This is a genomic window from Methanothermobacter sp. K4 (assembly GCF_022014235.1).
In the GTDB taxonomy this organism is placed as follows: domain Archaea; phylum Methanobacteriota; class Methanobacteria; order Methanobacteriales; family Methanothermobacteraceae; genus Methanothermobacter.
Genome location: NZ_JAKLTD010000002.1, coordinates 380,548 through 438,218, shown reverse-complemented (window position 1 = coordinate 438,218; position 57,671 = coordinate 380,548). Strand labels below are relative to the sequence as shown.

Sequence of the window (57,671 nt, the reverse complement as noted above, 5' to 3'; positions counted from 1 at the left end):
ATATAGCTGATATATGACTGGCCAGTTCTCTCTGGAAGGGGTGCAGATGACATTTATTTATGGAGTTTCAAGCGGAGTAAACAGTTAAAATCATCTAAACCATGGATGTGCACTGAGAATTAACGACCTACTGGCATCAGAAACTGTTCAGCATAGAAGCACTTTTATTATTTACGATAGAATTAACAGTTACTACTCTCAGAAACAGTTTTTATGCGGTTGCCGGGATTTGAACCCGGGTCGCGGGCTTGGAAGGCCCGAGTCCTAACCAGACTAGACTACAACCGCTATGCGGCGTCCGGGATTTGAACCCGGGTCGCTGGCGTGGCAGGCCAGTGTCTTAACCAGGCTGGACTAACGCCGCAATTCGTAGGCATAGAAAAGGTTTGAAATCATCATATATAAAATTTTCTATTTTTATCTCGAGCACTGCCTGTTGAGATCATCAGTGCAGTGGGAACTGCTTTTACCTGGCTCCACACAATTTATAAATGGAGGTTATTCATGGGGGTAGCATCGTCCAGCGAGAGGTTCCATGAGGTCGATGCCATGAGGGGCATCGCTGTTGTGATGATGATTATATACCATGTGATCTTTGACCTCAATTTCCTTGGGGCGATGGAACTGGATATGAACTCATCGCTACTCTGGCTCACCGGCAGACTTGCCGCATTTCTCTTCATATTCCTTGTGGGAGTATCACTCAGTCTCAGCCACTCCAGAAGGGGCCCCGGGTCCCATGGACATTACATTAAGAGGGGTATCAGGATATTCCTCTACGGCCTCCTGATAACTGCCGTCACCTGGATATACCCCCATGAGGGATTCATAGTATTTGGGGTGCTGCATTTCATAGGGGTTGCTGTTATCATCACATACCCATTTGCAGGAAGAAGGGCACTCTCAGTTATCGCGGCGCTCCTGGTACTGGCAGCGGGTATGTGGATTTCAGGCTTGAGGGTGGACACCCCATTTTTTGTCTGGCTTGGACTGAAGCCCCATGGATTTTGCACTCTTGACTACTTTCCATTGTTTCCCTGGCTCGGTGTTGTACTTCTTGGTATCTTCACAGGGGATACCCTTTACCCGGGATACAGGAGAAGGTGGAAAAGAGAGTTCCCAGCGAGAAACCATACACTTGAATTTCTGGGAAAAAACTCACTGGCCATTTACTTTATCCACCAGCCTGTAATACTGGCTTTCATATGGTTTTTAATGAATATTTAAATGGTAAATAGTCTCAACCTTTTCTGATGTAAGTGTTGTTGATTACCTTCTGTATGGATTGACTGGCAGTCAGCAGATTAATGGTCTTGGTATTACCAGTCAAGCCATTTATATATGGTGAAGAATTATAAGGTACTGGAAACTTACAGTTATCAACCAAGAGGAGGTAATATTACGGATGCTAAGAAAGGATTTATTCTGAGTTTTCTTCTTGCACTTGCAGTGTACCTGATACCATTACCTGGCCTTAAGGCTTCAGGACACGCAGCACTATCCTTACTTGTTTTCGCGGTTTCAATGTGGGCAACCGAGGCAGCTCCGCTTGCAGTCACCTCCCTCATAATACTCTTTGCACAGCCACTTATCGGTGTCGAGAGCTTTGAAAATGCTGTTATAGGATTCGCAAACCCCATACTCTTCCTTATGATAGGCGGTTTCATAATGGCTGAGGCCATAAGGAAGAGTGGCCTTGCACAGAGATTCACCTACTACCTTTTGGGGAGACTTGGAACATCACCCGAGAGGGGTCTCTTTGTGAGCATATTCTCCACGGGTCTTCTCTCAGCGTGGATTGAGAACGTGGTGGCATTTGTCATGCTCCTTCCAATCATAAAGGAGATAGTGGATATAATGGGCTGTTCTGAACCTGAGAGGGGAAGGAGTAACTATGCGAAGGCAATGATACTGGGGGCATCATTCGGGTCCCTTGCAGGTGGTTTCGGGACGGAGATAGGGACAGCCCCCAACCTCATGGCGGCTGCCTACACCCAGATACCATTCCTCAACTGGATGATCTTCGGGTTCCCCCTTGCAGTTGCAATGCTCTTTGTAATATGGTTTGTCCTCATGAAGATATTCCCCAGTGAGGTCACAGCCCTATGTGACGGTGACGCAGTTATAGGGAAGAAACTGATGGAACTTGGGGAAGTTAAAAGGGAGGAGAAGGTCAGTGCAGGGATACTCGTATTTGCAATTCTGCTCTGGGTGACAGCTGGCTGGACAGGCATCAACAGCTATTCGGTGTCACTGATAGCCGCGGTGATGTTCATATTCGCAGGTGTTATAAGCTGGAAGGACGCCCAGAAGAATATTGACTGGGGACTCATTGTGTTCTTTGGGGGTGCACTCTCCCTTGGAAGCGCCCTCCTCAAGACTGGTGCCGCCGCATGGCTGATAAATGACCTTGTCAGGATGCTGGGCTCTGATCCATCAACTATTCTTGTCATGCTGGTCCTCATGGTCCTCGCAGTGCTTATAACTCAGGTGATGTCAAATATAGCATTATCAGCGATACTGGTTCCGCTTTCAGTGACCCTTGCAGGTGCACAGCATCAGCCGGTGGGCATATACGCGGTTCCTGTTGCCATAGCATGTTCACTGTCCTTTATGCTGCCAATGGCGGATCCAACCGTTGCAATGGCCTATGGTTCTGGCTACGTTAAGCTCCGTGACATACCAAGGGCAGGAATTCCGGTGATAGTGATAGGCATCATCCTGACGGTCCTTGTGATCACAACACTCGCGGTGCCATTCATAGCATAGAATAAACCATTTGGGCCGTATCCTGAATAAAGAACCTTTTAATTTTTTTTCAAGAATAAGATTCCTTAATTTTTAATAGGTTCTTAAGAAAAAAAAGGATTTCCAGGGGATATGCATCTCAGGTCCTTTTTCTTCTAATCTTCTATGATATCCTCAATAATGGAGAGGTCCATGTTCTCCTCGACTATCTCAGCCAGGCGGTCAATTGAGAACCTCCTCGAGGCATCGAAGTGGTCATCCACATAGTCAAGCTTTTCAAGGCCCTTCCTCTCCCTCAGAATGTTGGTGAAGTACCTCCTGAATCTGAAGTTGTGGAATATGCCGTGGAAGTAGGTACCAGCAACGTTACCATCTGCAGCACCATCAAATCCCATGGTGTATGTGTTACCAAAACCTCTCTTCACCTTCATGAGAGGTTTAACGTCACCCAGGACTGTGGTTCCCTCATGGAGCTCATAGCCCTCAACTGTTTCCCCTTTAAGGTCTGAGAATAGGCCGGCACCGGTTATCTCCCCTTCACTCCGGGATATTATCTTACCATCACCTGTGAAGGTGGTTTCACAGTCAAGGAGGTTAAGGCCATCCACGCTTCCCAGTTTTGACTCCTGGAGTCCCTCATCAATGATCCTCCTTCCAAGCATCTGGAAACCACCACATATACCAAATACCGGTATCTCACGGCTCAGATCTCTGATCTCATCCGCGAAGCCATTCTCCCTCAGATACATGAGGTCGCTTATGGTGTTCCTGGTCCCGGGGATTATGATGGCGTCAAGTCCTTCAAGGCTGTCACCGGCCTCTATGAGCCTCACAGAAACGTCCTCCTCGTACTCGAGGGGGTCTATGTCTGTAAAGTTGGATATCCGGGAAAGCCTCATGACACCGATCTTCACAGCTCCCCTTCCACGGTACTTGCGCTCTGAGAGTGAGGCTGAATCCTCCTCAGGCAGCTTCAGGCTCTCATCGTAGGGGAGCACACCAAGCACAGGCACACCGGTGATCTCCTCAATCCTTTCTATACCTGGCATGAGGATGTCAAGGTTTCCCCGGAACTTGTTTATGACAACACCCCTTATCCGTGACCTGTCACGCTCATCAAGAAGCATTAGGGTGCCTGCAATTGAGGCGAAAACTCCTCCACGGTCTATATCAGCAACAAGTATAACATCGGCGTCTGCAAGATGTGCTATCTCCATATTGGCAAGGTCCCTGTCCCTCATGTTTATCTCGGCAGGGGACCCGGCCCCTTCAATGACAATGATGTCATATCGCTCCTTAAGGTAATCAAGGGACTCCTTTATGGCCTTAAGGGCGGTTTCCCGGAAGCCTGTCTGGTATTCCTGGAAGTTCATGTTCCCAGCGGGTCTCCCGTGGACTATGACCTGGGATGTGAAGTCCTCCTTGGGTTTGAGGAGTATGGGGTTCATATGGTATGATGGCCTGATACCTGCAGCCTCTGCCTGGAGGACCTGTGCCACTGCTATCTCCCTGTTCTCATGGGTTGTGAAGGAATTCAGTGACATGTTCTGGGATTTGAAGGGGGCAACCCGGTAACCCCTCTTTGAGAATATGCGGCAGAGTGCAGCCACAAGCACACTCTTACCGGCACTTGATGATGTCCCCTGCACCATTATACATTTTGAACTCATTTCTTCACCACTTCTGGGCCGCTGTGATCCTAAGATCTATTGATCACTAAAATCTTAAATACCTTGCCGGCATAAATATTATCTGAGCCCATTTGATTTATTATGTGGAGATGGTTGGATGTCCGGTGTTTCTCCTGAAAGCCCTTTACTGTCTGATGAGGACCTTAAATCAGTATTTGAGACAGTTATACATAACAGCCCCGATGGGGTGATCACAGTTGACTCTGAGGGCATTATCGTATTCTCAAATCCTGCAGCAGATGGGATGTTTGGATACACGTCCCTTGAGGGTAAAAGGGTTGATTTAATTGTCCCGGAATCCCTTAGGGATGACCTCAATGCCAAGATGAGGGAATACCGGATGGAAGGAGAGCACGAACTTGCAGGAAGGGTTTTTGAAACTGTCTCCCTGCGATCAGATGGGACTGAGTTTCCTGTTGAAATGAGCCTGAACCCCGCCCGGACCCCGGGGGGCCTTTTTCTGACCTCAATAATCAGGGATATATCAGAGAGGAGGAGAATGGAGGATGAGGTTCACAGAAGGGAGGAGCAGTTCAGGGACCTCTTTGAGAATGCCAATGACATGATACAGGCGGTTGACCCTGATGGCAGATTCGTATATGTGAACAGGGCCTGGATGGAGACCCTGGGTTACACTGAGGACGAAATTGAGAATCTAACCATATTTGATGTGATACACCCTGACAAGCGGGATGAGTGCCACGAGATCTTCAGGCGTGTGATGAGTGGGGAGAGCATTCCCCTTGTTGAAACTGCGTTCATAACAAGGGATGGTGAGAAGATCTTTGTGGAGGGAAACGTCAACGTTCGCATGAGGGATGGTGAGGTTGAATACAGCAGGGCCATCTTCAGGGATGTGACAGAGAGGGTGAGATTCCAGCGTGAACTTGAAAGATTGGCGTCCATCGTGGAGTCCTCAGGGGATGCCATCGTAAGTTATGACCTTGATGGGACCATAATTGACTGGAACAGGGGCGCTGAGAGGATATATGGTTACAGTGCAGATGAGGTCAGGGGAGAGAGTGTCTCGATCCTCATGGATGAGGAAGAATTTGAAAGGCTCAGGAACCTAATATCTGAGGTGAGATCAGGTAAACTTGTTTCAAATTTTGAGGCCAGGAGGTTGAGGAAGGATGGGGAGGAGATATGGGTTTCCATTTCACTCTCACCACTCAGGGATGTTAATGGTGAGGTTATAGGTGTATCCACCATTGCAAGGGATATAACTGAGATGAAGAGGATACAGGAGGCCCTCAGGGCAAGTGAGGAGAAATACCGTAAAATCGTTGAGAAATTTATCCAGAATGCACTTGCCCTGATATCCGAGATAAACCGCTGAGCCCTGGGAGATACCTTTATAAGTGACATCACCATATATTAAAATAAAAATTTGTAAGTAAAATATTTTAGGCAGAAGGGATAATCATTAACTGTGATTTTATTTTAACCACTTCACTTAATGGAGGCATTTGAATAGAAATGAAAACCACCATTAAAAACTTCAGAATTGAAGAATCTGTTTCATATGAAGGTACTGATAATAAAAAGGAATCAGAAAGGAGCCTTTCATATGAAACCTCAAAGGACATAGATGTCCCTGAAAGACTCATAGATCAGATCATAGGTCAGGAAGAGGCAGTTGAGACCATAAAAAAGGCTGCAGAACAGAGACGTAACGTATTACTGATAGGTGAACCTGGGGTCGGCAAATCAATGCTGGCCAAGGCCATGGCTGAACTCCTGCCCCGGGAGAAACTCCAGGACATACTGGTCTACCCCAACATAGAAGACCCAAACAACCCCCTCATAGGTACTGTACCAGCAGGGGAGGGCAGGAAAATCGTCATGAACCACAAGAACAGGGCAAGGGCACAGGATGAGAAGAAGAACCTCTTCATGATGCTCATAATATCATTCATCCTGGTCCTCGGGTTCATGGTTAACCAGTTCCTTGCGGCCATAATAGCGGCGGGTATAGTCTTTCTGGCCCTTCAGCAGTTCAGACCAAGGACCACGGTCATGGTGCCCAAGCTCCTGGTCAACAATGAGGGAAGGCAGGTTGCACCATTCGTGGATGCAACCGGCGCCCATGCAGGTGCACTCCTGGGGGATGTGAGGCACGACCCATACCAGTCAGGAGGCCTCGGCACGCCTGCACATGAGAGGGTCGAGGCCGGGATGATACACAGGGCCAACAAGGGAGTCCTCTACATAGACGAGATAGGGACGATGAAGATGAAGACCCAGCAGGAACTCCTAACAGCAATGCAGGAGAAGAAGTACTCAATTACGGGTCAGAGCGAGACGAGCAGCGGTGCAATGGTGCGTTCACAGGCCGTACCATGTGACTTTGTTCTGGTGGCATCAGGTAACCTTCAGGTGCTTGAGGGCATGCACCCGGCCCTCCGTTCAAGGATAAGGGGATACGGTTATGAGGTTTTCATGAAGGACACAATGCCTGATACACCTGAAAACAGGGACAAACTTGTCCAGTTCGTTGCACAGGAAGTTGAAAAGGATGGAAGGATCCCCCACTTCAGCAGGGAGGCCATAGAGGAAATCATAAGGGAGGCCCAGAGGAGGGCCGGTAAGAAGGATTCACTCACACTCAAACTCCGTGAACTCGGCGGTCTTGTGAGGGCTGCAGGGGACATTGCCAAGAGCCGTGGCGCTGAGCTTGTTGAGACAAGGGATGTTATGGAGGCAAAGAAACTTTCAAGGACCCTAGAGCAGCAGATAGCAGACCGATACATTGTACAGAAGAAGAAGTACAGTGTCTTCAAATCAGAGGGTGGCGAGGTTGGACGTGTCAATGGACTTGCAATAATCGGTGACAGGAGCGGTATCATCCTCCCGATAGCTGCAGAGGCAGCCCCCGCCCAGAGTAAGGAGGAGGGCAGGATAATAGCAACAGGTAAACTGGGTGAGATCGCCCGTGAAGCGGTTCAGAACGTAAGTGCCCTCATCAAGAAATACACAGGTACAGACATATCAAACTATGACATACACATCCAGTTCCTCCAGGCATACGATGGAGTGGAGGGTGACAGTGCAAGCGTCTCAGTGGCAACAGCCGTCATATCAGCCCTCGAGGAAATACCCGTGGATCAGTCAGTGGCCCTAACAGGCTCACTTAGCATACGTGGAGATGTGCTCCCAGTGGGTGGGGTTACAGGGAAGATAGAGGCAGCTGCAGAGGCAGGGATAAAGAAGGTACTCATACCAGCCTCCAACATGGGGGACGTCATGATTGAGAAGAGATATGAGGATAAGGTTGAGATAATACCCGTTGAGACCCTCGGTGACGTCCTGGAACACGCCCTCATTGGTAAGGGCAAGGAGAGCCTCCTTGAGAGGATGCAGAAGATAAGCGATATAGTATCCTCAATCATAAAAAAACCAGCCATGCACTGATTTTTTTCCAGAAGAAGCAGACCAATTTTTTCCCACTTTTTTTAAATTTTGAAGGATTTTCAGAGGATATGTCCTGTTTTTCCTCTTTTAGTATAAGGGCCACTCTTTAAGTCAGAATGAAAAAAAAAATTATTTTATGGCCTCTGCAATCAGAGGAGCCACTGAGATCTCACTTACCTCGGATTTCAGGGTGTCTGTCGCAATCACCCGCTCAACACCGGCAGAGAATATCTTGAGCAGAGCGTCCTCCACTAGGACAGGGTGGACACAGCACACGGTTATGCTTGAGGCCCCGCAGTTTCTTAAAATTCCCGCGGCATTGACAATCGTACCCCCGGTACTTATGATGTCATCCACCACCACGGCGTCCATTCCCTCAACATCCAGGTCCCGCACCCGGGTCTCAACGGTTTCAGGGGAAAGCCTCACCTTCTCCATGTAATCGCATTCACATCCAAGTATGCTGCTGACCTCCCTGGCATGGCCCATGGCGCCCTTATCGGGTGCTATGATCACAGGATCATCCAGGAATGAAATGTGCCGGGCTATGAGGGGCATGGCAGAGAGTTCAGTTACGGGTACAGTGAAGAACTCGCTGAGGCAGTTCTCATGTAGGTTCACAGTTATGATCTCATCCGCACCAGCGGCCTCGAGAAGGCGGGCAACTATCCTGGCTGACACAGCCTCTCCACTCTTGAAGCGCCGCTCCTGCCTCCCATAACCGAAGTAGGGTATCACAGCCCTTACATAATCCGCCCCAAGATCCTTGAGGTTCTCCATCATGAAGAGAAGCTCCATGAGGTTCTCATCCTGCGGGGAACCTGTTGACTGGACAACGGTGACCTCACCATCAACCTCACCCTTAACACGGATGTAACGCTCCCCGTCAGGGAATTTACGGGTTTCAACTGGACACAGTCTATCATCAAGCAAATCTGCAACGCTTGCAGCCAGTTTCTGTGATGCTGAACAACCTATTATCATGAAAAATCACCATGCATGATTAACAATTTTTATATAGATAACTCTATTAATTCTAATTATAAAATTTTGTCAGACCAGAGAGGTGAAATGGTTGCATGAACTATCCATGGCCGATGCAATTGTAAGGACTGTCATTGATGCTGCAGAGAAGAACGATGCAGTGGAGGTCCTGGAGGTCACAGTTGAGATCGGCCAGCTCACTCTACTTAACCCTGAACAGATAAGATTCATGCTGGAGGTCCTCAGCGAGGGCACAGTACTTGAGGGGGCAGATTTTAACCTTGAAGTTGTTCCCGTTGAAATAGAATGCGAATGTGGATATGAGGGCGTGGTTGAGGCCGATGATCTTGACCACTTTGCCCCTGTCATAAGCTGCCCTGAATGCGGGGGACATGAATTCCAGGTGATTGCTGGCAGGGAATGCAACGTCAGGAACATAAAGATTGAGAAGAGGGAATAGAGGAGGAATTCCATGCATAAGATAGCAGAAGTTGAAATTCAAAATGATATTCTCCTTGCAAACAGAAAACTTGCTAAGAAAAACCAGAGGCGCCTTGACAGGTCAAACGTCTTTGCAGTTGACTTTCTGGGTGCAATAGGGTCAGGGAAGACAACACTCATAGAGAGACTCATTGAGAACATGGACAGGAAGGTTGCGGTCATTGCAGGGGATGTTATAAGTAAATTTGACGCTGGAAGGTTCGAAAGGTACGGCGTGCCAGTCGTTGGGCTTAACACAGGTAAGGAATGCCACCTTGACGCGCATCTCGTTGAACACGCGCTCGAGGATCTTCCACTTGATGAGGTGGACCTCCTTTTCATTGAGAATGTGGGCAACCTCATATGTCCAGTGGACTTTGATCTTGGATCACATATGAGGGTCGTTGTTGTAAGCTCCACAGAGGGTGATGATACGGTGGAGAAGCATCCCCTCATATTCAGGGAGGCCGACCTCGTGGTTATCAACAAGGCCGACCTTGCAGATGCCGTTGGTGCAGATCTCGATAAGATGGTTGAGGATGTTAAACACATCAACCCTGATGTAAGGGTGCTTAAAACCAGTTTAAAAACCGGTGAAGGCGTTCAGGAGATAATTGATGCCATTGAGGATGCCATGGCGGATTAAAATTTATGGTGGTCCCCTTGAAGGTATGGATTGACATTACAAACGCCCCTCACGTGAGGTTTTTCAGGGACATCATCACCCACCTCCAGGACGAGGGGGAGGATGTGATCATAACCGCAAGGAAGTTCGGGGATATCCACAGGCTCATGAACCTCTTTGGATTTGAATTCACCTCGATAGGTGAACACGGCGTTACACTTTCTGAAAAGCTTCTTGAGAGTACAAAGAGGGCCTACAAGCTCTCAAAATTTATAACCGAAGAAAAACCTGATGTCGGCCTTTCAAAACATTCAATAGAGCTTCCAAGGGTCACATTTGGTCTTGGGATCCCCAGTGTCTATGTACTGGACAATGAGCATGCCCTCGCAGCCAACAAGCTGACACTCCCACTCTGCGACCATATAATCATGCCTGAGGTCATTGACCTCTGGGATATAATGAAGACAGGGGCTGACCCAAACAGGATAACAAGGTACAGGGGGACATCTGAGATAATCCACTTCCAGAACTTTGAGTACAACGAGCACATCTTCGAAGACCTGAACCTGAAACTTGAAAGGGAGAAGACAATACTCATGAGGCCCGAACCATCCCTAGCATCATATCTGGATGCGGACTGCCATGAATCTGTGCTCACACCGATAGTGGAGGTTCTAAAGGATTACGCCAACATCCTAATCATCCCGAGGTTCAGGGAACAGGAAGAGATCTTCAGGGGATACGAAAACGTCACCATACTCAAGCCGCCGGTAGACACATTCAGCCTCATGAAGAGGTGTGACCTTGTGATCGGGGCCGGGGGTACCATGAACAGGGAGGCCGCCCTCCTGGGCACACCTGTAATATCCTGTTACCCTGGAAAGCCGCTTTCGGTTGACAGATTCTACATTGAGAACGGGCTGATGTACCGGTCAACGGATGTTGATGAGATAGTCAACATGGCACTGAGGCTTCTTGTTTCACGAAAGGGTACCAAGGAAATCAGGACAGATGACCTTTTCAAGATAATAATTGACAGTGTCTATGAGGCCGCTGACTCGGGACACAAAAAGTAGTATTGATGGACTGGCCGGGATTTGAACCCGGGGCCTCCGCCATGCCAAGGCGACGCTCTACCAACCTGAGCTACCAGCCCTAACACAGTATACATTAAGTCTTTTCATATTTAAACTTAACCCTTTAACCGTTCTCCAGTTCGTTCATAATATTATCCGGTGGTTTGCTTGATCTTAAGGAATGTGAGGGAGGAGGATTTCACTGCTATAGCAGAACTGGCATTGAAATGTCCACCCATGGTTACAGAGAGGAACTCCATATACCACATATTCACAAGGTTCTTCAGCAGCACATCTTTTGTTGCAGAGGAGGATGGAAGGATCACTGGGTTTCTTCTGGGATTCATATCCCAGGACGATCCTCATGAGGCATACATTCATCTTCTGTGTGTCTCACCACACCTCAGGGGAGGGGGCGTGGCATCACGGCTTCTTGAGGTCTTCACAGAAACTGTGAGGCAGAAGGGGGTTCATGTGATATACCTTATAACAAAACCAGTGAACCAGAGGGCGATAAGATTTTACCTTAAAAATGGGTTCAGGGCGGTTGAGGAGGGCGAAACCATTGATGCGGGTCCTGTGAAGGCGGTGGCAGATTACAATGGTCCCGGTGAGGACATGGTGGTATTCAGAAGGCTCATCTGACGCTAAAGGACCCTCTGGAAATGCATCCCTGCTATCCCCACAGGGTGTTCAGGCTCCGGAAAAACTTTTTAAGATGACCCCCAATATAAGGATGTATCTGATAATCTGATAAATTTCTGGAGGATTAAATTGGCCCTCATAGCACAGAATCACCTTCAGTTCATAGTCGAGGTCGGCATCCTCATGTATGTTGCCATGATATTCCTGCTGAACCTGGCACCCCTTTCCCTCAGCATGATACTCTTTCTCTGTCTGGTGCTGGGGATAGGATTCAATATAATATTTGGCCTTGATGTTGTGGCGCTCTTCATGTCCTTCGGGCAGAGTGAATTCACACACCCATTTGGCCCCATAGCACTTCTTGTTACCATATCATCACTTGCAGCCCTTGCAATCATGGAGGACTCCGGGGTTGAGGTGGGGGGACTCCGGGGATTCGTTTATATCCTCATGGCGGGCATAACTGTTTTTGGGGGTCTCATGCACAGGTCATTCCTTCTCCTGTGGCTTCTGGGGCTGCTGATAGGTTTCTTCCTAATCTCTAAGTCCATGAGGCAGAAATCCATCATAACAGTTAAGAGGGTTCTGGGCTTTGCTTTCATCGCGGTCGCAGGATTTGGGGGCTTGGAGTTACTTTCAAGGATACTCCAGATGCCTGTTTTAAGCCCCCTCCTCCGTATAGAGAGGCTTGAGACCTTTTCACTTCCAAGCCTCAAACTTGTCCTAAAGAACACAGCAGTTCTTGGACATAACCCCATGTCATCCTACTGGGGTGAACTATCAAGTGGATTTGCAGACGGCTACATTTCACTGCCACTTCAGCTGATACTCTTCTTTGGTCTTCCATTCCCGGTCTTCTATGGCATACTGGTCAACAAGAAGGATGTGATAGATTACATGGTGCCTGGAATATTTGGATGGGCATATGACTTTGGTTACATTACAATGGTCTTCCTTTTAATCTGGTGTGTGGGCATCATCATTATGGGCCTCAGGATGCTCTACATGTACCGTGATATGAGGGAAAATGGCTCAAAAACATACCTTGGAAGGGAGGTCCTCCTCACAGGCGCACTTGCAGCCTTCATGTCCCAGGCCCTCATAGGACTCTTCATAATAAACAGGACAATAAACGGGACAGCGCTCATGACATTCATATTTCTCAGCTCACTCATATTCGCCACTTCATTCGGGGTGAAGGAGTAATTCAGTATTCAGGGAGTGTATAGATGAAAAAGGCTTTGATGATACTCGGATGCCCGGAGTCACCGGTTCAGGTTCCCCTGGCAATCTACACATCACATAAACTCAGGAAGAAGGGATTCAGTGTCACCATAACAGCAAATCCCGCTGCAATAAGGCTTGTAGAGGTTGCGGATCCGGAGGGTGTATACACTGGTAAACTCACTGACCTCGACTCCTGCCTCAATGAACTCTCTGAGGGGGACTACGAATTCCTTGCAGGCTTTGTACCCAATGATGCCGCCGCTGCATACCTTGCAACCTTTGCAGGAATACTTAATACAGAAACACTGGCGGTTATATTTGAAAGGGATGCGGAAACCCTTGAGGAACTTGTTGATACTGTGATGGAAGGTACAAAAGCCGAGATAATAGCCGCGAGAGCACACCACAACCCGGCCCCGCTGAGAGTCAGGATAGACAGATTCCTGGAGGAGCTATGATGTCATTCTGCATAGAGACCTACCTGCAGCAGTCAGATGACTATGAAATCCACATGACCCGTTCAGGGTTCAGGGAATGCGCAGCCTTCATTGAGAAAAAGGCAAAGAGGGTCGTCCATATAAGACCCGGTGAGAAGATACTGGGCGCAAGGATAATAGGCATACCCCCGGTACCGGTGGGCATAGATGAGGAACGCTCAACCGTGATGATACCCTACACAAAGCCCTGCTATGGAACAGCTGTCATAGAGATACCCGTCGATGAGGATGAAATAGAGAGAATAATTGAAGTTGCAGAGCACTGACGGTGATAGAGTGATCACAACGGTGGTTGGAAGCTACCCTGCAACCCCCAGGGGACCTGAAACATTAAGGGAGCGAATTTCAAGTTTTATAGGATCCTATGATGCCTGCAGACCCGCCATAGAGACTGCAGTGAGGGACCAGGTAAGGGCAGGTGTTGACATCATCTCAGATGGACAGGTGAGGGGTGACATGGTGGGCCACTTTGCAGAGGCAATGGGCGGCATGATGGTAAAGGATAGGGTATCAACCATATTTTCAAGGATAACACCCCCTGCAGGCTCCATAGGATCAGATGATCTGATATATGCAATTGGCATCCTCAGAAAACTTACAGATGATGAATCAAAGGGTGTTAAGGGCATAATCACAGGACCATCCACCATGGTGCACGCCTCAAGGATAGAGGGATTCTACAGCCCCCAGAAGAGGGATAGGGCAATTATGGATATGGCAGATGCCCTTAAGGTTGAGGCCGAACACCTCCAGGATGCAGGGGCGGTCATGATACAGATAGATGAACCATTCCTCTCAACTGGCATGGTGGATATGAGGATAGCAAGAATGGCTGTTAAACGCATTTCAGGAGACCTTGATGTTGATGTCTCCCTCCATGTATGCGGTGACATAAGCGGGGTTATTGGGGAACTCCTCACATTCCCAGTTGATATGCTGGACCTTGAATTTGCAGGAAGACCATCAAACCTTGAAGTGCTGGCAGAGAAATGGAGGGGCGATAAAAAACTGGGATTCGGCTGCGTTGACACATCAACGGAGGCCGTTGAGTCCACAGATGATATAAAAGACCTTATTAAAAGGGGATCTGATATAGCCGGGGAGGATAACCTATACATAGACCCTGACTGTGGAATGAGAAAACTTCCCAGGAAGGTGGCATTTGCCAAACTAAAGAACATGGTGAAGGCTGCATCAGAGTTTTAGGGGGTTCAAAGATGGCCTATGAGATAAGCGTCGAGGAAATTGCGGAGGGCTGGATTAAACTGGTTAGGAAGATAATGAGTGATGGGAGAGAGATAAGGGATGAAAGGGGGTCCCTCACAAGGGAGGTCATGAACACGGTTGTGACAATAAAAAACCCCCTCGGCAGGTCAGAAGACTTCTACCACCTCCCGGCCAGATCACTCATCAATATAAGGGTCCCTGAGGGGTACTTCTGGAGTGGAGAGAAACTTGAGAAGTACTCAGAACAGTTCCTCTCAGATGACAGGAAGGGATTCGTATACACCTATGGGAACCGTCTCAGGGCACACTTCGGTGTGGACCAGGTGGATAGGGCGATAGAGAGACTGAAAAACTGTAAAGAGTCCAGGAGGGCTACCATGGTCACTTGGGACCCTAAAATAGATACTGAAAGTGATGAGGTTCCATGCATGATCCTCGTGGACTTCAAGGTGAGGGATGGGAGGCTCTTCACCACTGCACTCTGGCGCAGCCACGACATCTACGGGGCATGGTTCCCCAACGCCGTTGGCCTCGCCTACCTTGCAGATCACGTCGCATCAGAGGTGGGGGTTGAGGTGGGGCATATAACCATCCACTCCATTAGCGCTCATATATATGAGGTTAACTTCAAAGAAGCAAAAGAGGTGATTGAAAATGGTTAGTGTAAACATTGAGGCAAAAAAAATAGTTGACCGGATGATCGAAGGCTCAGATGACCTTAAAATAAGCGTTGATAAACTTGAAAATGGTTCAACAGTCATAGACTGTGGTGTTAACGTTGACGGCAGCATAAAGGCCGGTGAACTCTACACCGCTGTGTGCCTTGGAGGCCTTGCAGATGTGGGCATATCAATACCCGGTGACCTATCAGAGAGGTTCGCCCTACCATCAGTCAAGATAAAGACAGACTTCCCTGCCATCTCAACACTGGGTGCCCAGAAGGCTGGCTGGTCAGTCAGTGTGGGCGACTTCTTTGCCCTTGGTTCAGGACCTGCAAGGGCCCTTGCACTTAAACCGGCAGAGACCTATGAGGAGATAGACTACCAGGACGATGCTGACATTGCAGTGCTCACCCTTGAAGCAGATAAACTGCCAGGGGAGGACGTAACAGACAGGATTGCAGAGGACTGTGATGTTTCACCGGAGAATGTTTACGTACTCGTGGCCCCAACATCATCCCTTGTGGGTTCAATACAGATCTCAGGCCGTGTGGTGGAAAACGGTACCTACAAGATGCTTGAGGCTCTCCACTTTGATGTTAAAAAGGTCAAGTACGCCGCGGGTATCGCCCCAATAGCCCCCGTGGACCCTGACAGTCTGAAGGCAATGGGTAAAACCAATGACGCCGTCCTCTTTGGAGGCAGAACCTACTACTACATAGAATCAGAGGAAGGCGATGACATAAAATCCCTTGCAGAGAACCTGCCATCATCAGCCTCTGAGGGCTACGGTAAACCCTTCTACGACGTATTCAAGGAGGCGGACTACGACTTCTACAAGATAGACAAGGGAATGTTCGCACCAGCAGAGGTCGTGATAAATGACCTCAGAACAGGTGAGGTCTTCAGGGCAGGATTTGTCAATGAAGAACTCCTGATGAAGTCCTTTGGACTTTAATTTCTTTTTAACTTTTTTTGGAGCAGCAGTTCATGCCATCAGTATCAGTAACTCATTGCCAGTCCTATGACCCTGAGGAGGTCAGGGATGGTGTTGGAGAGTGCCTGGATCACCTTGGGGGTGTTAAAAAATTCGCATCACCCGGTGACAGGGTCCTTCTGAAACCCAACATGCTCATGGCAGCCCCTCCTGAGAGACACGTCACAACAAATCCTGTGGTTATCGAGGCGGTTGCAGAGCTATTCATAGACATTGGGGCTGATGTAAGAGTTGGGGACAGTCCAGGCGGATCCTTCAGGAATATAGAAAGCTTCTGGAGGGCCACAGGGATACTTGACGTGGCAGAGAGGCTTGATATTGAACTCATAAACTTCGAGGCATCTGGGTCATACATAATGGGAAGGGAGGGCTATCCCATCTCAAGGCCGGTTGTGGATAGCGACGCCGTTATCAACCTCCCCAAGCTCAAGACCCACTCCATGACCATATTCACCTGTGCTGTCAAGAACATGTATGGTGCTGTACCTGGCTTCAGGAAGGCGGATTATCACAGGGAACACCCGGGGCCATCTGAATTTGCTGAGAAGCTCCTTGAGATCTACCTGCTTACGAATCCTGCACTCACCCTCGTTGATGGGGTGGTGGGGATGGATGGCAATGGTCCCTCAGGAGGGGATCCAAGACACCTCGGGCTTCTTCTGGCATCAGAGGATGCGCTGGCACTTGACATTTACATACCCCTGCTCCTGGGAATGGACCCCTTCAGGGTACCTGTGAATGAAGCTGCACGGAGGAGTAACCTTGCTCCTGACCCTTCAGATATAGAGATTCTGGGATTCGAGGCTGAAGCGGTGGATGACTTCAGATGGCCCTCCAACATATACTACACCCTTGATCTGCTCCCATCGGGCCTTGCACGTGCGCTCATGAAACTCTGGTGGTCAAGGCCAGCCATAGACCCTGAAAGGTGCAGGAACTGTAATGTATGTGTTGAGAGCTGCCCTGCCGATGCCCTCAAGTCTGGGGCGCTGGTACCAGAGTTTGACCACTCCAGCTGCATCAACTGCCTCTGCTGCATGGAGGTATGCCCACACAGGGCTTTCTACCAGGATAAAAGCCTCCTCTACAGGCTTACCAGTCTGTTCTCAGGCGTGCTCAAATAGTTTTTCTCTGAAGGTTGACTGTGAGGCGCACACCAAAACTTTTATTGATATAAGGCCATAACTAAAACCGGTGTTCCCATGGAATTCTATACAGAGGAGATTCCACTTCGAACCTCCATGCGGGTTGAACTCATTGATATAACCTCCATGGTTTCAGGGGTCCTCGAGTCATCCGGAATAAGGGAGGGGATACTGAACATCTTCTCAAGGCATTCCACATCAGCGATATTCATAAATGAAAATGAGACGCGGCTCCTGGGGGACATAGAGTCAATGCTCACAGGTATGGTGCCTTCAGGGGGGTCATATGGCCATAATGTAATAGATAACAATGCTGATTCCCACCTGAGGGCCGTGCTCCTTGGCGGGAGCCAGACGATTCCAGTGGTAAATGGGAAGATGGACCTTGGTACATGGCAGAGCATATTCTTCGCTGAACTCGACGGTCCAAGAAACAGGAGGGTCAGGGTTTCGGTTGCTGGTAAGCCTTGAAGGTCGGTTATTGGGGGTCAGGGTTTTCTGTGTAAACCCTTAACCCGGTTATTTATTTTTCTGGAGAATCACAGAACCCAATACGATTTGGGATTAGGTTTGGGTTGATATTCACTTCTCCTCAAATTCAATTTCAAGTGCAATGACAGGGTACTCGAGGTTGAAGTTTGTCACAACCTCAGGGTGAACCTCACCGAAGAACCCCCTTATTTCTGATGAGTCACCCTCAGATTCAATGGACGCACACCTTCCCCTTATGAATGATGGGTGGTCGAGGGGTTCCACTCTGAAATCATATCCAAGGTTCTCAACCACTGCAGCCGCAATTGACTTGATCTCGGTGAAACCCGCGCTTGAATGGGTAACTGCACATGCAAGCTTCTTCACGGTACGTGTACGTGTCTCGGCTTCAGGGTCAATGTATACAACATCCCCAACCTCGAATATTCTCTGGGGGAGGTCCTCATGCCTGTTATCCTCAAGGAATTCAAGGAGACCATTCAGGAGGCTCTTGCGGATCATGGTCCGATCCTGTGAAATCGACTGGGCAACCTGCACCCTCTCATCCTCCTCGAGCCTCATCCTCTGGTAGTGGCTCTCCTCACTCGTCAGCATGAGGCTCATCACCTCCTGGAAGCCCAGACCCACCATAACCTCCCTTACGAATTTATCGGCCCTGTTCCAGTTATCCTCCTCTGCAATGGTTGCAACTTCAGGGATAATGGGTTCAATCCTCCCTATGCAGTACTGGGTTGCTATGTTCTCCACAAGGTCAACCTCGTGGAGGATGTCCACCCTGTAGGCAGGGATAACCGCAAGGACCTCATCAGGGGAGACGATGGATGCATCCATACGGGCCTTCATGAGGAGCCCTGTAATCTCAGCAGCGTCAAGTTCAATGCCTGTTATGCGTGAAGCTGTTGATGCAGAGACACTCATCTCCTTTGGTGTGAGGTCAGGGAGCCTTAACTCAGATTCAGGGCGCTTCACCGTTACTGACCTTATGACACCACCTGACTCTGCGAATGATGTGCATATGATGTTCAGGGCCTGGTTAACTGCCCTCTCATCGGTGCCTGTAACATCAACGAGTATCCTCTCTGTCTCTGGGGTTAACTTGGTGAGTTCCCCGTTTATTATGGGGGGGAGGGAGAGTACATCTCCATTCTTATCGGTTATGAGGGGATACCTTTCACGGTCCCTAAGGAGATGTGCATAGGCCACACCCTTGGGGTGCTCCTCCAGTATCTCCCTGGGTGTCATTTCACATACACTCTCAAGGGGGGTGAAGGTGACACCGTCAGGTTCAACTCCCCTGTAGATGAAGGGCGGCTCAACACGGTCAAGGTCATGTATACCAATGGCCACCTTCCTCCGGTCACGCCCTATAACCCAGTGGAGGTCCTCCTGGAACTCCATTACCTGTTTAAGCTTCTTATCTGTGAATCTAACATTTTCAATGACAGCCATTCCAAGGTGGGGCCTCACACTGAGGACAGACTCATCAACGGTAACCTCAATGCCGGATTCAAGAACATCATAGCGGGGCATGCCTGTTTCAATGCCCAGAAATCCCCTGAGACTCCTTGCAACACCCTCAACTGAGAGGAGGTCAGGGCGGTTGGGGAAGAATTCAACCTTAATACCTTCATCGTCAAAGTCCTCAATGTCACTCCCCATCATCGGCAGAACTTCAATGAGTCTCTCTTTATCAATGTCAATGCCCAGTTCCTTCAGGTCATTGTAATCCAACGTTATAACAGGCATGGTGATCTCTCCGGTAAAGATGATGGTTCAAATTATCATGGGTATCCAATAAATAATTAACCCGCCCCTCATCTCAACATTAATATAGTCCAGGAAACAGAGTATATAGAAAAGGGGGGTGTGATTGTTGAGGCACATTTTTTTGCTACATTTTTTGTGATCGCGATTTTCATGGGTGCAGCATCAGCTACAGCTGCAAATGAGAGCTGGGGGTCATCCGGCCAGCATCATCATGAGGTTGACTCTGAATGCTGCTCGGTGGTGGTTAATGTTAATGAGAGTGATGCGGTCTTTGCCTACAGGCGGGATTCCACCTATGCCGCGACCCTAAGGATTCAGAAGACGGTCTGGAATGGCAGGGAAACCCTGAAGGAATACAAGACCGTCAATGGATACTTCTTTCACACCATAATCTCAGAGGGTGGCTGGATGATGGGGGCGGGCGGACCCGATATAGTGTGGATAAACCGGGCCCTTGAGTCCATAGGAGGAGATATCATCCGGCGCGGCAACGTGACATCCTATGATATGAGGAGGGCCCACAGCCTCGTGAGGAAACTTGGTCTCGGCCACTTCGTTATAAGGGGCCCGGGTGGTCAGGCAGGTGTTTCGATTTACAGAGGGGGCTACTCAAGGCTCTCATTATTCAGGCTGAGGAATGGGGAGTACATAAGTGTACCCAACAGTCCATCCTATTACAGGAGAGGCTACTATTCTCGCTGGAGTCAAAATCCCCTTAAGGCAGCGGTTTATGCTGCCGGAACAGACCGCTGGGGCTATAACAGGCGAAACATACTCCTCTACGAGTCCATGAGTCTTGAGAACTCCACACTTCTGAGGGTGCACGCAACCTTCGATGGAGGGAGGCTCATTGGAAGAAACCGGGGAAGGCCAGATAACATAATATTCCTTGGAAAATATGTGGCCGCATCATCACTCCCACGGATACCCACCACAAAATTCATAGGCTCTGTGACACTGAAGAGAAACCGATAAATCCAGGATCGAATCCTTTTAAAAGAAAAACGGGTCTTTCTAGATGGCAGAGAAGACCATTATGAAGAAAACCGATTCCACAGTGAAGTGTAGGGCCCTGTGATACAGCCACCCATGGTCCACCCCGCTCAGCTGATGGTAAAGATCCACAATAAGGTGTATGAGGGCTGCAAGGAACCCTATCTCAAATGAGAGAAACACAAGGGACAGCACTATGAAGTGGAAGAGGGCCTCCAGGCCCTCATGGACCAGCCACAGCTGTATATTCGATGAGACAGTCTCCTTGATTAAACCTGCTAGAAGTATGTAGAAATCAAAGAAGACGTTCCAGAGTATCCTCATGTGTATCTCATCACTTATTGCAAGGAAGAGTGCTATGTAGAACCAGATTAATTCCATTGGCATTCACCATATGAGAACTTGCTCTCCTTTTATTTCTCCACAAAGTTAGAGTATTCAAACATCTTTATAAAGATTGGGTAGTGAATATTATCATATAACTTTCCAGCACTTCACAGCTTCTATCAGGGAGAGAATAAGATGACCGATAACCAGATCCCAAAGGATTACAACCATAAAAACGAGGTTAAATGGCAGAAAAAATGGCAGGAAGATGGCATATACCGCTTCATAGGGTCAGGGACAAAACCCAGGTACATCATAGACACGCCACCACCATACCCCACAGGATCCATACACATGGGCCACGTACTCAACTGGGTTTACATGGACATAATAGCAAGGTTCAGGAGAATGAGGGGATTCGATGTACTCTTTCCCCAGGGCTGGGACTGTCACGGTCTTCCAACAGAGGTCAAGGTTGAGGAGACCCACAACATAAAGAAGAGTGACGTGTCACGTGAGGAATTCAGACGGCTCTGCGTGGAACTCACACAGGAAAACATAAAGATGATGAAGGAGCAGATGCAGCGCCTCGGTTTCAGCCAGGACTGGAGCCACGAATTCGTGACCATGACCCCCGAGTACATGAGGAGAACCCAGCTCTCATTCCTGCGCATGTACGAGGATGGCCTCATATACCAGGGCGTGCATCCGGTCAACTGGTGCCCCCGGTGTGAGACTGCGATAGCCTTTGCAGAGGTTGAATACGTTGAGAACGAGACAAACCTCAACTATGTGAGGTTCCCGGTCCATGGGGGTGGGGACATAGAGATAGCCACAACAAGGCCGGAGCTCATGGCGGCCTGCGTGGCGGTGGCTGTACACCCGGATGATGAGAGATTCGGTGAATTTGAGGGTAAAGAGATAGAGGTGCCCCTATTCGGCCAGAGGGTTAAACTGATAAAGGACCCTGACGTTGACCCTGAATTCGGTACCGGTGCTGTTATGATATGTACCTTCGGGGATAAGACAGACGTTACCTGGGTCAACCGACATAACCTTGACATTATAGAAGCAATAGATGAAAGGGGGTACATGACAGAAGCCGCAGGCAAATATAAGGGTCTCACCATAAGGGAGTGCAAGGAACAGATAGTTGAGGACCTTGAAAGTGAGGGTTTCCTCCTGAGAAAGGAGCCTGTGAAGCAGAACGTGGGCACCTGCTGGAGGTGCAAGACGCCGATAGAGATCCTGGTCAAGAAACAGTGGTTTGTGGCGGTAAAGAAACTCATACCGGATGTTAGGAGGGCCGCTGAGGAAATGGAATGGGTGCCCGAACACATGAAGACGAGGCTCCTCAACTGGACAGGGTCCATGGACTGGGACTGGTGCATATCAAGGCAGAGGATATTCGCAACACCCATACCCGTGTGGTACTGTAAGGAATGCGGAAGGGTCCACGTTGCAGACGAGGATATGCTGCCAGTTGACCCAACAAGGGACGATCCAGGCATAAAATGTGAATGCGGTAGCACTGAATTCATTGGAGAGGAGGACGTCCTCGACACCTGGATGGACAGTTCAATATCACCTCTCTCGGTTGCTGGATGGCCAGATGAATCATACACGGACCTCTTCCCCGCAAATCTGAGACCACAGGGACACGACATAATCCGTACCTGGGCATTCTACACCATACTGAGATGCATGGCACTCACCGGTGAGAAACCCTTCAGTGAGATAGTGATAAACGGGATGGTCTTCGGGGAGGACGGACACAAGATGAGCAAGTCCCGGGGGAATGTGATAGCACCAGAGGAGGTCCTTGAGGACTACGGTGCCGATGCACTGAGGCTCTGGGCCGCGGGGAGCGTTCCAGGGTCAGACGTTCCATTCGCCTGGAAGGACGTGAAGTACGGCTACAAGTTTCTGAGGAAATTCTGGAATGCATTCAGATTCATAAGCATCCACCTGGGAGAGGACAGGGAGGCGGAATTCAGGCCTCTTGACCGCTGGATACTCTCCAGGCTAATGAACCTTGTGAGAGACGTTACAGAGAGTCTGGATGAGTACAACTTCGCCGCGGCTCTTGGGAGGATCCAGAAGTTCGTCTGGCATGACTTCTGTGACGAGTACATAGAGGCTGTTAAGTACCGCCTGTACTCAGAAGGGGATGAGGCCTCGAGGATGGCAGCCCAGAACACCCTCAGGATGGTCCTTGAGACATGCCTCAGGCTCCTTGCCCCTGTGACACCCCACTTCACAGAGGAGGTTTACCAGCACATCGGTGAGGGATCAATACATGTGAAAGGCTGGCCCGAGTACCGGGCTGAACTGGTTGACCCTGAAATAGAGAGGATGGGTGACCTTGCAGTTGAGGTTATAGGTAAAATCAGGAGGTTCAAGTCATCATCAAAGATGCCCCTCAACGCACCCCTCAGATCAGCCACAATATACACAGATGAGGATTCAGCGGCGATGATGGAACCATTCCTCGAGGACATAGCAGGGACGATGAATATATCTGAGGTGAACCTTGAGACGGGTGAACCTGAAATAACAGAAAGGGTCGTGGAACTTGAACCGAGAATGGACAGGATAGGGCCCGAGTTCAGGGGAGACGCCCCAGCCATAATCTCCCATCTTCAGGGATCTGACCCCCAGGATGTCTACGATGAACTCCAGGAGAATGGGGAAATAGAAGTCGCGGGGAGAAGACTCACAGCTGAATACATAAGCTTCAGAAAGGAGGTCGTGGGAACAGCCGGCGAAAGGGTCGATGTGCTCAACATGGATGAACCTGAGATCATAATAGAAATAGTGCGCTGATCCCCTCGAGGTGTTTCAATGGAACTTAAAGTTGATGTATCATCTGAACTTTCAGGGACAGTCAAGGCCCCGCCATCCAAGAGTTACACCCACAGGGCAGTCATAGTGGCGGCGCTTGCAGATGGTGTATCAGAGATCAGGGACCCCCTTGTGGCGGAGGACACCCTCTCCTCGGTGGATGCATGCCGGGCATTCGGGGTTGAAATAGAAGGCAGTGAGAAATGGTCCGTCACCGGAAGCGGGGGTGAACTTGAAACACCCGAAGATGTTGTATACCTTGGAAATTCAGGGACAACACTGCGCATCATGACCTCGGTGGCGGGACTTGCAGAGAACTACACTGTACTCACCGGTGATGAGTCCCTAAGGGCAAGACCCATGCAGCCCCTCCTGGACGCCCTCAAACCACTCGGTGTTGAGGCAGTATCCTCAAGGATGAACGGCCTCCCTCCTGTTATAGTAAGGGGGGGATTCAGGGGCGGCGAGACCTCAATAGATGGGAGTATGAGTTCACAGTTCATATCGTCGATCCTCATAGCAGCACCCCTCTCAGAGGGCGTTGACCTGAAGGTTGAGGGGGAGTTCATATCAAGGCCCTACGTTGACATGACCCTTGATGTGATGGAGAAATTCTCTGTACCGGTGGAATACTCCGATGGCGTATTCTCTGTTGAACCAGCCAGGTACAGGGGAAGGGAGTACACGGTTGAGGGTGACTACTCCTCTGCATCCTACCTTGCAGGGGCAGTTGCAGTTGCAGGCGGAGAGGTCAGAATCGAGAACCTCTTCAGAGATTCCAGGCAGGGTGACCGCATAATACTTGACATAATCAGGGAGATGGGGGCTGATGTTGTGGTGGGAGATGACCACGTGGTTGTATCATCCACCGGGGAACTTTCAGGTGTCCAGGTGGACCTCCATGACGCCCCGGACCTCCTCCCAACTGTCGCAGCTCTTGGAGCCCTTGCAGATGGACGAACCGAGATAAGGGGAGTTGAACATGCAAGGTACAAGGAAACAGACAGGATAAGGACATGCGCCACTGAACTTGGAAGACTGGGAGTGGACGTTAAGGAGCTGCGGGACGGTATGGTCATTGAGGGTGGTGTGAGGGGTGGGGTGGTCTCATCCCACGGCGACCACAGACTTGCAATGGCATTCACCCTCATAGGCCTCAGGGAGGGTATAACTGTAATGGATGGTGAGGTCTTCAGTGTTTCGTTCCCTGATTTTCCAGAGAGGATGAGGTCAATTGGTTGCAGGATACATCCCACAGCATTAAATATATAAAGTATGGTACATAAAATAGGGACACAGCATTCAGACATTATACTTAACTATAAATTGAGTGTGAGTTGATTATAATGAAAAATAAGGAGACAAAGGTTGTAATCTTCGGGGATTATGATACCGGTAAAACAACCACCCTTGAGCAGCTCTGTGATAAGATAACAAAGGTTGAGTACAAGGGCACAACACTGGCACTGGATTATGGTAACTGCATTGTTAACGGTGAGAAGATACACCTCTTTGCAACACCCGGCCACGAGAGGTTCAAGTTCATGCTTGAGATCATCTCCAATGGCCTTGATGCGGCCATAATAGTGGTGGATAACTCAAGGGGGGTAACCCTGGCTGAGAAGGAGATAATGGCAGAACTGGAGGAGAAGAACATCCCATACGTTGTGTTCTCAAATAAACAGGACCTTGATGATTCTGAACTTGAAATTGACAGGGACGTGGATGTTCTTCCCACCATTGCAACCGAGGGTGAGGGGCTGATGGATGGTCTTCAGCTTCTACTCCAGAAACTTAACTGATTCTTTTTTCCGGTGGTATCCATCAGGGATATTGACAGGATAATGGGGGGTCTTAGGAGCCTCTACTCCCCCAGAGTTTTTGAGGACAGGGACCCCTACCGTGTCCTCATAAGGACAATACTCTCCCAGAGGACCAGGGACGAGAACACCGATGAGGCAACCGCCAGACTGTTCTCTGAGTACCCCTCCATGGAGGACGTTGCATATGCACCGGTCGAGAAACTGGAGCAGCTCGTAAGGAAGGCTGGCTTCTATCACGTCAAGGCAAGGAGGATCAGGGAGGTTTCAAGGATCATCCTTGAGGAATACGGGGGGGAGGTCCCTGATGACATTGATGAACTCCTTAAACTTCCAGGTGTTGGTAGGAAAACCGCAAACTGCGTACTTGTATATGCATTCAATAAGCCAGCGGTTCCTGTTGATACACATGTCCACAGGATATCAAACAGAATAGGCCTTGTGAAGACCAGGACACCAGAGGAGACCGAAAGGGCCCTGATGGAGGTCATACCACGGAAATACTGGATAGAACTCAATGATCTCATGGTCCAGTTTGGACAGGACATCTGCAGGCCAGTGGGTCCTAGGCATGAGGAATGTCCCATTGCAGATGAATGCGACTACTATAAGAGCCTGATGGACGAAAGGGAAAATCCTGATGTTTAAGATTTAAAATTATTTTTACTTTTCTTAGAGCATTCATGAAGAAAATGATGTTAATATAAATTAGGATTTAAAAAACCTACTTTCAAAAATTAGGATTTAATTTAATCCGCTTTCTCAGAGCTCTATAGGAAAACTGTCATTAATTTTAAAATTAATTTTTAATTATTCCCTCAGGGATGCCACCTTCTCTGCAAAGGCCGACAGAACCTTCTTTGAGAGGCCCTCAATGTACTTGAGTGACCCTGCGCATTCATGTCCACCCCCATCGATCACCGCTTCAGGAATCTCCTCTGCCAGCTCCCAGACTATCTCGTTGAGGTTAAAACCGAATTTCTCATTCACAGCATCTGTTGCCCTTATAACTCCAAAGTCGGGTCCATAGGCAAGTGTGATTATCGGTGTCTCCTCACCGTGCTTCTGGACCATGTAGTCATGGACGAAGCCGCAGGTCTTGCCGGGGGCAGGGAACGTGAATCGGTGTGAGTACTTCTCAACGTCAAGGACATTGAAGAGTATACCATTGGGGAGCCTCGTGGATTTGAGGTTGGGTATCGCGGCCCGGAGCTGGGTATCTACCTTCCTCTCGTATTCCCTGTAGAGGGCGTCCACCAGTTTCTTGTGCTTATCAAGATTTCCAAGGCCAAGGATGGTGTCTATTATACCCCTTCCGTTCATGAATCGGAGGTAGAAGGCCTCAAAGTCAACACAGGAGGCTATTTTTTCAAGCTCCTCCCGGTCATAGCCCCGCTCACCTGCGAGTTCAATGTAACCTTCGGCTTCAGGGGAGTTTGCATGGTCCCCCACAGCAGCAATACCCGGAAGGTGCAGGATCCTCTCGGTGATCTCAGGGTTTATCATCTTGGCTATCTCCACTGAAAGGGCCCCTGCGGTTATCTGGGAGTCCCCACCCACCAGGTATGGGTTCACATGCACGTCAACGTATTCATCAACCTCCACCCTTCCATCGGTGACCTCACCGGGGTAGTGGTGGTCCACGACAACTATTTCGATGTCATAGATCTTTGCCTTCATCAGGGCGAGTATATCCTCCTCGGTTGACCCGTTGTCAAGGAGCACAAGGAGGGGGAGTTTCTGCCCGTGCCTTTCCAGGTCCTCAAGCGCATAGGAGAGGTCCTTCACCACGTCCTCGAGTTCATAGAATGGGGCCTTACTTGGGGCCCTCTTGAAGTAGTGCCACTCTGCATCTGTGCTCGGGTTCAGTTCCCTCAGCAGGGGTACAACGGCCTTTTCTATGGCAACACCTGCACATATACCATCGGCGTCTGCATGGTGCCTTACCAGTATGGATCTTCCATCATATATTGCCCTTCTTATGGCCTTGGCTGCCTCAATGAGTTTTGGCCTCAGTTTTTCAAGGGTTTCACTTTCTATGAGGAGGTCCTTCCTCTCAGGTTCTGCCCTCCTGTCAATTGCCTCATCGATGAGCCTCCTTGCCTCAGCAGCATCCTTTCCTATGAGACGTTCAATGGACTCTGATTCTATCTGGATCTTACCTGTGTGCTGGTTAACCTCACCTATAACCTCAACTATGTGCCCTATCTGGATGTGGGGGTAGACCCTTATGCCGGGCTCATCGAAGGCCGCTGCCCAGGTTGTACCTGTCTCATCTGAGATTGTGAATATTGTTGGTCCCGAGGTCTGCTGTATCTGTATGACCTCACCCACTATCCTGACTGTTTTACCAAGACTCCTGGTGTCTATATCAGCTATCCTTGTCCTTGGGAGGTCCTTTTTTAGTTTAACGATCTCATATGGGCCCTTTATACTGGCGGGTATCATGTCAACCTCCCCCTTGTAGGGCTTCACATGGGATACCCTGACGAATATTTCGTCACCTATCCTGTGGTCGGGGAACAGGCCCCTCATGAGCCCCCAGACATGGCTGTTGAGGCTCACGAAGACGCCATATTTTTCTATCCTCGTTATCTTTCCCCTGTATACGCTTCCAACCTCAAGGTCGTCGATGGTGCATGCTGGATGCAGGACGTAGACGTGTTCCTTCTTCTGGCAGTCAGGGCAGTATTCGTCCCTGCCACTTATCCTCTTTCCACATGAGGGGCATACGTTCACCTCACCCTTACCCCCACATGATGGGCAGGGTTCCCTCACCTCGACCTCACCCTTTCCCCTGCATACCTCGCAGGGCACATCATGGGCCTCCTCAAGGTCGAACCTCTGCCTTGCAGTGTTTGATACACCCTTGAAGTGGTCCTTAATATCCTCCGTTGATTGGTAGCCTGTCCCATGGCATGCGCTGCATATCTTGTAACTTTTAACACGGTAACCCTTACCCTTACATTCACTACATGACTGGATCATGGTATTCCTCATAGAAACGGTTTATTTAATGATAAATAACAGGAACTTATTATATAATGGCGGTGTTCATTATTTATATTTGATTGTTGCGTGGCCGGAGGAATAACATGTCAGGGACGTCACCCATAGTTGAGGGGATCATTAACTTTTTTGATAGGAGGAGACACCCATCAGGGGGTTACACACTTTATGAGGGACTTCCTGACTCGAAAAACACTTATTACGCCATAAAGTCCCTGGAGGTCGTTGATTCTCTTCCGGATGATATCTGGAGAACCCTTGACTGGCTTGAGGAACTGCACTCAAGGGGTAGCTTTGCTGCCCAGGGACTTTTCTACAGGTGCAGTTTGCTGGCTGATTATGGCAGGGAATTCAGGGTAAAGCAGAGATTTCTCGATCTTCTCAGAAGGTCCTACAGGAAATCAAAGCTTGAGATAACGTATTATATGGATTCGGTTCTCCGCCTTCATGGTGAATACCTTGAGGGGGTCCCTGAATGGGTTCTTTCGCTTCAGAACGATGATGGCGGCTTTGGAAGGTATGGTTCAGACATCATAAACACCCACTTCGCAGTTGAGATACTGGAGGCCCATGGCGTTGGTTTCAGGAGGAAGGATGTGCTTGAATTTACTGATTCCTGCTGGGGTGATGGGGGGTGGAACTTCACACCCCTATCCTATCCACCATACCTTGAGACGGTTTACGCAGGCTTCAGGCTCAATGAGATCCTCCGGGGCAGGAAACATGAGGTGGGTGACTTTATATTGAAATTGAGAAACCCAGATGGCGGATTCAGGAGGTCACTGTATATGGGTATATCTGAACCTGAGTACACCTACAGGGCGGTTTACATGCTGTTCAATGGGGTTAAGTGATGATTACGAGGTTCTTTATAGGATTTATAAGCAGTTAAATTCGTAAGAAGATGGAAATTCATTTTTCTAATGGGGCTTTATCATGAACAGGGCAACTAAATTTATAATCATACTTGGAATTGTGAGTCTCCTTGCTGACATGACCTATGAGGGTGCCAGGGGAATAACAGGGCCATTCATGGCATTTCTCGGTGCCAGCGCATTCATGGTGGGATTTGCGGCAGGGTTCGGTGAACTCTCAGGGTACCTTATAAGGTTCCTTTCAGGTTACATCTCAGATAGAACAGGGAGGTACTGGTTCATAACATTTGCCGGCTACCTTATCAACCTGATCGCCGTGCCTCTACTTGCATTTGCAGGTAACTGGCAGGTGGCGGTTCTCCTGATAATAATTGAGAGGGTGGGTAAGGGTCTCAGAACACCACCCAGGGATGCTATTCTATCATATGCATCCTCCAGTATGGGTCATGGAACTGGATTTGGAATACATGAGGCTCTTGACCAGATTGGAGCTGTTGCAGGACCTTTTATAGTTTTTATGGTTCTGGCACTTGGCGGAGGCTTCAGGGAGGGTTTCCTGGTCCTTGCAGTTCCAGCGGTCATGGCACTCTCAGTTCTAACTGCAGGTTACCTGCTCTTCCCACGTCCAGGTGAACTTGAAACCTCAACGAGGATTGATTATACATCATTCAGGGGTTCCTACTGGGTTTACATGCTCGCTGTATGTTTTATAGCCCTCGGGTACGCTGATTTTCCACTTGTAGGTTACCACCTTGGAGTGAGTGGGGTTCTGGAATCCTCAATGATTCCTGTTCTCTATTCCCTTGCCATGCTTACAGATGCCATATCAGCGCTCATCTTTGGAAGGTACTTTGACAGGTATGGTTTCAGGGTTATGGCCCTCGCGGTGTTAATATCCATGCTCTATGCCCCCCTCGCCTTTCTTGGTGGCTCACTGGCAGCGGTTACTGGCGCAGCACTCTGGGGTGTGGGTATGGGTGCCCAGGAATCTGTTATGAGGGCAGCGGTTTCAAGGTTTTCTCCACCAGAGAGGAGGGGTTCAGCCTACGGGACTTTCAACATGGTGTTCGGGGTTGCCTGGTTTTCGGGAAGCCTCCTTATGGGTTACCTCTACGGTGTATGGATACCTGCAGTTGTTCTGTTTTCAATTATAACCCAGTCAGCCGCCATAGCTGTAATAGCTGGTATTGAAAAGGTGGAGGGGAAGGTTCCCTAGATGAAAGCAACCGGAAAACTTATATAAAATCACTCTGAAAGTTCAGTGTATAGGTGATGGAGTCCACCTTTAAACACTTTTTCTGGCTGATGACTCCTGCAGAAAAAATGTAGGAGGAGCTATCCTCCAGATGGAGGTATCAATTTGGAGTATGTTGCATTCAGCGTAGCTGTTATTATCTTACTTGGTCTTCTGTTTAGCAGGGTATTCAACCGCATCGGGATACCGGGAATCCTGGGGATGCTTGTACTTGGCATGTTGATAGGCCCCCATGGACTGAACCTGATATCAAAAAGTATAATGGACGTTTCACCGGACCTCAGGGTCATAGCACTTATAATAATCCTCCTGAGGGCCGGGTTCGGTATAAACCTCGAAAGCCTCAGAAAGGTGGGCATGACCGCCGTTAAGATGAGCTTCATACCTGACGTCGTTGAGGGTTTCGCAGTAATGTTCGCAGCCCACTACATACTGGGCCTTTCACTCATCGAGGCAGGGATCCTTGGTTTTGTTATAGCCGCGGTTTCACCTGCGGTTATAGTCCCACAGATGCTATCCTTCATTGAGAGGAGGATGGGAACAGCCAAGGGTATACCCACCATTATACTGACAGGGGCCTCTGTGGATGACGTTGTTTCAATAACCCTCTTCTCGGTGTTCCTGGGAATGTATCAGGGACAGCAGGTTAACTTCCTTGTGGAGGCCCTCGGGGTCCCGATATCAATACTCACAGGTATAGTTGCGGGTCTTGCCCTTGGCCTTGCCCTTGTGTATCTCTTCAGGAAATTTGAGATAAGAAACACTGAGAAGACGCTCATCATCCTGGGCGCGGCAATACTCCTTAAGAATGCAGGGGATATACTCAGTGCCCATGTTCCTATAGCCGCACTTGTTGGTGTAATGGTAACTGGACTTGTTATACTTGAGAGGATGCCTGAAACAGGACTCAAGCTCTCTGAGAAATTCAACAAGGTATGGATATTTGCAGAGATACTGCTCTTTGTGCTTGTGGGGGCAGCGGTTGACGTTAAACTCATATTCCAGGTGGGGCTACTGGGACTAGCAGTGATAATCCTGGGTCTTGCAGCAAGGAGTATGGGCGTGCTCCTGGCACTCAGAGGCTCAAACCTTAATGTGAGGGAAAAGGTATTCTGCATAGCAGCATATATACCAAAAGCTACTGTCCAGGCAGCTGTGGGTGCAATACCCCTTGCCGCGGGGGTTGCAGCGGGTCAAACAATACTTGCAATGGCGGTGCTCGCCATACTCTTCACAGCACCTCTCGGGTCAGTGGCTGTTAGAATCACAGGCGAAAGGTTCCTGGAGGTTGAAGGGACCCCATGAGACTGGGGTTACCTGAACCTTTCAGGATTTTTTGAATAAGGGGGAGTGCTGTGGGTTTTAACTGAACTTTTCAGGATTTTTATTTACAATTTCCTGTCTTTTTCTTTCGAATTCCTTCGCACTCAGCATGTAACCATTTGCAAGTTCAATATTGGAGTTCCCGCTCTCAGTATCGTTCAGTGTGAACATCTGTATGGCATTCTTAAGCTTGTAGGTGGCGTTGAGTTTTGCCTCCAGTTCATATACCAGGAGTTCGATGTAGTTGACCACTATGGGGTCACCGGTGTCCTTCGCATGACCCAGGGCCTCGGATGCAAGTTCCCTCGCAGAAAGATACTCATCCTCTGCAAACTCACACTTTGAAAGCGCCTCATCCAGTTTGAAGCTGTTTGCTGCAAGTGCTGATTCATTGAAATAAGCATCACCCTTCTTTATATGATCATTTATCTGGGGGCTAAGCTGGTTGATGCTACTGTTCCCTGAACTTATGCATCCACTCACACTCACAGTGAGAAGAAGGAGTGCCATAAGATAGATCCTCTTCATGGAGGGGATTTTATAATTTGAAAAATAAAAGTTTTGGGTTTATGGAGGTAAGGTTTTTTGGCGGTTGTGGAGCGAGAATCTGTAACTACGGATTTCAGTCCCCATCAATGTGCTGAATAAGGGCTATCCTCACCCCATTGGGGTCCTCTATGAATGCAAGTTTTCCCACAGTTATGGGTGTTGGTTCCATTACAACCTTTGCCCCCCGGGCTCTCAGCTCCCTGAGTGTGACTTCAAGGTCATCAACGTCCATTCCAACAGAGAATAAACCCTGTTTATTTACGGGATTCCTTATGAGTTCCACCATGGTTTCCCCCTCACCCCTGAGGAGGGTTATCTCACCATGATCTCCGAGGTCATAGTGGCTATCCACCTCAAAACCCATGACATCCCTGTAAAATCGGACGGATTCATTCATATCTTCAACTATCATTGTTATATATTTAATCTTCATAAAATAAAGCCTCCTTCCATAAAAACTCTCCAGAGCATCCCATAGCTAATACATGCCCAGATACTCAATATTTAAATTTAGCACCAAAAAGTTCATCCTATATAAAAAAATAGGGTTGATTGGACCGTTTCAGTACCAGAGTCCATGGATATTGCAGTAGGCCCTCACCATGAACTCTGAGTCAGGGTCAACAGGGAATTCAGCCTCTGGCCTGTCACCTGGTCTGAGGTCCCTCCTGTGGACCTCCTCCCCTGCAATGACCTCTACCCACTGTATGTGATGGCTCTCCTCCATTGGGTGAGGTACCTCACCAATTTTAACCCTGATTCCATCGCCGCTCCTCTCAACAACGGGTACGTGCTTTTCAGGTCCAACATCCGTCCTTCTTGCAACGAGGAGCTCCATTGGCTGGTTGCAGCATACGAGCTGACCCACACCAGGGTTGAGTACCTCCACGATGTTCCCGCAGACGTTGCAGCGGAATATCTGGTTTCTCTCTGTCATGTGGCTTCCCTTCTAGTACTCCTCACATTTCACCTGGAAGTACCTGGCGGGGTGGTCACATGATGGACACTTCTCTGGTGGCTCTGTACCCTCATGGACGTAGCCACACTTCCTGCAGACCCAGACCACAGGTTCATCCTTCCTGTAAACCTTGCCTGTTTCAACAAGTTTAAGCAGCTTTCTGTAACGTTCCTCGTGGTGTTTCTCAGCCTCTGCTATTGCCCTGAGCCTCTTGGCAATCTCAGGGTACCCCTCCTCCTCTGCAACATCTGCAAATTCAGGGTACATTTCACTGTTCTCATAGTGCTCACCTGCAATGGCAGCTATCAGGTTCTCATCGGTACTTCCAAGTATCAGGGGGGCCTCAGCATCCACCACCAGGGACTCAGGTTCATCCCCGGCCTCCTTTCTGAGTTCATTTATGAGGCGGAAGAGCCACTTGGCATGTTCCCTCTCATTATCTGCTGTGGTCAGGAATATCTCGGATATCTGCTCGAATCCCTCCTTCTTTGCAATTTTCGCATAGAAGGTGTACCTGTTCCTAGCCTGGCTTTCACCAATGAAGGCCTTTGTAAGGTTCTCCAGGGTCCTTTTCATTTTTTTCACCCATCTAATATATGCCACCAACTCATATTAAATCCTTTCATTTTATGTTCCCTGCCTGTGAACTTAACCCCTCTGACCCCTGAAGCTGAATGTCTTGGCATTAAGGGCCACTATGACAGTACTTACAGACATGAGTATGGCCCCCATGGCTGGTGTCAGGATAAGACCCTGACCATAAAGCACCCCGGCCGCTAGGGGGAGAGCTATGACATTGTAACCTGTGGCCCAGATCAGGTTCTCCTTCATCTTGCTGTAGGTGGCCGATGCAAGGTCCATGAGGTCAACAACATCCAGGAGGTTGCTCCTCACAAGTACCACATCGGCACTCTCAATAGCCACGTCGGTCCCGGCACCTATGGCTATTCCGATATCTGCCTGTGCAAGGGCCGGGGCATCGTTGACACCATCCCCCACAACTGCAACCCTGAGGCCATCATCCTGCAGCCCCCCTATGACCTCGTATTTCTCCTGGGGGATGAGTTCCGCCTGATATTCATCAATGCCAAGTTCGGAGGCAACCCACTCGGCGACCCTCTGGCTGTCACCGGTTAACATCATGCACCTTATGCCACGGGATCTGAGTATCCTGATGGCCTCCCTGGCCTCTGGACGTATGACATCTGCAAGGGCAATGCAGCCCTTTAGTTCATCGTTCACAGTTACAAAGACCGTGGTTTTAGGTTGCTCCATGAGTTCATCAACCCGGGGGTCCTTAACCATGAGTCCAAGTTCCTCTGTGTAACTGTAGCTGAGCACCTTCACCCTTGAGCCGTTCACATGCCCCATGACACCCCTTCCACCTATCGCCGCGAAATTCTCAACAGGAAGCACCTCATCCACGGCCTCAACTATTCCCCTGGCTATGGGGTGACTGGAGGCTGACTCAACGGCTGCAGCATAGGATAGTATCTCCCCTTCATCCATTTCAGGGTCAAAGGATATGACATCGGTTATTCCCAGTTCACCAACCGTCAGTGTTCCTGTCTTGTCAAAGACAACAACATCAGGGTTCATGGCGTTCTCAAAGGCTTCCCGGTTCCTTATGAGTATACCCCTCCCTGCTGAGATCGCGGTGGATACCGCTATCACAAGGGGTATTGCAAGTCCCAGGGCATGGGGGCAGGCTGTGACCATCACCGTCACCGACCTTTCAAGTGAGAAGAATGCCCCCATACCAAGGGCGTACCATGCTGTGAATGTGAGGGCCCCTCCTGTAAGGGCGACAAGTGTTAACCAGAATGCCGCCCTGTCCGCCAGCACCTGAGTCCGGGTCCTCCCCTCCTGGGCCATCCCCACAAGCTGTATTATCTGTGAAATGAATGATTCATCACCAACACGCCCCACCTCCACTGTGAGGGAACCCCCTGTGTTGATGGAACCCCCAATAACCCGGTCACCAGGGGATTTTCTGACGGGCACTGACTCCCCTGTGAGCAGCGCCTCATTTACATGGGACTCCCCCTTTATTACGGTTCCATCAGTGGGTATCTTCTCCGCTGATCTCACAAGCACAATGTCACCTGGTTTGAGGGTGGCCACATCAACATCCTCAACCTTCCCGTCGACCAGGAGATGGGCCTTCTTGGGGATGAGCCTTGCAAGTCTCTCAATGGCCCCTGAGGCGCTCCGGACGGATTTCATCTCGATCCAGTGCCCCAGGAGCATAACGTCAATAAGGGTTACGAGTTCAACGAAGAATACCATACCCTCAAGGCCCAGCAGTACCCCCAGGCTGTAGATGTACGCCACGGTTATGGCCACGGCGATGAGGGTCATCATACCGGGGGCCCTGGATGAGATCTCCCTCAGGGATCCCCTCAGGAAGGGGTAGCCTCCATAGATGAATATTATGGATGATATGATCAGAACAGCCAGTTCGCTACCCTCAAAGCTTACCAGAACAGTTCCTGTTGGTAGTTCACCAAGCAGGATAACAGGGATGGTAAGGATGAGGCATACAATGAATCTCCTCCTGTATTCCATTTCATGGTGCCGGTGCATCTCCATCCTAGACCACCCCCAGGTGTTCCATGACGTCCATGGGATCATTCAGTGGGGAGTAACATCTGCTGCCATCACAGAGGTAGTAGGCGCAGCCCTCAGGCGGAGCCCTCTTATCCCTGAGGTGTAGTGGTGCAATGGGCCAGTCACGGGGCATAACGGTAATGGTGAAGTCAGGTATCAGTTTCTTCCTGAGTTCCACGGGTATGACGGGTTTCCCACTGCAGACGACAGTGAGGGACCTGCCGCCACTGATGGCCCACTCTAAATTGGAGAGGAGGAATGTGTGGGCTGCAGGCGCGGATTCAACATCACCGGCAAAGGCCCTCATCACGCCCCTGGCAGATTCGGTTAGTTCATCATCCTCGAGTATGCCACCCAGCCTGAGGAGGTTCAGCATATGCACAGAGTTTCCTGATGGGATAGCACCATCAGTAGCATCCCTGGGTCTTACTATTAGCCTGGGGTCATCTGTTGAATAGAATCCACCTTCAGGGGCACTGAATTTATCCTCAACTGATTCTGAGAGTTCAAGGGCCATCTCAACGTAACCCTCCCTGAAGGTTGCATCATACAACTCAAGGAGGCCCCAGATGAGAAATGCGTAATCATCGAGTTTCCCATCTATTCCGGCATCCCCGTCACGGTAGCGGTGAAGAAGCTCACCATCCACGTGCAGATTGTCCATGATGAATTTAAGGCACCTCTCTGCGGCGGTGAGGGCCTCGTCACTGTCGAGGATCCTCCCGCACGCTGCAAGGGCCCCAACCATAAGGCCGTTCCAGTCCGTTAATATCTTATCATCCAGGGCGGGGGCCGGTCGCTCCATCCTCCTCTCAAGGAGGACCCCCCTTGCATTTTCTATGATCCCATTGAGATCATCCACCCTGAGGTTGAACTCCTCTGCAACCCTCCTGGGGGAGCTGATGTGGAGTACGTTCTCCCCCCGGACATCACCTGCAAAGTTTCCATCCTCAAGCACGTTGAAGTAGCGCATCACAACGTCAGCATCATCCCCCAGGGCCTCTCGTATCTCAGAGGCCCTCCACAGGTAGTACTTACCCTCAACTCCCTCACTCTCGGCATCCTCCGCTGAATAGAAAGCCCCTTCAGGGGACTGGAGGTTTCCAAGAACATATTCAACGATCTCGAGGGCGGTTTTTTTGTAGAGATCATCACCGCTAACCTGGAAGGCCTCCAGGTAGGCTTTCAGTATCAGCGCCTGATCATAGAGCATTTTCTCGAAGTGCGGCACGGTCCAGGTGGGTTCAACCGCGTATCTGTGGAATCCGTAGCCCAGCTGGTCATATATGCCCCCATACCTCATCCTCCTCAGTGTAAGGTTAACCATCCGCAGGGCATCATCGCCCCCTCGCCTCAGATGATACCTCAGGAGGAAGTATATGTTGTGGGGTGTCGGGAACTTCTGGTAGGAGCCGAAGCCACCGTTCCTGGCATCGAAGCTCCTCCTTAGATATTTATATGCAGCATCCACGGTTTCAGGTTTGAGTTTGGATGATTCTGTCACAGACCTTTTAAGGGCACTTACAACCTCCCTGGCGGTTTTTACTATTCCCTCAGGGTCATTCTTCCAGAGCAGAATCACCCTTTCGAGGATTGTTTTGAGGCCGGGTACACCACCACGGTCATCGGGCGGGAAGTAGGTTCCTGCAAAGAATGGTTCCCCCTCAGGTGTCATGATGATTGTGAGGGGCCAGCCACCTGTCCCGGTCATCATCTGGCAGACCTTCATGTATATGGCGTCAATGTCAGGGCGCTCCTCCCTGTCAACCTTCACAGCAACAAAGTTTTCATTGAGTATTCCTGCGATTTCAGGATCCTCAAAGGATTCCCTTGCCATCACATGGCACCAGTGACATGTTGAGTAACCTATGGATAGAAATATGGGTTTTTCTTCATCCCTTGCCAGCTGAAACGCCTCATCCCCCCATGGATACCAGTTAACAGGGTTGTGGGCATGCTGTAGCAGGTAGGGACTCTTCTCGTTTATCAGAGAATTAGTGAATTCTTTACCTTTCATTTCCTCCCCTCACCATCAATTATGTTGATCCGGCTTTATTAATATTAAGAGGGGCTGCTGGGTGGAGGATTCGAATCATTTATTATTTCCCCCACCAGATATGGTACCTGTTGGGTGATCCACGATGAGTCTCATCATAACATACATAAGTACCAGGGGATGCGTGATAGCAGGAGACAAACGCAGAATAGCCTACTTTGGGGATAAATCAAAGAGGGAGAAGCTTGAAGAGGAACTCTACAGTGGAAAGATAAAGAGCGACGATGAACTCCACAGGAGGGCTTTGGAGCTTGGTGTCAGTATAAAGGTCACAGATGACACAGCCAAGGTGAGAAGCCTTGGGGATGTGGTCGTTGGGGAGATAAGCCAGAAAACCCCCTTCGAGACAAAGAGGAGAAGGATATACGCAACAACAGGCGCCTATCAGATAATAGATCTCACGGGCTCAAGGATAACCAGCATGGAGAAGGGTGAAACTGCGATAATCGTCTTCGGGAATAAGGTGGCAAAGGAACTGACAAACAGGTTCCTTAAGAAAAGGTGGAAGACAAAGACGACCCTGAAGGAGGTTGAAAACCTTTTCAGGGAACTCATGGATTACGTTTCATCTAAAACCCCATCAGTTGGCAGTAAATATGATATCTTCATGAAGAGCCCCTCACTGGATAAGAGGAGCGCACATAAGCTTCTCAGCGATACGATAGTGAGGGACGTTCGGCTCCTCCAGAAGTGGAGGGCTAAACTTAAACAGGAAATGCTTGATCGAAGAGAGGAGATGAAACTGGCATCCAGAATACTCACAGAGGGGGAGGTTGGCCGTATAATCAGTCAGGACGGCAACCATATTGAGGTGAAACTTTCAGACGACGTTGAGGCCTACGACACCCGCTGGAGGCGTGTTGCAGGTCCCGGTGAGAATGTTCTCATGAGACTCCCGGATGATGTTCCGGTGTCTGCAGGTGAGAGGGTCGCTGTGAGGAACGAGAACCTCTGCGTGGACGGCAGGAACATAAAACTTGAGTGCGATGTCATAATCTGCCGCACTGAGGAATAGAGCTTTAGGAAATTCGTCAGGGGAACAGATTTTTATAATTTCCCCCCATTACATAGGTAGGTGATATAAAATGAGGCTAACATTCATGGGGAGTGGTGGCGGACGATTTCGCCACCATAACACAGAAGAGGATGACCGGTGGACTGAGAATTGATGGGATCGGTGGAATGAACATCCATGTGGATCCCGGCCCGGGTGCCCTTATGAGGTCCTACCAGTTCGATGCTGACCCCAGAAAACTGGATGCAGTCATGGTCTCACATTCACACACAGACCATTACACCGACGCCGAGGTACTCATCGAGGCAATGACACGGGGGATGACCCGCCAGAATGGGACTGTTGTGGGTAGTGTGAGTGTCATAGATGGCTACAGGGACTGGGGCCCCTGCATATCAGATTATCACAAGAGAAAATCTCGCTGCCTGACACTGTCCCCCGGTGAGACTGTGGAGATTGGTGAAATTGAGGTGACAGGTACAGGGACAGTTCATGGAGACCCCACAGGGGTGGGATTCAAACTCAGGGCCGGTGATGTTACAGTATCCTACACATCGGATACAGAATACTTCGATGGGCTCTCAGAATATCACAGGGATGCGGATGTTCTCATAGCAAGCGTCATAAGACCCGGCAATGACCATATAAGGGGTCACATGTGCACCGATGACTTCATAAAACTCGTCGAAGAGGTTGAACCTGGACTTGCGGTGATGAGCCACCTTGGAATGAAGATGATACTCAATGACCCTGAAATGGAGGCATTCAGGGTTCAGGAGGTCACGGGGATCCGTACACTGGCAGCAAGGGATGGGATGAAAATTGAACTGGATGATAGCGGCATTTTTAATATGATCCACTGATTTTACCTGAGATGGTGCTGAAAGGTGAGAACCTGGAGCACCAAAATTTTATATAATAAAAATGCATTAATTCTTGACATGCCCCGGTAGCTTAGGTGGGAGAGCGCGGGATTCGTAATCCCGAGGTCGCGGGTTCAATCCCCGCTCGGGGCTCTTATTTTCCCATGTAATGGTTCTGTTAGAAGGGCTCCAACCAGGAGTCCGAGGGCTATTGCAATCACGGTCATTGCAAAGAGTGTTATCTCTGCAATGGATGTCAGGTAGTTCTTCCCAAGAAGATTGGCAAGTCCTATGAACCCTATTGATCCCGGTGCAAGGAACCAGAAGGCCGGGTAGAGTGTGACAAAGTGTGGGGTTTTACCAGCCATCTCAATGGCCCTCGCCATCATTGTCATTGAGAGGGCACCAAGAAATGCCCCAAGAAGCCCTCCTCCAATGGTGTTTCCAACCTGCTGACCAACAAGTGCCGTGTAGAGCACGAGGAGTATCCAGGGAAAATCACTTCTGTAAACCGATAGGAAGAGGTATATTCCAGCCGCAAAGAGCACAGCACCAATGTAGGGGCTGTAACTCAGTGTTGAAATTTTGATTGCTGCGAATTCCTCCTGGGGAAATCCATTGATCTGCATACCCATCAGAACACCGAATACCAGGAGCAGAAGGAGCATGCAGCCGTATATCACCCTGCTTGACCCTGATACAAGTTCACCGCTTGCAAGTTCATATATGCCTGTTGTAAGGGTAACCCCAGGGATGAAGTAGATAAGTGGGGGTACAATGAGGGTGAGGTTACCTGTGACGGCCCCTGCTCTTATCAGAAAGAATGCAACACCTGAAATCGTGAAGGAGGCGAGAACAGGCATGATGAGGGAAAGCCTCCTGTTACCGTAACCCAGCACTATCAGCGCACCTGATATAAGGCTTAGAAGTGATGAATAGACCACAAGGTTCAGATCAGGCTGTATCAGGAAGGCTATACCCACCGAGAGGATTAGATACCCAAGGAACATTCCGCAGCGCCCGAACCTGTGGCGTCCACCCACTATTTCCCTTAGTTCAGCCAGTGCGCCGCTGATTTCAGTCCCGCCTGACCTGACATCGTCAATGAGCCTGTAAATCTTTGTAACCTGGTGGAGAGGCATCACACCAGGTGACTGGGCTGCAAGGCTCATCCTTGATGTCTCCCCACCTGCCTTGATTATCAGCATGGTTGGGAGGACTGAAACCTCAACCTTCACATCCTGTGACTCTGCAACGCCCCTTAAAATTCTTTCAGTCTCAGAAACAGAGTTTCCTGAGGCTATAAGCGCTCTGCTGAGCTCCTCGAGGAATTCCACCAGTTTATCCGTCATTTTGCTTATTTATATCTGTGGGGTGGATGAAACCGGCCCTTATCATGTGGTCTGCAAGGACCATCGCAACCGCGGCCTCGGCAACCGGCACAACCCTCGGGCATATGCAGGGGTCGTGCCTTCCATGGATCTCAATCTCGGTCTCCTCCATCCTCTCAAGGTCGACACTTCTCTGGGGCAGTGATATTGATGGCGTGGGCTTCACAGCTATCCTTGCAGTTATGGGCATGCCGCTGGATATACCACCCAGTATACCCCCTGAGGTGTTGGTGGTGGTCCTGATTTCACCGCCAGAGATGTAGAACTCGTCATTTATTTCACTGGCATTGTGCTCTGCAACCTCAAATCCCATTCCGATCTCCACACCCTTCACAGCCCCAATACCCATGAGTGCAGCTGCAAGGTCAGCGTCAAGTTTACTGAAGACAGGTTCCCCGACTCCGGCGGGCACCCCCAGTGCCACAACCTCAACAACGCCGCCAATGGAGTCTCCCCTCTCCTTAGCATCAAGGATGGCCTCCTCCATCAATCTGGCCGCCATGGGATCAGCGCATCTAACAGGGTTTCTCTCGGCGTATTCCCCTATCAGTTTCAGGTTAACCCTGTCTGCCCTGATGTCACCCACCTGTACTACGTGTGCGTTCACCCTGATACCATGGGTTCCGATGAGTTTCTTTGCAACCGCCCCGCCAATCACGTGTCCAATGGTTACCCTTCCACTTCCACGGCCACCTCCACGGTGGTCATAGTGGCCGAATCTGGCCCTCCAGGTGTAATCTCCATGGCCGGGTCTTGGCACCGATTTGAGGTTACTGTAACTTGCAGAGTCAACGTCACGGTTTCTGACAATTCCGGCTATGGGGGTACCGTCTGTTTTACCCTTGAATATCCCTGAAAGTATCTCAACTCTGTCCATCTCACCCCTGGGGGTGGTTAAACTGCTCGTACCGGGTCTTCTCCTGTCGAGTTCCCTCTGGATGTCATCTTCACTCAGTTCAAGGCCTGCGGGGCAGCCATCGATTACCGCCCCAAGTGCAGGTCCATGGCTGGACCCGAAGGTTGTAACCCTGAATACTTCGCCGGTACTGTTTCCAGCCACCGAATCACCACCATGGAATTATGAATTCGCCAATCTACTCCCTTGAGGGGAGCATGGGTATTAACCATCCAACGAAGCTATCAACACTTCTTGTCTGCATGTAAACGGTTCCTGTACCTTCAAATTCCGCTACCAGTCCCTCTCCACTGAGAAATGTGCTTTTAAGTCCTCCAATCTTTCGCACATGGAAGTCGAGGCCCTCTGTGAAGGCTACGATGTGGCCGGTGTCCACCACGAACCTCTCATTCACAAGTTCCCTGTGGTATATTGCCCCGAAACTTGAAAGGAATATGGGTCCAGAGGCCCTCAGTTTAAGCAGGAAGAGGCCCTCACTTCCGAAGAATGTTTTGAAACCCCCAAATTTTGTATCTATCTCCACATCCTCTGAAGCCGCCATGAATGAGCCGCTCTGAGCATAGACTGTCTCATGGGTTTCAATGACCTCAACATCCCCGGGGTATGATGGTGCAAGCTGTATCTCACCCCTCCCCTGGGACCGGAAGGTGTTGAGGAAGACGCTTTCCCCTCCAAGCATGGATCTCTTAACGGCCCCCAAAAGACCCCCTGTTTCTGTCTGAATCTCTATGTTGGAGCTCATACTCACCATTGCACCGGCCTCTGCCTTTATGGCTTCCCCGCTTTCAAGCTGGATATTCGCCATACTGTAACTTGGTCTGTGTATAATTTCATATTTCATGCAGTTATCTGTGTAGCTTTTAATTAATAAACTGATCAGCCGACCCTATGTGTGCAGATTTCCCGGAGAATTGGTGAACTGATTTCACTGAAGCCCCTGTGTTTGCGCATCTACAGAATGTGAATGCAATAGGTGTGATAGTCGCATTAATTTACCGCGTCTGGAGGTCTGGGGCAGAGGTGGGTTCACAGGATATCGATGCCAGCTGTAACCCGGTGGGAATGTCTTTCAGGTATTTGGCTCTTTAGAGGTCCATAGGATATCGATGCCAGCTGTAACCTAAACCTTTAACTGTGGTCTCCATACTTATCCCTATACATGAAGGTGCTCAGGGATATCTACAGGGTGCTCATGGAACTCTATGGTCCCCAGGGGTGGTGGCCCCTCCTTGATAGGAATACCCTCAAACTCAGGTATCACCCTGGCGACTACACTCTACCCTCATCTGAGAAGGAGATCTTTGAGGTGATGGCAGGGGCAATACTCACCCAGAACACGTCATGGGACTCCGCTGCAGCCGCACTCCGCAACCTTGCATCAATGAATGTCCTTGACCCGGAGGGTATACTCGCAGCCGATGACGATGAACTTGAGGGTGCCCTCAGATGTGCTGGTTTCTACAGACAGAAGGCATCATACCTGCGGGGGATTTCAGAGTTCTTCATATCCCTTGAGGGCACCACACCATCCAGGAAGGAGCTCCTGGGGGTCAGGGGTGTTGGATATGAGACCGCAGACTCCATCCTTCTCTACGGCTACAGAAAACCTGAATTCGTGGTTGATGCATACACAAGGAGGATGTTATCCCATACTGGCATTATAGGGGGAGATGAGGGCTATTCGGTGATAAAGGAGATCTTTGAAGAAAACCTTGAACCCGATTTCAGGGTCTTCCAGGAGTACCATGCCCTCATTGTGAGGCACGGAAAACTCTATTACAGGGGGCGGGTTCATGGTGAGGGGGATCCCCTACCACAAAGACTCTATGGTGATTCAGGTGATTGATTTCACTGATCTGAGCATTGCAATAATAAAGAGAACTTTCCACAGGAGATTTGAACTTGCCAGGATCACTGAAAGGTCAGATACATTCAGGAAAATTGTTAAGAGACTGTTCTTTGAGGGGGACGATATACAGGTCATACCCAGGGACGCCTCGGTTGAGGTAAATGTGAGTTTCCAGCCGCCAGAGAGCACTGCACTGCCATCAGATGTTCTAAGGAGGATAATACTTCGCTCAAAGCACATATTCAAGATGGACTTCTGCATATGCAGGGTTTCCTCTGGTTGCAGGGACTACCCCCACGATCTTGGCTGCCTCTTCCTTGGCCCGGGGGCACTCAGGATATCAGATAAGGTCGGGGGCCTCATATCAAGGGAGGAGGCCCTTGATCACATTGAAAGGTGCAGGGATGCGGGTCTGGTCCACATAATAGGTAGAAACAGGATAGACTCTGTCTGGCTCAATTCAGGTCCACACGATGAATTACTTTCTGTCTGCAACTGCTGTGAGTGCTGCTGTCTCTGGAGGATGACACCTTTTCTTTCTGAGGACATAGCGTCGTCCATAACACCAATGGAGGGGGTCAGTCTTGTAAGGGACGCTGAAAGGTGTGTTCTCTGCGGTCGCTGTGGGGAGGCATGTTTTACAGGTGCCATCAGTGAGGGCGGAGCACACCATGATACCGGGAGGTGCCTCATGTGCGGGAGATGCGCTGAGAGGTGCCCTGAAGATGCCCTGAAAATAGTTATGGATCCTGAAGCTGTTGATGAGGCTGTAAGGAGGGTTGAAATCCTTGTGGACGTGGAATCGTGATTTCAGTGAAGTATCCTTCAGGTCAGTACAGCATCCGGACGTTATGTTTTTTAGCGGTGAAAATGTAATAAATATTATCCTGTTCAATCTTTTAAGAGTTACCTGTGAGTGATATTATGGAGTTTCCCACAAAAAGGATGCGAAGATTGCGGAAGAGTCCACAGATACGTGAAATTCTCCGAGAAACACGACTGCACTCATCAGACCTCATCTACCCCATTTTTGTGAGTGAAAAACTTGAGGGGGGTGAACCTGAGGCCATAGATACAATGCCTGGACAGTACAGGTACTCTGTGGATGATGCGGTCTCTGAGGCATCCAGACTTGAGGATGAGGGGCTTTCAGCCGTCCTTTTATTTGGCATGCCGTCCAAAAAGGATGAGCTTGCCTCATCAGCATATGACCCTGATGGCGCTGTGCAGAGGACCGTGAGGAGGCTGAAGGAGGAGACGGAACTGGTGGTAATGACAGATGTCTGCCTCTGCCAGTACACAACCCACGGCCACTGTGGCATCGTTGTGGAGGGGGAGGTGGTCAATGATGAGACCCTGGATGTCCTTGCAAGGATAGCACTCTCCCATGCAGAGGCCGGTGCAGATGTGGTTGCCCCCTCTGATATGATGGATGGGCGTGTTGCAGCTATAAGGAGGGCCCTGGATGATGCAGGTTTCAGTGACACGCTGATAATGTCCTATGCCGTCAAGTATGCATCCGCATTCTACGCACCATTCCGTGAAGCGGTTTCCTCAGCCCCCTCATTTGGTGACCGCAGATCATATCAGATGGACCCTGCAAATGTCAGCGAGGCCCTCATGGAGGCGGAACTTGACCTTGAGGAGGGCGCCGATATACTGATGGTGAAACCCGCCCTGGCATATCTGGATGTGATAGGGGCGGTGAAGGACAGATTCAGGGTCCCCCTTGCAGCCTACAATGTGAGCGGGGAATATTCAATGCTGAGGGCAGCCATAGATAGCGGATACCTTACTGAAGAGGCGATATATGAGTCTATCCTATCAATAAAACGTGCAGGCGCTGACCTTATAATCTCACACTTCGCACCGGAACTGCTGGGGGTGATCTAATGGACCCCCTCTATGTTTCAAGGATAGCCCAGATAGCATCTGTACTGGAGGTTAGTGGTTATCCGAAACCAGGTAACGTCCACAGAACCCGCGACTTTGATGACATGGTCTATGAGGACTTCCTGGTGAGCGGAATAGTTATAGGGGATACCATGCGCCTCGCCGCTAGAAGGGGGGCCGGGCTGAGGGATAGCCTGGATCTCTCATCAATTGGACTTGGGGAACTCATACTGAGAGCTGTGGAGGATACCGGGAAATGGGTTTCCACCAACACAAACCTGGGTATAGTCATGCTCCTCGCGCCACTCTCAGCAGCAGCGGGAATGGTTGATGAGGGGGATCTACAGGGGTTAAGGGAACAGGTGAACAGGTTAATACTTCAGACAACACCTGATGATGCTGTTAACCTCTACAGAGCTATTTCTGCTGCGAATCCAGGGGGTATGGGTGAACATGAAGGTCTTGATGTCAGGGACCCGGGATCACAGCAGAGGATACTTGATGAGAAAATCACACTCTTCGATACACTGAAGATATCCTCTGAATGGGACCTCATCGCAAGGGAACTCACATCGGGGATGCCAGTCACATTCAATGTTGGTTTCCCGGTGTTCAAGGCGACGGTCAGGGAGCATGGAATGAACCGGGCAGTTGTCCAGACATTCCTCACAATACTTGCAAGGTTCCCGGACACCCTCATAGCAAGGAAATATGATGAAAAAATAGCAGAGGAGGTTTCAGAGGAGGCCGCTGAGATTGTTGATAGAGGTGGTGTGCTCACAGAGGCCGGGCTTAAACGTGTTGAAAGGTTTGACAGGAAACTCCACAGCAGCGGTTTAAACCCCGGCACAACAGCCGATCTTACAGCATCATCCATAATGGTGGGTCTTCTTGATTATTATTCAGAACACATATGAAAAACTGGATTAAGCAGTTTACGGAGGAATCAATATGGATCCTGACAGGGTAATCGATCAGCTTCACATTTACGAGAAAAAGGTCCTGAAGGCATTTGAGGATTCAGATAAACCCCTTAAACCAGGGGAGATAGCAGAGTCACAGAATATGGATATCAAATCCGTGATGAGTGCAGCGGGTGCACTTGAATCAAGGGGATTTGTGAGGGTCATCAAGGAGGTAGAGGAGGTAGCGTCACTCACAGATGATGGGAAGGCTTATGCAACCCAGGGTCTTCCAGAGAGGAGAGTCATCGATGTCATCTCTGGGGAGGGGGAACTTGAAATGTCCGAACTCTCCAGAAGGGCCGGCCTTGATAAGGCTGAATCAGGGATCGCCATAGGCTGGCTTGTTAGGAAGGGATGGGCAAGGATAGCCGACGGGAAGGTTTCAGCCATCCAGGAGAAACCCCCTGAGACTGGAGATGACGAGGAACTCCTCAAAATGCTCCTTGATGCAGAATCCATCAGAGTCGCGGAACTTCCTGAACACTTAAAGGGGGCCCTTAAGGACCTTGCAGGGAGAAAGGGTATAGTTGATATTAAAAAGGTAAGGAAGCACAGGATTGAACTCACACCTGAGGGAAGGAAACTCCTTGAGAGGGGTGTGGAGATCGCTGAGGAGGCTACCCAGGTCACCCACGAGCACCTGAAGACAGGCTCCTGGAGGAAGCTTCACTACAGGGGGTACAATGTTGGTGCAGAGTACCCTGTAGTTTATCCAGGTAAGATGCACCCGCTGAGGCGCATAATTGATGAGATAAGGCTCATATTCCTTAAACTGGGGTTTACGGAGTCAAGGGGTCCACTTCTTGAATCAGCATTCTGGAACTTTGACTGCCTCTTCCAGCCCCAGGACCACGCTGCAAGGGAGATGCAGGACACATTTTACGTTAAAAATCCCCCAGTAACTGAACTCCCGGATGAGGATCTTGTGAGGGCTGTTCAGAGTGCCCATGAAACAGGGGGCTCCACTGGATCCGAGGGCTGGCAGTATGAATGGGACAGGGACGTTGCAAGGCAGAGCGTCCTCAGGACCCACACAACCTGTGTATCCGCCAGGTTCCTGAGGGAGAATGAACCACCTCTCAAGATGTTCTCTGTTGGCAGGGTTTTCAGGAGGGAGACCATAACCTACAAGCACCTGCCTGAGTTCCACCAGGTTGAGGGTATAGTCGCAGGGGAGGATGTTAACTTCAGAAACCTTCTGGGTATACTGAGGGAGTTTTACAGGAAACTGGGATTTGAGGTGAGGTTCAGGCCGGCGTACTTCCCCTACACCTACCTCTCAACAGAATGTGAAATCTACCTCCCTGAGAAGGAGAGCTGGATAGAACTTGGAGGGGCGGGCATGTTCAGGCCAGAGGTCCTTGAACCGCTGGGTGTTGAGACCCCCGTGGCTGCCTTTGGCCTGGGTATCGAGAGGCTTGCAATGATAAGATTCGATATAAAGGATATAAGGATGCTCTACCAGAGCGACCTTGGATGGCTCAGAGGCCTCCCGGTGACTGATGATCTGAAACTTTAGCGGCAGAAGATTAACTGATGTTCACTGGGTGGTATAATGGGGGGCTGAAGGGCGGTAATATTCACCATCATCCAGCACCACCATCTCTATAAGCTTTTTATTTTCAAGTGAAAGGAGCACGTTGTACATGCTCCTTGTGCTGAGCTTCAGGGGACCATAGAGAAGGTGACCCTCAAGGAGGTAACGGGGAACGGGTCCCCCACCTCCAAGTTCCTTAATGGTCCTCAGGGTTTCCTCCTCCATCTGGTTCAGCTCAGCTTCCCTGACTTCCTCCTGACTTTCCATTACCTGGACATCTTCATCAGGGTTCTCAGCGGTTATCCTCCCGTTTTCTCTTGATATAAGTCCTTTTTTCTCAAGGCTTGCTGCTATGTCATGGTATTCGTGTTCAGGGAGGTCAAGGTTCCTCTTGAGCATCTCCTCGGATACAGGGGCGTTGAGATCAAGCTGCATGTATCGTATTTCCCTGTAGACCATGTTCTCCTTTCTTGTTATAATCTTCAAGGGTTACCTCCTCTGTGAGAATGATGAGAAACACCGCCGCTGTACCTCTGAATCAGGAGGGTACCAGTATCTCTGCTGCAACCAGCCGGCAGATATCTGTTTTTGTTATTACCCCGACAGGTTTGTCGTCATCCAGTACCAGGAGGCCTGAAATATCGGCCCTAAGCATGAGGTTGGCGGCGTCCTCTATGTTGTCGTCGGCTGCTATGGTTATCACCTCATCCACCATGATGTCCCTCACCTTGAGGTCCCTCTCAGGGTGGTCACTGTCGGGTTTTATTGAACCGAGGACCCCTATGAGGTCTGTGTAGGATACAACGCCAACGGGTTTATCTTCCTCGTCAAGCACAAAGAGTCTTCTGACACCGTGTTTGTACATCTTTTCAAAGGCTTCAAGGGGCCTTGTTTCGGGGCTCACCGTTATTATCTCGGGGTTCATGGCTTCTTTAACTTTCATTGATAATCCCTCAAAACTCCACTTATTAATATTATGATGGGGCATCTTTTTATGTTTTGTTGTTCCATCTGCTGTTTGATGGCGGGACACCTGTAGTTTTTTTGTTTCATTGGCACTGTTCGGGGCGGTATCATGTATATATATACTGGACTTGATGCTGCACGTGGTTCCCATTCCGATGCCTTTAAATATTCAGGTTAATTATTCATGTAATAACTGATTGTTTCATACAGACAATACTGCATTCCTAAAAAAAGTTTAAATATGACTTTAGATTAATACTATCATAAATTCATATAAAATTACTTGTGGGGTAATAGTTATGATGAGAATAAGCATGTCTCTACCAAAAAAGCTCCTGAATGAGTTTGATGAAGTTTTAAGGGACCGTGGTTACCAGTCAAGGTCCAAGGGTATAAGGGATGCCCTCAAGGACTACATTGTCAGGTACCAGTGGATGAATGAAATGGAAGGTGAGCGAATAGGTATAATTGCGGTTATCTATGACCACCACTACACGGGTGTCATGGAGGACCTTGCAGACATCCAGCACGACTACCGTGAATACATCAATGCGGTTATGCACGTGCACATGACAGAGAAGCACTGCCTTGAGGTGATCGTTGTCAAGGGTGACGTTTCAAAGATCCGTGAACTCACAGAGAAGATGATGAGACTCAAGGGTGTTGAACACGTAAGGCTCACAAGCACATCAACAGAACAGAAAGTGGAGCATGAGCACTAGGCAAGGATCAGATGAAATTCAGGGTCACAGCGTACCACCAGCACCTCCTGCAGGATCATGAACGCCTTTCAGCATTCCATGAGGCGATAGCATCCACTGCCCGGGGACTCACCTATGATCTTGGGGCTGGAAGCGGTATTCTCTCATTCTTTGCATCAGAATACGCAGATCATGTCATTGCAATTGAAAGGGACCCCAGAATAGCGGCATGTGCAGGGGAGAATCTCTCGGGTCTTGAGAACGTTACAGTTTTAAATGAAGATGCCCTTGAATATGAATTCAGTGAGAAGGCAGATACAATAATCTGTGAAATGCTGGATACTGCACTCATAGATGAGGAGCAGGTCCCGGTTTTGAGGAGGGCAATCAGATTCCTTAAAGAAGAAGGTAACGTCATACCCGCTGCGGTTATCAACGCGGCGGAGCCTGTAATGATGGAGGGCGGGAGCATCTCATATGATGAAAACATCAGAGCCCCCCCAGCAGGCCCTCTACACGTTTATGATAGGGTTGATTTCAGGGAAAAGATACCAGAAAAATTCAGGGGAACACTGAAACTTGGGGCATCAGGTCCCTTCAACGCCATAAGAATAACCTCCTTCACAGTCCCTGCAGAGAATATAATCTGTGGCCCAACTCCCATGATGAACCCCCCACTCCTCCTGCCCCTGGAGGATGCCCTCGAAGCTGGCGATTTCAGGGTGAAGCTCTCATACACAATGGGCGGTGGTCTTGATTCAGTTAAGGCAGAGCTTAAGTAACTTTCTGGAAGGCTGCAGCAGGCTCCTTGTACTTACAGTTGGAAATGAACTGAGGTCCGATGATGGATTTGGACCATACCTCGCATCAATCATATCCAGGGATGTAAGTGAAAGGGGCCATCTACTCATAAATGCAGGCACAGTTCCTGAAAATTTCACAGGAAGGATAAGGTCAGAGAGGCCCAGCCACATTATCATAGTGGATGCGGTGGAGATGGGTGAAGAGCCAGGAACCATCATGCTGATTGATAGGGAGAGGATATCAGAGTACAGCATCTCCACCCACGCCATGCCCCTTTCCTTCCTGGTGAAATATCTTGAGGAGCAGTCCGGCTGCAGGGTAACCCTGATAGGGGTTCAGCCAGAAAACCTTGAATTTGGAATGGAACTATCTGCAAGGGTCAGGGGGGCTGCATATGAACTCAGAGATTTACTCCTCTCGGCAATTGATGCTGCATCCTGCAGCAAGAGCCCCCCAATTTAAACCAGGATCTGGGACCATAACCTCCAACTTTAAGGGTGTCAAATTATTTATAATAGCTTCCCAAACAGTAAATCAGTTCTTGATTTTTAAGTGATAACATGAGGATCCTATTCATTGGCTCAAGGCTATTCAATGACGTTGCAGACTATGCCTCATCAAGGGGAGTTACCACAATACTCTCAGAGTCAAATCCAGAGGCACCCAACCTTGAACTCGCAGACTCCTACTTCATAGTGCCCCGCGGCATGGAGGCACCCCTGGAAGTTGCACTGAAGGAGGATGTTGACGCGGTCGTACCCCTCATCGGTGTCGACGGTCCCCTCAGGGACGTTGCCAGGCTCAAGACGGAACTTGAGGAAAGCTACGGGATTCCAGTTGTTGCCTCTGGCCAAAGGGCAGCTGAGATCTCCACCGATAAACTCAAAACAAAGGAATTCTTCACTGAAAACGGTATAAACACACCGGGTTATGGTCTGATAGAGACTGCAGATGAAGTAAAGGAATTCCCCACCGTCCTTAAACAGAGGGAGGGACAGGGAGGATCAAACATAAAGGTGGCAGCTTCAAATGCTGATGTGAAGGAATACCTCAGCTCCCATGACTCTGCAATCATGGAGGAATACATACAGGGAGTTGAGATCTCAGTGGAGGTCCTCCGCTGGGATGGGAAAACCTTCCCCCTTGTGGCTGTGGACAAGGGCCCCACAAGTACTGATGGACTCCATCCCCTGGGGAAGCTGAAGAGGGCCCCCGCAGTCATTGAGGGTTTCAGTGGAGATGAGGCCCTTAAAATGGCCTCCAGGATAACTGAACTACTTGGAGCCGAGGGGAACACGGACGTTGACATGATACTCTCCAAGGAGGGCATCCTCTATGCTATAGAGGTCAACACAAGGCCCAGCGGTACAAGGTACATCTCCGATGCAGCCACAGGCATAAATCCAATGCACAGCCTTGTGGACATGGCAATGGGGGACTGGGACCCCAATAAACTTAAAAGAGAGGATTACCATGCGGTGGAGATACCTCTGGGCAATCCAGGGAATATTGAATCATTAATGCCTGATGGGGTAAAGTGGCTACTGCACGGGCCTCAGAATCATATGAGACTCACAGCCAGGGCTGAGAATAGGGAGAAACTTGATCTGATCATGAAGAGACTCAGGGTGATATGATGGAGATTGGGTTAACAGCATTCATTATAAGTGCCGCTGCATCGGCGGCTTTCACACTCTTTATAAGGAACGTTCTGAGAAGTGCGGGTATCGGGGACAGGCCAATAGTTACAGAGCACAGCCACAAGGCAGGGACACCCACCATGGGGGGCCTTGGCATGCTCCTTGCAGTGCTTCTTGTAACCATCATCTACCGTAACAACACCTACCTTGTCCTCACAGCACTCATAGTCCTCACAGCAGCCATTGTGGGACTCCTGGACGACCTCATTGGACTTAAGGTTAAGGAGGTCCAGAAGATAATCAGGAACGTATCTGAAGGTCCCCTTGAGGTTGGTCAGCTGGTGCTGAAGCCAGGGGAGGAGGCAAGGGCAGCCACGGATAAGGCGAAAAGGGATGTGGAGGAGTTACTGGAGAGGGGACTTGTTGAGGTGGTCGGTGAGGCACCCATAAAGAGCGAGGTGAGCGAGGGTGAGAAGATACTCGCCCAGCTAATGATAGGGGTATTCCTGGTTCTTGGGGGCGCGGTCACCAGACTTGGCGGATTCAATCTGGGTCTTGCAGCGGCACCCATTGTTATCGGGGGAATGGTGGGGGCGATCAACGCTGTTAACCTGATAGATGGTATGGATGGGATGGCCTCAGGGATAATGCTCATAGCCTCCCTATCATGTGCACTGCTCCTGGGATTATCCACAGCCGCTCTTCCATTTGTGGTTCTTGCAGGAATCTCTGCAGGTTTTCTTGTATTCAACAGGCACCCTGCCAGCATATTCATGGGGGATACAGGTTCATTTGCCCTTGGAGCAGGATATGCAACGGCGGTGATGCTCACAGATACAGTTTACTTTGGTGTTCTTGCCATAGCTGTCCCTGTGGTCTCGGTTATAATCAGCCTCCTTCACCGTGCAGGAGTCATCAGACTACCTGTGGAGCCACTGCACCACACACTCCACTACCGTGGAATGTCCGAGAGGAGGATCGTGCTACTCTACTGGCTGATAACCGCGGCGGTCTGCGGCCTCGGACTCTACCTCAGCGGGTTCACATTCTGATGGTGGATAACATGGGCATTTTGGAGCTCTCAACATCGCCTTCCCTTTCATCAGAAACTTCAGAGGATGGTGGATAAGATGGACATCGAGGAAATCGTAGAGAGAGTTTCAGGAAAACTCCTGGGAAGTGGCGGGGAGTTCAGGGGTAAATTCACAACCCTGGGGGCTGCAGAGGAAGGTGACATTGTTATAAGGCACTGGATCGACGATAGGGGCATTCAGATTGCCTCAGAAAGGGGTGTGGCAGCCATAATAACCCAGGATTTGAGGTCCGATGCCCCGGTCATGGATGTCCCCATCATCCTTGTGGATCGGATTGAAATCGCAAATGCCCTTGCACTGTCATGGACTATAAACAGGTTTTCACCGTCCTCCCGCAGGATAGCTGTAACCGGAACCAACGGGAAATCAACCACAACCCACATGATCAACCACATCATAACCACAGCCGGCAGGTCATCCTACACAAATACAGATTCAAGGTCAGAGTTCAACACCCTCATTGACCCTGTTGTTGCGCAGCAGATAGCAGAGGCTGCCAGTAAGGAGCAGATGGAATTCATGGTCCTCGAGGTTTCAGAGGTTCAGGGCTGGCTTGGGAGGGTGATGAGGGACCACGCCTACCTCATGACCTCAGCAATCAAGCCAGAGATTGTTGTCATAACCAACGTTGCAATGGACCACATAGGTCTTGTTGAATCGGTGGATGACGTCTTCAGGGAGGTTTCAGGAGCCCTCAGGGCTCTTGATTCAGGGGTTGCTGTACTGAACTCTGATGATGAGAGGGTCAGGGCAATGGCGGATATCAACCCCCTCCTCAGGACGGTCTTCTATGGATCCCATGGATCCGTAAGGTACGGTGGGGATGGGATCTACCGTGGAGACGATCTTATAATTCAGAAGGATGAACTCCCATTCACAGGTGAACACTTCATACAGAATACCCTTGCAGCGGTCACAGCAGCACTGGAACTGGGATTCTCATATGAGGATGTTCGTAGGGGTGTTAAAACTTACAGACCACTTAAGAGGAGATTCACCATTCTAATGGATAATCCCAGGGTCATTGACGATTTCGCCCATAACCCTGACGGTATAAGGGCAACAGTTAAAAGCGCGGCCTCTGGCCTCAATGGAAGACTGTGGGTTGTGAATGCCATAAGGGGATCTAGGGGGGAGGACATAAACATCATGAATGCAGAGGCCCTGGCAGACTCCCTGAAGGGCCTTGATGTTGAACTGGTGGTAACATCAAGCAGCGACCTTGTTGATGAGCAAAACAGGGTCCTTGAAAACGAGAAAAGGATCTTCTTGGATGTTCTGGATGAGAATGGGATAGGGTATACCCATATCGAAAATCTGCGGGATGCGCTCAGAAGAGTCCTGGAAAATGCAAAACCCAGTGATACGGTTCTCCTCCTTGGGGCCCAGGGAATGGACCCTGCGGCGGAGGTTATAGCCGATTTAACCAGTAAAAGCTCCTGAATTTTCAGGGGTGCCGGATATTTTATTATAATACCAATCCAGCAACATCTCCTGCTGCTCAATCTTTATAAACCTTGAGCCGAGAATTAATATTCAGTAACTGTAATAAACTGCAGTTTAAAGGTGAAGTGTAATGCTCATAAAGATCAGAAGGGATACGCTTGTGATACTCCTCCTCGCCTTCATACTCATCCTGTCGGGGCGCGTTATGACCTACCTTGCCTATGCCTCATCAATGGAGGATACAGGGGGAGTTCCAATAGCAGGTGTCATAGTGAAGGGAAACGACATAGTTCCAATCTCATCCATAAAGACCAACGTGTATGCTGCCGGATTCAGACCAGGGAGCTACATAAAGGGGGATATACTTGTAACATCCAAGAGGAAGGTTCCCCTTAGCGAGGCAATAGAAAACGCAGAGAAATTTGTTAAGAGAACAACAATTCCCGGGACACGTGTCACACCAATAGCAGCTGCAGATGTGAAGGTGGACACCAGAACGGGTATAGTGACGGTTAATGTTATCGAGGACTTTTCAACTGTTAAGATCACCAACAGAACAGGAGGGTAGCCGGTGCATAAAATTTCAAAGTTAATCGCCCTTATCTTTATATTCAACCTCCTCATAGGTCCTGTATCCGCCACGATGAACGTCATCGTAATCACGGACCCCACAGGTGCGGACCCCAACGGCGCAGCAGCAGGGAGTATGTCCTTTGCACAGAACATGTTCCAGTCCACATTTCTCATGTCCAAGGAGAAACGATTCGCTGTCCTCTCAGGGGGTGAAGGTGAGTCCATACCGAGGCTCATGGCGATAATGGATGTTATAAACCGCCTTGAGAATGGTGCCACAGCCGCAGAGGCCGCATCAGCAGCCAACAGTTACCAGGGGATAAGGGTAATGTGTGGAGGCCCGGGTATAGGTGCGGCTGTTGGCGGGTCCTTCGATGCCTACGTGGTTATCGTGGAGGATGACGGTACAATAACGGTGACACCATACTCCGGCGGCCTTGCTGTCCTCCCACCAGGGAAGAAGGGTGCAATAATACACCTCAGGAACACACATGGTAACCCCAAGTATGGTACCGCAACAAGGGTGCGCCAGGAGACAGCGGTGAACATAGGTAAGATGATAAGGGATGGTTACTCAGCCACCTACATAGTTGGTAAGGTCTTCGAGGAGGTTGCAAAGGACGCCGGTGAAAAATATGGTGGTGGTGCAGTGAACCTCGCCTCAGGGGTATCCACCGGGGACATGTTCACCCCTGAGAACCTCAATGAGACAGGTTATCCTATGGATGAACCCTACGTCAAGGTATGCGATGAGTGTGGATGGAGCATAGGTTACCCTGCAGCTGAAAGCTATCAGGTCTGCCCGATTGATGGAAGTAAACTCAAGGTGATCTACGCATACGAGGCCCTTAAGGATGCCATAACAGTGACCAACGGCTCTGTTTCAGTTTCAGTGTATGGAACAGAGGAGGCGGGTGTGGTGCAGACCACCCAGGAGATTGTGAGGGCATCGGTCAGAAAGAATGGTTACAGTGCAGAGGCCATAGCGAGATCCATAAACAGGGCAATAAAGAACGGCTTCCTTGTGGGTGTGAACTACGTTGAACCCAAGGATATAAACGTCAAACCAAGTTCAAGGGCGGTTGGTGTCTACTACACACCACTACCAGACGATCGGACAGCACCCCCCATGGAGCTGCCTGTGAGTTCAGATATCCTTGATCTCCTTGGCAACATACAGACCGCCCTGGGATTTGTAATGGTACTCCTGGTGCTTTTCAGGAGCAGCCTGATAAGTTCATTCAGAAGGGGTTAAATCCCTTTAAAAGAAGTGGTTAACGTGTCTCTAATAATCTTAAGGGCTGATAGCAGGGATAAGATCCTGAATGCCCTTGCGGATCTTGAAAGACATGCTGGGCTGAGGGTAAGGGGCAGGCCCCGCATAATGAAACATGAAATCGCAGATAAAATGGCAGCATCCATACTTGGAGGTAACCTCCGGAGCAGGTCATCGGTTGCAGCCGCAGTTGAGGTTGAGGAGGGCGATACAGAGACCATAATGGCTGTGAGGGGGATACACCCACCAGCCCACGTAATTGTTGTGAGCAGTGAATATGATGAATATGAGGACCTCCGGAAGATTTTTGGCACTCTGAAGGTCCTCAAGGGTTATTATTCATATAAAAAGAGGTGACTGTTTAAAGGGGAATCAGAGAGGGTTTAACCCATTCATATAAAAAGAGGTGACTGTTTAAAGGGGAATCAGAGAGGGTTTAACCCATTGTA

General features: G+C 49.6%; 56 protein-coding genes, 4 tRNA genes and 1 riboswitch. Of the genes, 41 read left to right on the top strand and 19 right to left on the bottom strand.

The window, feature by feature from the left end:
- Positions 1 to 214: 214 nt before the first annotated feature.
- A tRNA-Gly gene (locus L5462_RS05960) sits at positions 215 to 288 on the bottom strand.
- Between the two features lie 2 nt (positions 289 to 290).
- Positions 291 to 364, bottom strand: a tRNA-Gly gene (locus L5462_RS05955).
- Between the two features lie 140 nt (positions 365 to 504).
- Here L5462_RS05955 and L5462_RS05950 point away from each other — a divergent pair.
- Positions 505 to 1,227 carry a heparan-alpha-glucosaminide N-acetyltransferase gene (locus L5462_RS05950; protein WP_237779878.1) on the top strand — a complete coding sequence of 241 codons (723 nt, stop codon included), beginning with the start codon at positions 505 to 507 and terminating at the stop codon, positions 1,225 to 1,227.
- Between the two features lie 114 nt (positions 1,228 to 1,341).
- Complete coding sequence (locus L5462_RS05945; protein ID WP_370637018.1) at positions 1,342 to 2,769, top strand: DASS family sodium-coupled anion symporter; 1,428 nt, start codon at positions 1,342 to 1,344, stop codon at positions 2,767 to 2,769.
- Positions 2,770 to 2,903: 134 nt separating this feature from the next.
- Here the strand turns inward: L5462_RS05945 and cobQ are convergent, their stop codons facing one another.
- Positions 2,904 to 4,418 carry a cobyric acid synthase CobQ gene (gene cobQ, locus L5462_RS05940; protein ID WP_237779876.1) on the bottom strand — a complete coding sequence of 505 codons (1,515 nt, stop codon included), beginning with the start codon at positions 4,416 to 4,418 and terminating at the stop codon, positions 2,904 to 2,906.
- Between the two features lie 118 nt (positions 4,419 to 4,536).
- Here cobQ and L5462_RS05935 point away from each other — a divergent pair, with 118 nt between their 5' ends.
- Both L5462_RS05935 and lonB read left to right on the top strand, forming a co-directional pair.
- The gene (locus tag L5462_RS05935; RefSeq protein WP_237779875.1) at positions 4,537 to 5,778 is read left to right on the top strand and encodes a PAS domain S-box protein; all 1,242 of its coding nucleotides are present in this window, start codon (positions 4,537 to 4,539) and stop codon (positions 5,776 to 5,778) included.
- Positions 5,779 to 5,918: 140 nt separating this feature from the next.
- A complete protein-coding gene (gene lonB / locus L5462_RS05930) occupies positions 5,919 to 7,853 on the top strand; it encodes an ATP-dependent protease LonB (RefSeq protein ID WP_237779874.1) in 1,935 nt (644 codons plus the stop codon).
- Positions 7,854 to 7,982: 129 nt separating this feature from the next.
- Here lonB and L5462_RS05925 read toward each other — a convergent pair whose 3' ends face one another.
- Positions 7,983 to 8,837 (bottom strand): ribose-phosphate diphosphokinase, encoded by an 855-nt coding sequence (locus L5462_RS05925; protein ID WP_237779873.1) that lies wholly within the window; start codon positions 8,835 to 8,837, stop codon positions 7,983 to 7,985.
- A gap of 91 nt (positions 8,838 to 8,928) precedes the next feature.
- On the opposite strand from L5462_RS05925, the gene hypA reads away from it, so the two are divergent.
- Genes hypA through L5462_RS05910 form a run of 3 tightly spaced genes read left to right on the top strand, consistent with a single transcriptional unit; the run spans position 8,929 to position 11,018 of the window.
- Positions 8,929 to 9,297: a hydrogenase maturation nickel metallochaperone HypA gene (gene hypA / locus L5462_RS05920; RefSeq protein ID WP_237779872.1), complete on the top strand. Its 369-nt coding sequence runs from the start codon at positions 8,929 to 8,931 to the stop codon at positions 9,295 to 9,297.
- A 12-nt stretch (positions 9,298 to 9,309) separates the two neighbouring features.
- Positions 9,310 to 9,963 carry a hydrogenase nickel incorporation protein HypB gene (gene hypB / locus L5462_RS05915; protein ID WP_237779871.1) on the top strand — a complete coding sequence of 218 codons (654 nt, stop codon included), beginning with the start codon at positions 9,310 to 9,312 and terminating at the stop codon, positions 9,961 to 9,963.
- An 8-nt stretch (positions 9,964 to 9,971) separates the two neighbouring features.
- A complete protein-coding gene (locus L5462_RS05910; RefSeq protein WP_237779870.1) occupies positions 9,972 to 11,018 on the top strand; it encodes a DUF354 domain-containing protein in 1,047 nt (348 codons plus the stop codon).
- Positions 11,019 to 11,024: 6 nt separating this feature from the next.
- Here L5462_RS05910 and L5462_RS05905 read toward each other — a convergent pair.
- Positions 11,025 to 11,098 (bottom strand) — tRNA-Ala (locus L5462_RS05905).
- A gap of 88 nt (positions 11,099 to 11,186) precedes the next feature.
- Between L5462_RS05905 and L5462_RS05900 the strand changes: the two genes are divergently transcribed.
- From L5462_RS05900 to L5462_RS05860, 9 genes are all read left to right on the top strand, one after another.
- Entirely contained in the window at positions 11,187 to 11,663 is a 477-nt protein-coding gene (locus L5462_RS05900; RefSeq protein ID WP_255772498.1) for a GNAT family N-acetyltransferase, read from the top strand.
- Between the two features lie 129 nt (positions 11,664 to 11,792).
- Positions 11,793 to 12,869 carry a hypothetical protein gene (locus tag L5462_RS05895; protein ID WP_237779868.1) on the top strand — a complete coding sequence of 359 codons (1,077 nt, stop codon included), beginning with the start codon at positions 11,793 to 11,795 and terminating at the stop codon, positions 12,867 to 12,869.
- 23 nt (positions 12,870 to 12,892) lie between these two features.
- Positions 12,893 to 13,348 (top strand): DUF1890 domain-containing protein, encoded by a 456-nt coding sequence (locus L5462_RS05890; RefSeq protein ID WP_237779867.1) that lies wholly within the window; start codon positions 12,893 to 12,895, stop codon positions 13,346 to 13,348.
- The gene (locus L5462_RS05885; RefSeq protein ID WP_237779866.1) at positions 13,348 to 13,653 is read left to right on the top strand and encodes a DUF1894 domain-containing protein; all 306 of its coding nucleotides are present in this window, start codon (positions 13,348 to 13,350) and stop codon (positions 13,651 to 13,653) included. The genes L5462_RS05890 and L5462_RS05885 overlap by 1 nt, the downstream gene beginning before the upstream one ends.
- 10 nt (positions 13,654 to 13,663) lie before the next feature.
- The gene (locus tag L5462_RS05880; protein WP_237779865.1) at positions 13,664 to 14,593 is read left to right on the top strand and encodes a methionine synthase; all 930 of its coding nucleotides are present in this window, start codon (positions 13,664 to 13,666) and stop codon (positions 14,591 to 14,593) included.
- An 11-nt stretch (positions 14,594 to 14,604) separates the two neighbouring features.
- Positions 14,605 to 15,276: a thymidylate synthase gene (locus L5462_RS05875; RefSeq protein WP_237779864.1), complete on the top strand. Its 672-nt coding sequence runs from the start codon at positions 14,605 to 14,607 to the stop codon at positions 15,274 to 15,276.
- Entirely contained in the window at positions 15,269 to 16,231 is a 963-nt protein-coding gene (mch, locus tag L5462_RS05870; RefSeq protein ID WP_237779863.1) for a methenyltetrahydromethanopterin cyclohydrolase, read from the top strand. The genes L5462_RS05875 and mch overlap by 8 nt, the downstream gene beginning before the upstream one ends.
- A gap of 32 nt (positions 16,232 to 16,263) precedes the next feature.
- Entirely contained in the window at positions 16,264 to 17,394 is a 1,131-nt protein-coding gene (locus L5462_RS05865; protein ID WP_237779862.1) for a DUF362 domain-containing protein, read from the top strand.
- 78 nt (positions 17,395 to 17,472) lie between these two features.
- Positions 17,473 to 17,886, top strand: coding sequence for a secondary thiamine-phosphate synthase enzyme YjbQ (locus L5462_RS05860; protein WP_237779861.1), 414 nt, complete (start codon positions 17,473 to 17,475; stop codon positions 17,884 to 17,886).
- 111 nt (positions 17,887 to 17,997) lie between these two features.
- Here L5462_RS05860 and pheT read toward each other — a convergent pair whose 3' ends face one another.
- Positions 17,998 to 19,653, bottom strand: coding sequence for a phenylalanine--tRNA ligase subunit beta (gene pheT, locus L5462_RS05855; RefSeq protein ID WP_237779860.1), 1,656 nt, complete (start codon positions 19,651 to 19,653; stop codon positions 17,998 to 18,000).
- Between the two features lie 156 nt (positions 19,654 to 19,809).
- Here pheT and L5462_RS05850 point away from each other — a divergent pair, with 156 nt between their 5' ends.
- Positions 19,810 to 20,649, top strand: coding sequence for a hypothetical protein (locus tag L5462_RS05850; protein WP_237779859.1), 840 nt, complete (start codon positions 19,810 to 19,812; stop codon positions 20,647 to 20,649).
- A gap of 39 nt (positions 20,650 to 20,688) precedes the next feature.
- On the opposite strand, the gene L5462_RS05845 is transcribed toward L5462_RS05850, so the two are convergent.
- Positions 20,689 to 21,048: a hypothetical protein gene (locus L5462_RS05845; RefSeq protein WP_237780032.1), complete on the bottom strand. Its 360-nt coding sequence runs from the start codon at positions 21,046 to 21,048 to the stop codon at positions 20,689 to 20,691.
- 141 nt (positions 21,049 to 21,189) lie between these two features.
- On the opposite strand from L5462_RS05845, the gene L5462_RS05840 reads away from it, so the two are divergent.
- From L5462_RS05840 to nth, 4 genes are all read left to right on the top strand, one after another.
- Positions 21,190 to 23,820, top strand: coding sequence for a valine--tRNA ligase (locus L5462_RS05840; protein WP_237779858.1), 2,631 nt, complete (start codon positions 21,190 to 21,192; stop codon positions 23,818 to 23,820).
- A gap of 18 nt (positions 23,821 to 23,838) precedes the next feature.
- Entirely contained in the window at positions 23,839 to 25,110 is a 1,272-nt protein-coding gene (gene aroA, locus L5462_RS05835) for a 3-phosphoshikimate 1-carboxyvinyltransferase (RefSeq protein WP_237779857.1), read from the top strand.
- A 74-nt stretch (positions 25,111 to 25,184) separates the two neighbouring features.
- A complete protein-coding gene (locus L5462_RS05830) occupies positions 25,185 to 25,640 on the top strand; it encodes an ATP/GTP-binding protein (RefSeq protein WP_013295975.1) in 456 nt (151 codons plus the stop codon).
- A 42-nt stretch (positions 25,641 to 25,682) separates the two neighbouring features.
- Positions 25,683 to 26,306: an endonuclease III gene (gene nth / locus L5462_RS05825; protein WP_237780031.1), complete on the top strand. Its 624-nt coding sequence runs from the start codon at positions 25,683 to 25,685 to the stop codon at positions 26,304 to 26,306.
- Positions 26,307 to 26,468: 162 nt separating this feature from the next.
- Here the strand turns inward: nth and L5462_RS05820 are convergent, their stop codons facing one another.
- On the bottom strand, positions 26,469 to 28,646 hold the full coding sequence (locus L5462_RS05820) for a DHH family phosphoesterase (RefSeq protein ID WP_237779856.1): 2,178 nt from the start codon (positions 28,644 to 28,646) through the stop codon (positions 26,469 to 26,471).
- A 107-nt stretch (positions 28,647 to 28,753) separates the two neighbouring features.
- On the opposite strand from L5462_RS05820, the gene L5462_RS05815 reads away from it, so the two are divergent.
- The 3 genes from L5462_RS05815 (at position 28,754) to L5462_RS05805 (ending at position 32,102) form a co-directional block, all read left to right on the top strand.
- Complete coding sequence (locus L5462_RS05815; protein ID WP_237779855.1) at positions 28,754 to 29,521, top strand: prenyltransferase/squalene oxidase repeat-containing protein; 768 nt, start codon at positions 28,754 to 28,756, stop codon at positions 29,519 to 29,521.
- A gap of 82 nt (positions 29,522 to 29,603) precedes the next feature.
- Complete coding sequence (locus L5462_RS05810) at positions 29,604 to 30,758, top strand: MFS transporter (protein ID WP_237779854.1); 1,155 nt, start codon at positions 29,604 to 29,606, stop codon at positions 30,756 to 30,758.
- A gap of 43 nt (positions 30,759 to 30,801) precedes the next feature.
- Positions 30,802 to 30,864, top strand: a riboswitch (Fluoride riboswitch).
- Between the two features lie 38 nt (positions 30,865 to 30,902).
- Positions 30,903 to 32,102, top strand: a complete 1,200-nt coding sequence (locus L5462_RS05805) for a sodium:proton antiporter (protein ID WP_237779853.1) — start codon at positions 30,903 to 30,905, stop codon at positions 32,100 to 32,102.
- Positions 32,103 to 32,159: 57 nt separating this feature from the next.
- Here L5462_RS05805 and L5462_RS05800 read toward each other — a convergent pair whose 3' ends face one another.
- The 6 genes from L5462_RS05800 to L5462_RS05775 form a co-directional block, all read right to left on the bottom strand.
- On the bottom strand, positions 32,160 to 32,648 hold the full coding sequence (locus L5462_RS05800; RefSeq protein WP_237779852.1) for a hypothetical protein: 489 nt from the start codon (positions 32,646 to 32,648) through the stop codon (positions 32,160 to 32,162).
- 94 nt (positions 32,649 to 32,742) lie between these two features.
- A complete protein-coding gene (locus L5462_RS05795; RefSeq protein ID WP_237779851.1) occupies positions 32,743 to 33,102 on the bottom strand; it encodes a VOC family protein in 360 nt (119 codons plus the stop codon).
- A 129-nt stretch (positions 33,103 to 33,231) separates the two neighbouring features.
- Entirely contained in the window at positions 33,232 to 33,606 is a 375-nt protein-coding gene (locus L5462_RS05790) for a desulfoferrodoxin (protein ID WP_237779850.1), read from the bottom strand.
- A gap of 12 nt (positions 33,607 to 33,618) precedes the next feature.
- On the bottom strand, positions 33,619 to 34,203 hold the full coding sequence (rbr, locus tag L5462_RS05785) for a rubrerythrin (RefSeq protein ID WP_255772495.1): 585 nt from the start codon (positions 34,201 to 34,203) through the stop codon (positions 33,619 to 33,621).
- 72 nt (positions 34,204 to 34,275) lie between these two features.
- Positions 34,276 to 36,219, bottom strand: coding sequence for a copper-translocating P-type ATPase (locus L5462_RS05780; protein ID WP_237779848.1), 1,944 nt, complete (start codon positions 36,217 to 36,219; stop codon positions 34,276 to 34,278).
- A gap of 1 nt (position 36,220) precedes the next feature.
- On the bottom strand, positions 36,221 to 38,254 hold the full coding sequence (locus L5462_RS05775; RefSeq protein ID WP_237779847.1) for a thioredoxin domain-containing protein: 2,034 nt from the start codon (positions 38,252 to 38,254) through the stop codon (positions 36,221 to 36,223).
- A gap of 124 nt (positions 38,255 to 38,378) precedes the next feature.
- Here L5462_RS05775 and L5462_RS05770 point away from each other — a divergent pair, with 124 nt between their 5' ends.
- The 3 genes from L5462_RS05770 (at position 38,379) to L5462_RS05760 (ending at position 40,324) form a co-directional block, all read left to right on the top strand.
- Complete coding sequence (locus L5462_RS05770) at positions 38,379 to 39,308, top strand: DUF2121 family protein (RefSeq protein ID WP_237779846.1); 930 nt, start codon at positions 38,379 to 38,381, stop codon at positions 39,306 to 39,308.
- A 95-nt stretch (positions 39,309 to 39,403) separates the two neighbouring features.
- Positions 39,404 to 40,171: an MBL fold metallo-hydrolase gene (locus L5462_RS05765; protein WP_237780030.1), complete on the top strand. Its 768-nt coding sequence runs from the start codon at positions 39,404 to 39,406 to the stop codon at positions 40,169 to 40,171.
- An 80-nt stretch (positions 40,172 to 40,251) separates the two neighbouring features.
- A tRNA-Thr gene (locus L5462_RS05760) sits at positions 40,252 to 40,324 on the top strand.
- Here L5462_RS05760 and L5462_RS05755 read toward each other — a convergent pair.
- The 3 genes from L5462_RS05755 to L5462_RS05745 are packed head-to-tail and all read right to left on the bottom strand — an operon-like array spanning position 40,306 to position 43,319.
- On the bottom strand, positions 40,306 to 41,523 hold the full coding sequence (locus L5462_RS05755) for a threonine/serine exporter ThrE family protein (protein WP_237779845.1): 1,218 nt from the start codon (positions 41,521 to 41,523) through the stop codon (positions 40,306 to 40,308). The two genes, L5462_RS05760 and L5462_RS05755, sit on opposite strands and share 19 nt — an antisense overlap.
- Positions 41,513 to 42,622, bottom strand: coding sequence for a chorismate synthase (aroC, locus tag L5462_RS05750; RefSeq protein ID WP_237779844.1), 1,110 nt, complete (start codon positions 42,620 to 42,622; stop codon positions 41,513 to 41,515). Before aroC ends, L5462_RS05755 begins: the two co-directional genes overlap by 11 nt.
- 34 nt (positions 42,623 to 42,656) lie before the next feature.
- Positions 42,657 to 43,319, bottom strand: coding sequence for a TIGR00266 family protein (locus L5462_RS05745; protein ID WP_237779843.1), 663 nt, complete (start codon positions 43,317 to 43,319; stop codon positions 42,657 to 42,659).
- Positions 43,320 to 43,637: 318 nt separating this feature from the next.
- On the opposite strand from L5462_RS05745, the gene L5462_RS05740 reads away from it, so the two are divergent.
- The 5 genes from L5462_RS05740 (at position 43,638) to L5462_RS05720 (ending at position 48,704) form a co-directional block, all read left to right on the top strand.
- Complete coding sequence (locus L5462_RS05740; protein ID WP_237779842.1) at positions 43,638 to 44,324, top strand: endonuclease III domain-containing protein; 687 nt, start codon at positions 43,638 to 43,640, stop codon at positions 44,322 to 44,324.
- Positions 44,317 to 45,135, top strand: coding sequence for a 4Fe-4S dicluster domain-containing protein (locus tag L5462_RS05735; RefSeq protein WP_237779841.1), 819 nt, complete (start codon positions 44,317 to 44,319; stop codon positions 45,133 to 45,135). Before L5462_RS05740 ends, L5462_RS05735 begins: the two co-directional genes overlap by 8 nt.
- Before the next feature lie 116 nt (positions 45,136 to 45,251).
- Positions 45,252 to 46,220 carry a porphobilinogen synthase gene (gene hemB / locus L5462_RS05730; protein ID WP_237779840.1) on the top strand — a complete coding sequence of 323 codons (969 nt, stop codon included), beginning with the start codon at positions 45,252 to 45,254 and terminating at the stop codon, positions 46,218 to 46,220.
- Positions 46,220 to 47,137 (top strand): triphosphoribosyl-dephospho-CoA synthase, encoded by a 918-nt coding sequence (locus L5462_RS05725; RefSeq protein ID WP_237779839.1) that lies wholly within the window; start codon positions 46,220 to 46,222, stop codon positions 47,135 to 47,137. Before hemB ends, L5462_RS05725 begins: the two co-directional genes overlap by 1 nt.
- Positions 47,138 to 47,171: 34 nt before the next feature.
- Positions 47,172 to 48,704: a phenylalanine--tRNA ligase subunit alpha gene (locus tag L5462_RS05720; RefSeq protein WP_255772491.1), complete on the top strand. Its 1,533-nt coding sequence runs from the start codon at positions 47,172 to 47,174 to the stop codon at positions 48,702 to 48,704.
- A 21-nt stretch (positions 48,705 to 48,725) separates the two neighbouring features.
- Here L5462_RS05720 and L5462_RS05715 read toward each other — a convergent pair whose 3' ends face one another.
- Complete coding sequence (locus tag L5462_RS05715) at positions 48,726 to 49,208, bottom strand: hypothetical protein (RefSeq protein WP_237779838.1); 483 nt, start codon at positions 49,206 to 49,208, stop codon at positions 48,726 to 48,728.
- Positions 49,209 to 49,260: 52 nt separating this feature from the next.
- The gene (locus L5462_RS05710) at positions 49,261 to 49,665 is read right to left on the bottom strand and encodes an HPP family protein (protein WP_237779837.1); all 405 of its coding nucleotides are present in this window, start codon (positions 49,663 to 49,665) and stop codon (positions 49,261 to 49,263) included.
- A gap of 322 nt (positions 49,666 to 49,987) precedes the next feature.
- Here L5462_RS05710 and nikR point away from each other — a divergent pair, with 322 nt between their 5' ends.
- The 9 genes from nikR (at position 49,988) to L5462_RS05665 (ending at position 57,579) form a co-directional block, all read left to right on the top strand.
- Positions 49,988 to 50,410 (top strand): nickel-responsive transcriptional regulator NikR, encoded by a 423-nt coding sequence (gene nikR / locus L5462_RS05705; protein ID WP_013295950.1) that lies wholly within the window; start codon positions 49,988 to 49,990, stop codon positions 50,408 to 50,410.
- An 11-nt stretch (positions 50,411 to 50,421) separates the two neighbouring features.
- Positions 50,422 to 51,171 (top strand): methyltransferase domain-containing protein, encoded by a 750-nt coding sequence (locus L5462_RS05700; protein WP_237779836.1) that lies wholly within the window; start codon positions 50,422 to 50,424, stop codon positions 51,169 to 51,171.
- Positions 51,137 to 51,655 carry a hydrogenase maturation peptidase HycI gene (hycI, locus tag L5462_RS05695; protein ID WP_237779835.1) on the top strand — a complete coding sequence of 173 codons (519 nt, stop codon included), beginning with the start codon at positions 51,137 to 51,139 and terminating at the stop codon, positions 51,653 to 51,655. The genes L5462_RS05700 and hycI overlap by 35 nt, the downstream gene beginning before the upstream one ends.
- Positions 51,656 to 51,753: 98 nt before the next feature.
- Positions 51,754 to 52,830 (top strand): acetyl-CoA carboxylase biotin carboxylase subunit family protein, encoded by a 1,077-nt coding sequence (locus L5462_RS05690; protein WP_237779834.1) that lies wholly within the window; start codon positions 51,754 to 51,756, stop codon positions 52,828 to 52,830.
- Positions 52,827 to 53,885, top strand: a complete 1,059-nt coding sequence (locus L5462_RS05685; protein WP_237779833.1) for a glycosyltransferase family 4 protein — start codon at positions 52,827 to 52,829, stop codon at positions 53,883 to 53,885. Before L5462_RS05690 ends, L5462_RS05685 begins: the two co-directional genes overlap by 4 nt.
- Positions 53,886 to 53,963: 78 nt before the next feature.
- Positions 53,964 to 55,370: a Mur ligase family protein gene (locus tag L5462_RS05680; protein WP_237779832.1), complete on the top strand. Its 1,407-nt coding sequence runs from the start codon at positions 53,964 to 53,966 to the stop codon at positions 55,368 to 55,370.
- A gap of 133 nt (positions 55,371 to 55,503) precedes the next feature.
- Positions 55,504 to 55,941: a hypothetical protein gene (locus L5462_RS05675; protein WP_237779831.1), complete on the top strand. Its 438-nt coding sequence runs from the start codon at positions 55,504 to 55,506 to the stop codon at positions 55,939 to 55,941.
- Positions 55,942 to 56,016: 75 nt separating this feature from the next.
- Complete coding sequence (locus L5462_RS05670) at positions 56,017 to 57,201, top strand: hypothetical protein (RefSeq protein WP_237780028.1); 1,185 nt, start codon at positions 56,017 to 56,019, stop codon at positions 57,199 to 57,201.
- A gap of 24 nt (positions 57,202 to 57,225) precedes the next feature.
- Complete coding sequence (locus L5462_RS05665) at positions 57,226 to 57,579, top strand: DUF356 domain-containing protein (protein ID WP_237779830.1); 354 nt, start codon at positions 57,226 to 57,228, stop codon at positions 57,577 to 57,579.
- Positions 57,580 to 57,671 lie beyond the last annotated feature (92 nt).

Excerpts from the sequence above, each read along its gene's own strand:
- L5462_RS05790 (WP_237779850.1), bottom strand. The coding sequence starts at position 33,606 with ATGACAGAGAGAAACCAGATATTCCGCTGCAACGTCTGCGGGAACATC.
- L5462_RS05770 (WP_237779846.1), top strand. The coding sequence starts at position 38,379 with ATGAGTCTCATCATAACATACATAAGTACCAGGGGATGCGTGATAGCA.
- aroA (WP_237779857.1), top strand. The coding sequence starts at position 23,839 with ATGGAACTTAAAGTTGATGTATCATCTGAACTTTCAGGGACAGTCAAG.
- pheT (WP_237779860.1), bottom strand. The coding sequence starts at position 19,653 with ATGCCTGTTATAACGTTGGATTACAATGACCTGAAGGAACTGGGCATT.
- L5462_RS05720 (WP_255772491.1), top strand. The coding sequence starts at position 47,172 with ATGGATCCTGACAGGGTAATCGATCAGCTTCACATTTACGAGAAAAAG.
- L5462_RS05875 (WP_237779864.1), top strand. The coding sequence starts at position 14,605 with ATGGCCTATGAGATAAGCGTCGAGGAAATTGCGGAGGGCTGGATTAAA.
- L5462_RS05925 (WP_237779873.1), bottom strand. The coding sequence starts at position 8,837 with ATGATAATAGGTTGTTCAGCATCACAGAAACTGGCTGCAAGCGTTGCA.
- L5462_RS05885 (WP_237779866.1), top strand. The coding sequence starts at position 13,348 with ATGTCATTCTGCATAGAGACCTACCTGCAGCAGTCAGATGACTATGAA.
- L5462_RS05745 (WP_237779843.1), bottom strand. The coding sequence starts at position 43,319 with ATGAAATATGAAATTATACACAGACCAAGTTACAGTATGGCGAATATC.
- L5462_RS05800 (WP_237779852.1), bottom strand. The coding sequence starts at position 32,648 with ATGAAGAGGATCTATCTTATGGCACTCCTTCTTCTCACTGTGAGTGTG.
- hemB (WP_237779840.1), top strand. The coding sequence starts at position 45,252 with ATGGAGTTTCCCACAAAAAGGATGCGAAGATTGCGGAAGAGTCCACAG.
- L5462_RS05890 (WP_237779867.1), top strand. The coding sequence starts at position 12,893 with ATGAAAAAGGCTTTGATGATACTCGGATGCCCGGAGTCACCGGTTCAG.
- L5462_RS05675 (WP_237779831.1), top strand. The coding sequence starts at position 55,504 with ATGCTCATAAAGATCAGAAGGGATACGCTTGTGATACTCCTCCTCGCC.
- L5462_RS05840 (WP_237779858.1), top strand. The coding sequence starts at position 21,190 with ATGACCGATAACCAGATCCCAAAGGATTACAACCATAAAAACGAGGTT.
- L5462_RS05685 (WP_237779833.1), top strand. The coding sequence starts at position 52,827 with ATGATGGAGATTGGGTTAACAGCATTCATTATAAGTGCCGCTGCATCG.
- L5462_RS05775 (WP_237779847.1), bottom strand. The coding sequence starts at position 38,254 with ATGAAAGGTAAAGAATTCACTAATTCTCTGATAAACGAGAAGAGTCCC.
- L5462_RS05820 (WP_237779856.1), bottom strand. The coding sequence starts at position 28,646 with ATGATCCAGTCATGTAGTGAATGTAAGGGTAAGGGTTACCGTGTTAAA.
- L5462_RS05680 (WP_237779832.1), top strand. The coding sequence starts at position 53,964 with ATGGACATCGAGGAAATCGTAGAGAGAGTTTCAGGAAAACTCCTGGGA.
- hypB (WP_237779871.1), top strand. The coding sequence starts at position 9,310 with ATGCATAAGATAGCAGAAGTTGAAATTCAAAATGATATTCTCCTTGCA.
- L5462_RS05710 (WP_237779837.1), bottom strand. The coding sequence starts at position 49,665 with ATGAAAGTTAAAGAAGCCATGAACCCCGAGATAATAACGGTGAGCCCC.
- L5462_RS05700 (WP_237779836.1), top strand. The coding sequence starts at position 50,422 with ATGAAATTCAGGGTCACAGCGTACCACCAGCACCTCCTGCAGGATCAT.
- rbr (WP_255772495.1), bottom strand. The coding sequence starts at position 34,203 with ATGAAAAGGACCCTGGAGAACCTTACAAAGGCCTTCATTGGTGAAAGC.
- L5462_RS05830 (WP_013295975.1), top strand. The coding sequence starts at position 25,185 with ATGAAAAATAAGGAGACAAAGGTTGTAATCTTCGGGGATTATGATACC.
- L5462_RS05815 (WP_237779855.1), top strand. The coding sequence starts at position 28,754 with ATGTCAGGGACGTCACCCATAGTTGAGGGGATCATTAACTTTTTTGAT.
- nikR (WP_013295950.1), top strand. The coding sequence starts at position 49,988 with ATGATGAGAATAAGCATGTCTCTACCAAAAAAGCTCCTGAATGAGTTT.
- L5462_RS05860 (WP_237779861.1), top strand. The coding sequence starts at position 17,473 with ATGGAATTCTATACAGAGGAGATTCCACTTCGAACCTCCATGCGGGTT.
- L5462_RS05690 (WP_237779834.1), top strand. The coding sequence starts at position 51,754 with ATGAGGATCCTATTCATTGGCTCAAGGCTATTCAATGACGTTGCAGAC.
- L5462_RS05725 (WP_237779839.1), top strand. The coding sequence starts at position 46,220 with ATGGACCCCCTCTATGTTTCAAGGATAGCCCAGATAGCATCTGTACTG.
- L5462_RS05950 (WP_237779878.1), top strand. The coding sequence starts at position 505 with ATGGGGGTAGCATCGTCCAGCGAGAGGTTCCATGAGGTCGATGCCATG.
- L5462_RS05810 (WP_237779854.1), top strand. The coding sequence starts at position 29,604 with ATGAACAGGGCAACTAAATTTATAATCATACTTGGAATTGTGAGTCTC.
- nth (WP_237780031.1), top strand. The coding sequence starts at position 25,683 with ATGGGGGGTCTTAGGAGCCTCTACTCCCCCAGAGTTTTTGAGGACAGG.
- L5462_RS05935 (WP_237779875.1), top strand. The coding sequence starts at position 4,537 with ATGTCCGGTGTTTCTCCTGAAAGCCCTTTACTGTCTGATGAGGACCTT.
- L5462_RS05845 (WP_237780032.1), bottom strand. The coding sequence starts at position 21,048 with ATGGAATTAATCTGGTTCTACATAGCACTCTTCCTTGCAATAAGTGAT.
- mch (WP_237779863.1), top strand. The coding sequence starts at position 15,269 with ATGGTTAGTGTAAACATTGAGGCAAAAAAAATAGTTGACCGGATGATC.
- lonB (WP_237779874.1), top strand. The coding sequence starts at position 5,919 with ATGAAAACCACCATTAAAAACTTCAGAATTGAAGAATCTGTTTCATAT.
- cobQ (WP_237779876.1), bottom strand. The coding sequence starts at position 4,418 with ATGAGTTCAAAATGTATAATGGTGCAGGGGACATCATCAAGTGCCGGT.
- L5462_RS05865 (WP_237779862.1), top strand. The coding sequence starts at position 16,264 with ATGCCATCAGTATCAGTAACTCATTGCCAGTCCTATGACCCTGAGGAG.
- L5462_RS05740 (WP_237779842.1), top strand. The coding sequence starts at position 43,638 with ATGAAGGTGCTCAGGGATATCTACAGGGTGCTCATGGAACTCTATGGT.
- L5462_RS05795 (WP_237779851.1), bottom strand. The coding sequence starts at position 33,102 with ATGAAGATTAAATATATAACAATGATAGTTGAAGATATGAATGAATCC.
- L5462_RS05755 (WP_237779845.1), bottom strand. The coding sequence starts at position 41,523 with ATGACGGATAAACTGGTGGAATTCCTCGAGGAGCTCAGCAGAGCGCTT.
- L5462_RS05945 (WP_370637018.1), top strand. The coding sequence starts at position 1,342 with ATGGTGAAGAATTATAAGGTACTGGAAACTTACAGTTATCAACCAAGA.
- L5462_RS05670 (WP_237780028.1), top strand. The coding sequence starts at position 56,017 with ATGAACGTCATCGTAATCACGGACCCCACAGGTGCGGACCCCAACGGC.
- L5462_RS05780 (WP_237779848.1), bottom strand. The coding sequence starts at position 36,219 with ATGGAGATGCACCGGCACCATGAAATGGAATACAGGAGGAGATTCATT.